Below are 57,671 nucleotides of genomic sequence, written 5' to 3'. Positions count from 1 at the left end.
TACGGAGGATCTCTATTACCTGGACAAAGAGGCAATCGGACTTTCCATGGATGATACCGTAGATGGCACTCATCCCTCTGATTTGGGGATGAGTCGGTATGCCGCAGGATATGCCCGCGCCGTGGAATCGATTTTTCGGGAACAATAACTCATTCTGCGGGTAATTTTAGAAGTTTTTGGGCATTGGAACGGTATACCTTTTCCAACACCTCCCCGGAAAGGTCATAGCCATGCATGGGCCAATGGTAGGAGGAAATGTTTCTGTCGTAAAAATGCTCGTCGGCAGTCTCCAGAATGCGAAGGGTTGTTTGATACATGCCCACATCCATTCCCATATCGGTACCGTACACCAAGCGGTCCGCATACTGCGTATAAAATCGATTGACGGTTCGCGGAATCGTGGCCGTTTCAGCATACCGGGCACTATTGTCTGCATATAGGTTGGGATAGACGTCGAATAGTTTCCCCAGTATGCTCAAATCATAACTCGTATTTGCATAATGACAAGCGATGAAGGTGGTTTCCGGATTCTGAGCCACAGCATCTTTCAGTATGTCGATCATGCCCTGGTGGTCCACAATTCCTTCCTGTTGGTCAAGCCGCCATTTAAAGGCATTCATTAGGCCATCGTTACTCGCATCCATCGGCTGGTACATCCAGATGGGTTCCGCAACATGAATGCTGATTGGCATGCCCAATTCCCCGCATTTCTGAATCAATGGCTTCATTTTTGGATCGTTGATGTGCATGCCAAATGCTTTTGTCGGCCGGGAGTAAAACAGCCCTTTCCCTTTATCTCCCAATTCGCCCACTCCTTTTGCACCCATCGAAAAACACCGCTCCAGTTCTTTTACCGCCGCAGGGCCAAAATCATCCTGCTCGTAACCGGTGTAATCGAATCCGCAAAACAGAATGAAACGGTCCGGGTATTTGCCGTATACCTGTACTAGCGAATCAAAGGCATCTCCTGTTTGGTAAGATTGAATCACCGTTTTTTCTATGCCTACTTTGTCCATGGTCTTTACCCATTCGTCGAGCGCTGCTTCGGATTTCGCGTAAGGATGAGAATGCATGTCAATCACTGGAAAAGCTGCTCTGGTTACGGGATTTTCGTTTCCTTTATACAGGGAAACCGGTTGGTGGTCTTTTAAAAGCAAGGCCTCTACCGAATCAGCCGAAAAACTCTCCTGCGTCGATGCTGCGGTTTCCGTATCTGGACGCCCACAGGAATGGCAAATGAGTAGTACTAAGAAAGAAGTAACCAGCGAGAGATAGGGACGCATAAAAAAGGGTAGGTTAAGCGATTATGAATGGAGTTCAAGCAGGCACACCGGCAGATTTGACCGTTTGCTGTTAGCCCTAAATGTAATAAATAATTTTAAAATTCAGTAAAACAAGCATAAAACCATTCATCCTTTTTTCGTTATCGATTGTTTGAAGCTGTTCCCCGAAAAGCTATATTTGGATATCGCCTTCGCAGTGGGGGTTTTCAAAATTGTCTTTATGCCGTCTCGTTTATGAACCCAAACCCAGCCCTTCCTGGTAGAAGATTGGTTTCGTTGGATGCCTACCGGGGAATTACCATGTTTTTGCTGGTTGCCGAATCTGCGTTGGTCTATCGGGCTCTTTTGGGTGCGGTTTCTGAAGACTCATTTGGTTTTGCTGTTTTTCAGCAATTTACCCACCACCCCTGGAATGGCCTTCGGTTTTGGGATCTCATTCAGCCTTTTTTCATGTTTATTGTCGGGGTGGCGATGCCTTTTTCGCTTAAAAACAGGTTGGAAAAGGGATCCAATTCAGCTGACCTAACCCGGCATGTCCTGCGACGCTGCCTGCTTTTATTTCTGTTTGGGACCGGCTTGCATTGCGTTTACGCAGACGCGCTCGTGTTTGAATTGTGGAATGTACTAACCCAGTTGTCCTTCACCATTTTGCTGACCTACCTGTTTATTAATTACCCGGCAAAATGGCAATTCCTTGTATCCATCGGTTTATTGCTACTGACGGAGCTATTGTACCGGATGTACAACCCCTCGGCTCCCTTTGTCAAAGGGGATAATTTCGGCTCATTTTTCGATGAAATCCTGATGGGCAAGATCAACGGGGGTGGTTGGGTAGCGATCAACTGCCTACCTACCGCAGCGCATACCCTTTGGGGAGCGATGTGCGGCAAGTTACTTTTGTCCCAACGTAGGGATGGCGAAAAAATCAAGCCACTACTTGTGGCAGGGGTGATCGGCTTGGCGGTAGGCTACGGGCTGGACTGGACGGGAATTACCCCAATCATTAAACGTATTAGCACCAGTGCTTTTGTGATGGCCTCGGGTGGCTGGGCGGTGCTGGTGCTTGCTTTTTGCTTTTGGTTGATCGACGTAAAAAAGGTGAAAAAATGGACATTTGCCTTTTTAATTGTCGGAATGAATCCAATTTTTATTTACTTGTTTGCCGAAGTACTGGGACATGACTGGTTAACCGGGTTTGTAGGCATCTTTACCTACGGGTTTTTGGGATTGCTGGGCCTTTCGGAGCATGCAATGGCTCTTTTTACGGCTTTCGTATCGCTGGGCTGTATGTGGTACCTATGTTGTTTTCTCTACTCAAAAAAGATTTTCTTTAAAATATAATGCAAGGAGCTATCCTGTGGGATGGCGTTTATGTTAGAACCAACAAATAAAAAAGCAAACTATGAGTAATAAAAGGAGGGAGTTTTTAAAACTCTCCGGCTTGGCCGGAATTGGAATGATGGGAACGGGTTTTACCGGTTTATCCCAGGAAGAACAGGAGAATGTACTTGTTCAAAGCAGAAGGCAGCATGCGCAACGCTTCAATATGTCCGGTTATGCGGCTCCGAAGCTGGATCGGGTGCGCGTCGGGGTGATCGGACTGGGTATGCGTGGTCCTGGTGCAGTCAATCGATTAAGCAAAATAGAAGGGGTGGAAATTACCGCCTTGTGTGATTTGCGACCAGAGATGGTAGACAAGGTGATGAAAACCCTGGACGGTACCACTCACAAGCCGGCTACCTACAGCGGCAGTACCTATGCCTGGAAGGAAATGGTGGACCGGGATGATTTGGATCTGGTATACATCGCTACGCCCTGGCAATGGCATACCCCCATGGCCGTTTATGCCATGGAAGCTGGCAAACACGCCGCTTCAGAAGTTCCCATCGCCATCAGTCTGGAGGAATGCTGGCAACTGGTAGAAACCTCCGAACGCACGAAAAAACACTGCATGCAATTGGAAAATTGCTGCTACGATTTTTTCGAACTGATGACCTTAAACATGGCTCGGGATGGCTTCTTTGGCGACATTATCCACGGAGAAGGGGCCTATATCCACGACTTGCTTGAGCTGAATTTCAAAAAGGACACCGGATATCAGGACATGTGGCGATTGAAAGAAAATTACCGAAATGGAAACATCTATCCAACCCACGGATTGGGTCCGGTCTGCCAGATCATGAATATCAACAGGGGGGATCAAATGGACTACCTCACCTCTTTGTCTAGCCAGGATTTTCACATGAAAGCCCGGGCAGAAGAACTGGCTGCCGAGGACGATTTCTATGCCTCATTTGCGACGAAGCAGTTCCGGGGAAACATGAACACCACCCTGGTAAAAACCAAAAAAGGTAAATCCATCATGATCCAGCACGATGTGAGTTCACCCCGGCCGTATTCCCGGATTCATCTGATAAGCGGTACCAAAGGTATGGCCAGAAAGTGGCCCGTGCCGGGCGTAGCTACCGGGCATGGATGGATGAAAGACGAAGAAGTCAAGGAACTGGAGGAAAAATACACTCCCGAAATTGTAAAAAAGGTCGGGGAAATGGCAAAGAAAATCGGCGGGCACGGTGGCATGGATTTTATGATGGATTGGCGATTGATCGATTGCCTGAGAAATGGACTACCACTGGACCAGGATGTGTACGATGCCGCACTTTGGAGCTCCATTACCCCATTGAGCGAATGGTCAGTAGCCAACCGGTCCAATTCGATCGATATTCCTGATTTTACGGCCGGTTCCTGGCAAACCAACCAGCCGGTGGAGCTAACCCTGAAAGGGGGAGGTACTACCGGTGTGAACGCATAAGGAATCGAGGGAGTGGCAGGACCGCAATTCCTGTCACTTTTTTTTAGCTAACGTAGACAACCAATCCCTTCAGGTACGAGGTTTCCTGGTGAAAGATATTCACCGGATGGTCTGCTCCCTGGGACACCTGATGGATAATTTGGGTAGGACGCCCAGCCTCCAATGCAGCTGCCGTCACCGTATGGGTAAAGAGTTCCCGGTCAATGACCTGCGAACAAGAAAAAGTAAACAATATCCCTCCGGGTTTTATTTTTTTCAGCGCCATGGCGTTTAGCCGCTTGTATGCCTGTACGGCATTGTGCCTGGAGCGCGTGTTTTTTGCAAAGGCCGGTGGGTCGAGAATTACCAGGTCGTACGATTCGTCGATGTCCTGCAAATACTTCAGCACATCTGCCGTGAGGCATGGATTTTTTTCCGTGTCAAACCCGTTTAGTTCCAGGTTTTTTTGGCAGAGAGCGATTGCTTCTGCGGAGATATCCACGGAGGTAACCTGGCTGGCACCGGCCCCAAGTGCGTATACCGAAAATCCACCGGAGTAGCAAAAGGTGTTGAGCACTTTTCTGCCCGTACAGTAGTTTTGCAACAAGCGCCGGTTGTCCCGTTGGTCCAGAAAAAAACCGGTTTTCTGCCCTTTCTCCAAGTTGATTTCGAAGCGGAGCCCGCTTTCCAGGATTCGCGGTTCCTGTTTTTCTCCCACGAGCCAGGAGTCGGCCTCCCCGGTTTTGTCGTGCAATGCAGCGGCACTTTTGTTGTAAATGGATTGAAGGTCCGTTCTGAAAAGCGTTTGCAGCGCAGTGACAATCGTAGGCAATTCGCCAAGGATGCCCCGGTGATGTGCCTGAATAATCAGGTTCCCGTTGTAATTATCGATGATCAGCCCGGGCAGGTGATCCCCTTCACCATGTACCAATCGGTAGGCATTGGTCGATTCGCGTTGGGCGGCGAAGATTTGTTGGCGAAGTTGGTAGGCGGCGCTAAGCTTCTCCAGCCAAAATGCCTCGTCTATTTCCTGGTCGCCAAAGACAATCATTCGGATCATAATGGAGCCGGGCGCATAGAAACCCATACCCAAGACCCGATGGTTCGCGTCAAAAACCTTTACCAATTCACCATCTAGTAAATCAACCGGTTTGGTGTAAACGGCACCGGAAAAAATCCAGTGATGCCTTCGTTTAATGGAAATTTCTTTTCCTTTCTTTAAGATTATTTCAGGATATGTTTTCATGGATAGCTTTGGGATAGGCAACGGAGCCTGCGATCATCGCAGCGGCGCTGAAGAGCAAGGCCGCCAAGTGGTGTGGTACAGGCATGTAAACAAGGTCAAAATAAAACAACAAATAAGCGACCATTCCGCCAAACAAGGAGCCTTTGGCACCGGCGGGAGAGGCCTTCTTCCAATAAAGGCCGGCCGTCAGCGGAACCAGCAAGGATACCAAAAGCAACATGGAGGCTTCACCGATCAAGGAGTAAATATTGGTTTTCCAAAAAGCAAGTAGAACGGAAATGACCGCAATTGCCGCCAGGCAAACCCGTAAAACGACCAACATTTGCTTTTCAGTCCAGGTTCTTTTTCTCCATGGTTTAATGATATTTTCGGTGAGCAAGGCAGCGGGAGCAAGCATGGAGGAACTGGTAGTGCTCATGATGGCAGAAAGCAATGCGCCAAAGAAAACGATTTGCAGCGGCAAACTGCTGTGATGCATTACAAGTTCGGGGAGTAGCATTTGTGCGTTTTCTGGCGTACTATTGGGATACAGGGTTTTGGCACTCAAGGCAATAAATAAGGGGAGCAGTCCAATGGTCAGGTAGAATCCAGCCGCCAAAAACAGTGATTTTTGCGCAATTTTGCTACTCTTGGCTGCCATGGATCGTTGGTAAATGTCCTGACTAGGGATACTGCCCAAACCCAGTATCGCCCAGGCACCTAGATACTCCATCCAGGCACCGAAGTTTTGTTCCGGAAAGAAGGTGAAGCTGGATGCAGGAGCCTGGTTAAGGACCCGAGTAACACCTCCTGCCTCCTGACTGAGGGTTAGGGCTAGCCAAAGCAGTCCCACGACTATCACAATCGTCTGTACAAAATCGGTTACGGATATGGCCCACATGCCACCTAGAAAAGTGTAAAACAACACGACCGCAGCGCTAATCACCACCCCGGTTTCGATCGACACATCGGAGACCGCTCCCAGGATGAGGCCAAAGGCGACCAACTGGGCGGCAATGAATCCAAAATAGGCAGGAATCATAAAAATACTGGCGTACAAAGCGACCCGTTTGCCAAATAACTGCAAGAAGACGTCTCCTAGTGTCCGGGCCTGCATGGCATAAATGGGTTTGACAAAGAACAAACCAAATAAAAGCAGGCAAAGCGCCCCACCAAACGGGTCCTCCATGACACCTAACAAGCCGTGCTCCAGGTATTCGGAAGAGGCACCAAAAATCGTTTCGGAACCAAACCAGGTAGCGAATAGTGCCGAAGCGCTTAAGAAAAGGGGAAGCCGCCTGCCTGCCAACATAAAGTCTCCGGAGGTTTTTACCAAACGGGAAGACCAGGCTCCCAAAGCCATGGTTCCCAGTAGGTAACAAACGATTGCAGCGGCCAGCAAGTAGGATGAATTAATGGGTGTACATCTTTTCCCGCAGGGCCCGAATGGCTGGATCCTCCAAATACGATTCGTAATCCATCCGTCGATCAATGGTGCCCGACGGCGTAAACTCAATGATGCGGTTGGCGACCGATTGAACAAACGCATGGTCGTATGAAGAAAACAAAAGGGTACCCGTAAAATCGATCATGGCATTGTTCAGGGCATGAATGGATTCCAGGTCCAGGTGGTTTGTGGGCTCGTCCAACACCAAAAAGTTGGGGTTTTGCAACATCATGCGAGAGACCATGCACCTCACTTTTTCCCCACCGGAGAGAACCGATGCTTTTTTTAATGATTCCTCCCCCGTAAACAACATCCTTCCCAGGAAGGTCCGTACGTAGGCCTCTTCCTGATTGTCGCTGTATTGACTCAGCCAGTCGATCAACTTCAAGTCTGAATTGAAAAAGGAGGAATTGTCGTTGGGCATGTAGGCCTTATTTATCGTTACACCCCATTTGAAACTACCGGATTGAACCGGGATCTCCTCCATGATCGTTTGGAAAAACTTGGTAACGGCCTGTTTCGTTCTGGATAGAAAAGCAATTTTATCTCCTTTGTCTACCATCAGGTTGACATCCGTAAAAAAGATCTTTTCCTCATTTTTTAGTTCCAATTGATCGGTTAGCAGCAATTGGTCCCCAGCTTCTCGTTCCGGTTTAAAGATAATGCCAGGATACTTGCGGGTAGAAGGCTTGATTTCATCCACATTTAGTTTTTCCAGCATCTTTTTTCGAGCCGTGGCTTGTTTGGACTTGGCGACGTTTGCCGAAAATCGCTCGATAAAGGATTGAAGTTCTTTTCGCTTTTCTTCGGTTTTCTTATTCTGATCGGTCTTTTGCTTGGCGGCCAGCTGCGAAGATTCGTACCAAAACGAATAGTTTCCGGAATAGATATTGATTTTTCCAAAATCGATGTCCACGATATGGGTGGCAACCTGATCGAGAAAATGCCGGTCATGTGAAACCACTATAACCAGATTTTTGAAATTGATTAGAAAATCCTCCAGCCAGCCGATGGTTTCGGCATCCAAATCGTTCGTAGGTTCGTCAAGAATCAGGATGTCTGGATTCCCAAACAAGGCCTGCGCCAACAGTACCCGTACTTTCTGATCGCCTGACAGGTCTTTCATCAACTTGCCGTGATGCGCCTCGCTGACACCCAGGCCGGATAGCAAAGCAGCAGCGTCACTCTCGGCATTCCACCCGTCCATTTCGGCAAATTCGGCCTCCAGGCTGGCAGCTTTGTTGCCATCTTCTTCGGTAAAATCCTCTTTCAGGTAGATGGCATCTTTTTCCGTCATGATGTCGAATAACTTTTTATGCCCCATGATGACGGTCCGGAGCACTTCTTCCTCCTGAAATGCAAAGTGGTCCTGTGAAAGTACGGCCATCCGCAATCCCGGTGTAATGTTTACCAGACCGGTAGTACTATCTACTTCTCCGGTTAGAATTTTAAGAAAAGTGGATTTCCCTGCTCCGTTTGCACCAATTACTCCATAACAATTCCCGGGAGTGAATTTTAGGTTGACGTCTTCGAAAAGTGTTCTTTTTCCGAATTTAAGGGATAAATTATCTACTGAAATCATTGTTCGAACTATCTGAGGATTTTAAGAAAGCGCAAAGTTAGAAAAATATTCCAGCATGACCTATTTTCCGGTTCAGCGGGGAGATAGCCCGGGGCCCTTTTTTCGCCAGGTATGCAATTCGCCGGTAGTATGGTAATGATACATCAAAACCAAACCCGCCAGAAGGATACAGCCCGCCATTAACAGGACCATAGGGAGTGCGGTACCGTTGTGAAAAACACTGACCAGCCCCGAAACGATGCCGCCGATGGCCATGCGCATAAAGCCCATCATGGCAGAAGCACTACCGGCATTTTTTGCAAAAGGAGCCAGGGAGATGGCGGCCGCATTCGGCACGCTCAACCCATGTCCGGTTAGGAATATAAACATCATTCCTATCAGCATCCAAACGTTAAAGAAGCCGGTACTAACTCCGGCAATTATCAGTATTCCGACAACGAGTTGGTAACAAAGGGCTGTGATGACGATGGTTCGGTTGCTGTATCGGTTTAACAACACGTGGTTTAGCTGGGTAGCCCCAATCATGGCCACGGCCAAAAAAGCGAAAAGCCACCCGTATTCCGTGGGCGTGAGTCCGTAATTGTTGATAAAAACGTCCGAAGACCCTGCAATGTAGGCGAAGGGCGCTGCCCCCGCGATGCCTCCAACCAGAATATAGGTTAGGAATTGCTTATTTCGCAGAACTTCGCGGTACTTTTTGGCAACCTTCCATGGTCGCAGCGACAAATCCCGTTCCGGGTCCGCTCCATCTGGCAGCTGCCATTTGCAAGCAAACAAAATGGCAGCACAAATAGCTGCTAGCAAAATAAACATCCAGTGCCAGTGGAAATGTGCCGTTAGGTATCCTCCCAGCGTCGGCGCTACCATGGGAGACACCGCAATAACCAAGGTGAGCATGGCTAGGGCCTGCGCAATTTTATTGACCGGAAACAAATCCCTAACCAGCGCCTGTGCAGCCACCATCCCCACACATCCGCCAATAGCCTGTACAAACCGCATGGCGATCAAGGCATCCACAGATTGCGTAAATGCGCAGCCAACAGAGGCCGCGATGTAAATCCAAAGCCCGGCATACAGGGGCTTTTTCCTGCCAAATTTGTCCAGCAAGGGGCCATAAAAAAGCTGGCCGATGGCGATACCGATCAGGTAACTGGTAAGCGAAAGTTGCACCTGAGAAATGCTGGTACTCAGATTTTCTGCGATGGCCGGAAAGGCAGGCAAATACATGTCTACGGAAAAAGGACTGATGGTACTCAGTGCACCTAAAATCAAGACCAAAAGGAAATAGTTTTTCTGCTGTTTCATGCGGTGATGCAAAAATAGGCATTAAAATATACTATTGACCCTTTTCTTCTGCTAAAGGATTTACAAACATATTGAAATGATAAAAAATGTATTTTAAATAAATTAAAACGTTCTTTAGCATTGACAATTTGAGATTTAATACGTACTATTGTACTGATCTAACAGCAGTAAATTTTTATAGTTCGTACGAAAAACAGTTTATCCATTTAATGTTCCGTTTGTTATGGAGAAGGTAAAATTAAATCCCATCCCTTTTTTGCTATTCATAATTTTTATTGGTTTTACTAGTCAGAATTATGTTTACAGCCAGAATATCAGTTTCAACCAGGCTTCGTTAAATTTTAATGGTTTCCAAAACGTCGACCTGGGAACTTCCTTGCAATTTGGGCCGGACGAGCGGCTCTATGTGGCGCAGCTAAAAGGAGAAATCAAGATTTATACGATTTTAAAAGAAGGTCCCAACCAGTATGACGTGGTGGACGAAGAAGTTTTGCTGGGTGTGAAGAGCATTCCCAATTACGACGACAACGGACTTTTGGCCTTTGACAATCGAGGCAATCGGCAAATAACCGGGTTGACCGTAGTGGGGACAGCAGAAAACCCCATTCTGTATGTCAGCTCCAGTGATCCGAAATGGGGAGGCCCAAGTGGCGACAAATTACTGGACACAAATTCCGGCGTTATAACGCGGCTAACCTGGACCGGGGAGGCCTGGGAAGCGATCGACTTGGTACGTGGCCTGCCTCGTTCGGAAGAAAATCACTCCACCAATGGGCTGGAATTCACGACAATCAATGGAAAGCCCTACCTGCTGGTAGCAAGTGGCGGATTAACCAATGCCGGTGCGCCTTCCAAAAACTTTACCTACATCACCGAGTTTGCTCTTTCGGCCGCCATACTAAGCATCGATTTGGATGCGATAGAGGCACTTCCCAGCCAAATAGATGCACATTCAGGTAGACTATTCAAATACGACATTCCCACACTCGACGATCCCAGTAGAGAGAACGTGAATGGTATTTACGATCCGAATGACCCCAATTACGATGGGGTGGATGTAAACGATCCTTTTGGAGGCAACGATGGCCTAAACATGGGCATGGTCACCGAAGGGGGTCCTGTGCAGATCTACTCTCCCGGCTATAGAAATTCCTACGACTTGGTGGTTACTGAGGACAGAAAACTTTTTGTAACCGACAACGGTGCGAACATCAACTGGGGTGGTTTGCCCCTACACGAAGGGGATGCGACCCTGGTAAGCAATGCATACGATCCTGGGGAACCCGGGGCCAGCCCGCTTAATCCTTCCGCAAGCGGGGAGTTTGTCGACAATCAGGATCATCTGCTATTGGTAACCAGCGATTTGGATGCATACCAACCGGGAAGCTATTATGGCGGCCATCCCACGCCCATTCGCGCCAATCCCGGGCAACCGTACCAGCCAGGAGCGTCCTTTCCTTTTGAACCAGGGGGAGCAGGGTTATATACAAAGTTTGTAGGAGATGATAACGGTTTTCAAAACGTAACGCCCACATTTACGCCTACGGATAAATTCCGAACGCAGATTTTGGAACCCGTCGCTCCGGGACAACCGGGCTTTGACGCGTATGCGGCAAATAGCTTGCCGGCTAACTGGCCACCGGTACCTCTTAGTATGGCAAACCCGGCAGAGGCCGATTTTATAGCGCCTACCCTGGCAAACCCCAATGGGCCCGAAGCGTCCATCGTTACCATTTTTCCAAACAACTCCAATGGGATTGCCGAATACAAAGGGACCAATTTTGATGGTGCGATCAAAGGATCCTTAATTGTGGGTAAAAATGGTGGCACCCTGCATTTGATTCACCTTAACGAGGACGGTTCACTCAAGGAAGCGGAGTTTAGCAAGTGGAACCTAAATGGGGGAAACGCGTTGGGCATAGCAACCAATGGCGATGGGGAAATTTTTCCGGGTACGATATGGGTAGCCACCTTTGATAACCGTATCATGGTGTTGACTCCGGCCGATGACGTCTTCTGTATCCCTGTAGATGATCCCGACTTTGATCCGAATGCCGATTACGATCACGATGGATACACAAATCAGGATGAGCTGGACAATGGTACGGATTACTGTTCGGGTGCTTCGGCACCGGATGACTACGACAAAGATTTTGTATCCAATTTGAATGACCTGGATGACGATGGAGATGGTATTTTGGACAGCGATGATCCGTTTCAAGTTGGATACCCCAGGGATTTACCTCTGGAGAATCAACTTTTCACCAATCAATCCGACGCATCTGGAAATGAGTTTGGCTACCTGGGCCTGGGGCTAACTGGTCTGATGAATAACGGTGACGAAAACCCCAATTGGCTCGAATGGCTGGACAAGGGTAACGAAAGCCCTGGCCCTCCCGATATCTACGGGGGGACCGCCGGCGCCATACAGGTCTCGATGACTGGAGGCACCGCCAATGGCACCGCCAATAATCAGGATAAGGGTTTTCAATTCGGAGTCAATGTGGGGACCGAAACCGGAAAATACATGATTTCTTCCGGTCTCATTGGGCTTTCTTCGCCCGGTCAGCTATACGATTTTGAAGGCAATGGAGAAGTAGGTATACAACTAGGGGATGGTACCCAGAGTAACTTTGTAAAATTGGTATTTACCAAAGACGGGATTGCTGCCGTTCAAGAAATCGATGATGTGGTAGATGCCGATTCACTTTTTCTCCCGATTCCAGCAGACCAACGCGCCGATGGCAATACACTGATTGAATTGTCTTTCGATATCAATCCCATAGACGGGACGATCGAACCAAAGTACGTGTACAGTAACGAGCCTGCGGTTTCTCTGGGCGTCATGACAGCAAAAGGAGCGGTAAAGAATGCGATACAAGATATACTCAAGCCGCTTGCCATAGGGATTTACGGTTCCTCCCATGATCCGAATGAGAGTTTCATTGCTGTATGGAACTTTTTTAAAGTAAGCGGAGAAATTCCCTACGCCATCCGAAGCTTGCGGGACGTAAACCGCTTGATAGGTGATCCGGATGTAGTGATCAATCTTGATGAATATTTTGGCGACGACGATGGGGTGAATAACCTTACGTACTCGGTGAGTGGAAACAGCAATCCGTTGGTAGCCTCTCAGGTAGAAGGAAATCAGCTTCGGCTGATTATTCCAAACGACGAGGTGACCTCGATGGTTTCTGTTCGGGCCACCGATGCGAACGGCTATTTTATTGAGCAATCGTTTGCCGTGATCGTAGAGCAAGATTTTGAAATTCTGCTCCGAATCAATGCAGGTGGAAATGTACTGCCCGGTGAAAACGGAGCCCCAAACTGGTTGGCGAATAGCACCGCGGGTCCGGAGACGACGGGCTCATTCTCTGTATCGGGCGGAAGAAGCTCGACCAACTCGTTTTCCGCAGATCAACGACACGAGTCCATTCCTGCCTATATCTCCGACGAACAGTACGTGCAAATTTTCAATAAGGAGCGGTATGCAACGGAAGCAACCATGGACTACCAGATACCTTTGCCGAACGGAGATTATTTGGTCAATCTATACATGGGTAATGGTTTTTCAGGTACGTCTGGCCTCTTGAATCGCTATTTCACTATTGAAATTGAGGGAGAAACCGTCGCGTCTTCGCTCGATCTGGTAGAGACTTTTGGGCATCTTGTTGGGGGAATGATCCAATATCCGACAACCGTGGTAGACGGAGAGCTATCGATTTCCTTTCTCAAACAAAAGGAAAACCCGCTTGTAAACGGTATAGAGATTATCGGAAAGCCGATCCAAATTCCCATTGAATTTACTGCCATAGAGGACCAAATAAACTTTGCAGGCCATGAATTGGATGGGAGCATGTTTGTTTCTGCCTCCGGCGGGAATGGAAACCTCAGCTATGCGGCGGAAGGATTGCCCCCGGGAGTGTATTTGGAGCCGACCAACGGTACCATCTACGGGAAAATCGAGGAAGGTGCATTGGCGAACAGTCCTTACAGGGTCACCATTATCATCGACGACGAAGATGCGATTCATTCCGATGCCGAGTCTTTTAATTTTACATGGACCATTAGCCCCGACCTGATTGACCAAACGTGGAAGGTAAGCAATGAAGATACCACCTATACAGGCAGGCACGAAAACAGTTTTGTACAGGCAGGAGATAAGTTTTATTTATTGGGAGGAAGGGAAAGCGCCAAAACCATCGATATATACGATTATTCGAAGGACGAATGGCGCTCACTGCCCAATATTAATCCACATAGTTTCAACCATTTTCAGGCAGTTACCTACGAGGGGTTAATTTGGGTCATTGGTGCATTCCAAACCAACAATTACCCCAATGAATTGCCAGCGGAGCACATTTGGATGTTTGATCCGGCGGCTGAAGAATGGATTCAGGGGCCCGCCATTCCCGAGAACAGAAGACGCGGATCAGCGGGAGTGGTTGAATACCGGGGTAAATTCTACATCGTCGGTGGCAATACCGATGGCCATGATGGAGGTTTTGTTAGTTACTTTGATTCGTACGATCCAAAGACAGGAGAATGGAGCGTTCTACCGGATGCACCGCGGGCGCGCGATCACTTCTTTGCGGTCACTATCGGCAGTAGACTATATGTCGTGTCGGGACGGCAGTCAGGGGGCATAGGAGGTACGTTTGCTCCGGTAATACCTGAGGTAGATGTATACGATTTCAATTCCCAGACCTGGAGTACCTTGCCAGACGGCCAGAATCTGCCCACGCCAAGAGCAGGAGCGATCGTAAATAATTACCTGGATAAGTTAATTGTGGCAGGGGGAGAAGTGGACACAAGTGCCGTTGCATTGAATACAACGGAGATGTATGATCCATTGATACAGTCCTGGCAAACGCTGAATCCGCTTAATTTTGCCCGACATGGTACGCAAGGGATCGTATCCGGAAAAGGATTGTACGTCTTGGGCGGATCCCCAAAGAAAGGGGGCGGAAATCAAAAGAACATGGAAGTATTTGGCTTTGATCAACCTTCCGGCGAACCGCTAGTCAAGAGCGAATTGATGGTTCCCTCGTTGGTTCAGTTTAAAAAAGGACAACCCAAAGCCGTTGAGGTGGCGCTTGAATCAGGAAACACCGGGCTATGGATTCGATCAGTGGAATTAATTGGTCCGAACGCTGCCGATTTCAACATCGTAGAAGGTTCCCTTCCTGAAAATCAACTTTGGACCTCGGGACACCGCTTTGAGCCGGTGTTGGATTACGAGGGCGATTCCATAGAAGGAGAGGCCCAGCTGGTGATCAATTGGGGAAAAGACGGACAAACCACGATTCCGCTGCTAGCCGACGGTAACTTTGAGCAAGTGTCGATTTACTACAACACAGGTTCTTCAAAGGATACCCAGTTTGAGGGAAATACGTACGTTGGTGACATGTTACTTACCGACATACACAACGGTGGCTCTCATTATACCAATTCAAATCTCTCGGTAGATACGCTATATCGGTCCGAACGATTTTCTACGTACATTGCTTACGCGATACCGGTTCCGAATGGGATTTATACCGTAACAACCCATCATACAGAAACCTGGTTTGGCCAACCCGGAGGTGGCGTGGCTGGACCTGGGAAGCGGGTTTATGATGTCGTATTGGAAGGGACAGTGGTAAAACCCGATTTAGATCTTTTTGTAGAAAGTGGCAATCAACCGGTCGCACTTGTTTTTGAAAATATTGAAGTGGTCGATGGGTTGTTGCAGCTCGAGTTAGTCGCATCGGCAAATAATGCCTCCATATCTGGTTTATCCATCGTTAACCAAGGAGAATTGGGTTCGGTACCCCTGGCATCGATTACGGCGTCCACCTTGTCTGGAACTGGACCGTTGGAAGTGGTTTTCTCCAACGACATTGGCAGGCCTTCTGATTTCAGCCATTTCTGGGATTTTGGTGATGGAACGTTCTCTGCTGAACCTAACCCAACACATGTCTTCGAAACCCCCGGAACCTACCAGGTCTCGCTTACCGTCTACAATGAGCAAGGAGATCAGGCAAACGATGAGGTACAGGTAACGGTGGTTTCACCAAACTTTTTTGAATTGCATGTAAATGGAGGTACCAACGCATCAACCGTTTTCGAAGGCTTGGATTTTCTTGGGGAGAGCAGTGCAGCTATTTCCTTTACAAATTCTAAAACCTCGACCATTGGTGGTGCGGGAAGTAATGAGATCTTCTTCACGGAAAGGTATGGGACAAATTTTGGGTACGATATACCTCTCCCGAATGGCCTGTATACCGTAAAAACGTACCACAACGAATTGTGGTTTGGGAAAGGTGGCCCGGCGGGTGCTCCGGGGCAGCGCGTGTATGACATCGTCATTGAAGGACAGGTTGTTGCAGACGATTTTGACTTGTTTGTGGCGAATGCCAACCAGCCACTCACCCTGAACCATCAAAACGTTGCCGTGAGAGATGGAGTTTTAACGCTTCGAATGGTCGCCTCCGCAAACAATGCGTCCATTTCCGGATTTTCAATCGTAACGGAGGATGCTGTCTTGTTGCCCGAAGCCGTGGCAACTGCCAATAAGGACACAGGTGCGGCGCCGTTAACAGTAGAGTTTGTCGGAAGCAATTCTGGAGGGTTGGAACCCCTTGAATACTACTGGGAGTTCGGAGACGGTCAAAGTGCTACCGAACCGGATCCAGTTCACAGTTATACAGCAATAGGCGAGTACATTGCCCGATTGACTGTAACCGATTCCTTGGGCAATCAAGATACAGCAACTATACCCATTCAGGTTACCGCGGAGGAAATTCAGCCTGCTTTTTCTTTGCAGGTCAATTCGGGTTCCAATGCTACGATCGACTACCTTGGAAATACGTTTCTTGGGGAGAGTGTTTCCGGCGTTAGTTATTCGTCTTCTGGTACCTACAGCAATAGCAGCGCAGGAAGTCCAACTTTATTCCTGACTGAACGTTTTGGGACAAACTTTTCCTATTCTATCCCTGTTCCGAATGGAATTTACCGGGTGAAGACCTACCATAATGAATTGTGGTTTGGGAAAAACGGGCCTGCCGCTGCAGTCGGCCAGCGGGTTTATTCCATACTTATCGAGGGAGAAACCGTAAAAAGTAACCTTGACTTATTTGCTGAGTACAACAACCAGCCTACCGAACTGACATTTGAAACAATTATCGTTCGGGATGGGGAATTGAACATCGGCCTTGTTGCACTGTCGAATAATGCTTCCATTGCCGGGTTTAGCATTGAGTCTGCGGACGAAGCTGCGGTCGGGCCTCAGGCATTGATTGTGTCGAGCGCAATGGAAGGGGTGGCCCCGGCAGAGATCGCGTTTGACGGCTCCAATTCAAGTGGGGAAGGAGATCTGAATTATTCCTGGACCTTTGGTGATGGCGCAAGCAGCGAAGAAATGAGTCCAACACATGTATATGCGACTCCAGGTGTATATGAAGTACAGCTGGTAGTGACGGATGCAACCAATGCCAGTAGTACGGATCAGGTTTCTATTGAAATCACCGACGAGTTACCTGCCTGGGCGCTGTATTTGAATGCAGGAACAGTCGCTGCTACCAATTACCAGGGAGACGATTTCGTGGGCGATAAAAACTATCCGGATTATTACACCAGCAACAGTAGCTTTATTAGCACGTCGGGTAGTAGCATACCGCTTTTCCAATCAGAACGGTACGGTAGTAACTTCTCCTATACCATCCCGGTAGAAAACGGAACGTACCGTGTAAGAACCTTTCACAACGAGCTATGGTATGGAAAAGCCGGCCCTGCTGCAGGGCCAGGTAACCGGGTTTTTGACATCCACATAGAGGGACAACTTGTAAAAGACAACTTCGATATTTACGTGGAAAGCGGAAACTTACCGACAGAACTGGTTTTTGAAAATATTGAGGTTACGGACGGGGTTATGGAAATCAATTTTATAGCTTCAAAAAATAACGCAAACGTATCGGGTGTTGTTTTGGAACGATTTTCACCAAAAGTCGGAACTTCCGGAAGTGGGGCGCGATTGGTTGTGCATCCGGATGCAGCGGAGGGGATGGATAACGGCGAGCTCGTCAATAGTAACTTCCCGTCTGCGATCATTTATCCCAATCCTGCGAATACAGAAGCTTATGTACGCATGGAAGGGGACATGCCATTGGATTGGATTGGAATTTATACGCTTACCGGTCAGCAAGTGATGCTTTTGCATGCTGGTAGCAACAGATTGCCGGAATACTCGCTACCAGTAAACCGGCTGGAGCAAGGAGTGTATGTGGTTCGGCTGATTTCAAAACAAGGGCTTTCCAAGGAATTACGATTGATTATTGCGCGGTAAAAAGCAACGAAAGCCCGGTCTGACGATCGGGCTTTTTTTCAATCAAAATTTTGCACGGCACGAGCGATGCCCTCTAGACCGATAACCAGCAAAAAAAAACCTGATCAAGAGACCAGGTTTTTTTATTCACTTTAACCACTAACAACCACAAATAAAACTCACCTGTACGAAGACAGGCAAACCCTATTTGTTGTAGTCCGTACGGGAATCGAACCCGTGTTTCATCCGTGAAAGGGATGCGTCCTAACCCCTAGACGAACGGACCGTTACAAAAAAGAAAAGAAGTAGCAACATGTAGTCCGTACGGGAATCGAACCCGTGTTTCATCCGTGAAAGGGATGCGTCCTAACCCCTAGACGAACGGACCATTTCAGTAGTGAATGTGCTCTTTTCTGAAAGGTGATGCAAATATAGGTTCTTTCAAGAACAAACCAAAACCCACCAAAAAATTATTCGGTGGCGTACGTCCAATCCTTTGAAAATAAGCAATTAAAATTGGATTCACTTAAAAAGGACCAGTTTACCAAACTTTTTCCCCCGAGAAAACGTTTCCCTACTAAACCTATAGATTAATTTAAATTAAATAACCATGTCATTACGATTAGGAGATATTGCGCCAGATTTTACTGCCGACTCGACTGAGGGTAAAATTAATTTTCACAGCTATCTGGGCGACAGCTGGGGAATCCTTTTTTCCCATCCTGCCGATTACACACCGGTATGTACAACGGAACTAGGGGCTGCGGCAAAACTAAAAGAGGAATTTGGTAAACGAAATGTTAAAATGTTGGCACTAAGTGTGGATGGCATTGATAGCCACCATGCCTGGATCAAAGATATCAACGAAACCCAGCATACTACCGTGAATTTTCCGATTATTGCCGACGAAGACAGAAAGGTGTCTGAACTGTACGACATGATTCATCCGAATGCGAACGAGAAACTTACGGTTCGCTCGGTTTTTATTATTGGAACGGATAAAAAAATTAAATTGATTATCACCTATCCTGCGAGCACCGGACGAAACTTCGATGAACTCCTTCGGGTGATTGACTCCCTACAACTTACGGCCAATTACAGCGTGGCTACGCCCGCAGATTGGAAACACGGCGAAGATGTGGTCATTGCTCCCGCCATCAAGAACGAAGACATACCGGCGAAATTTCCTAAAGGACACAAGGAAATAAAACCCTATCTCCGGACAACACCTCAACCCAATCTTTGAAATGAAAAAGGATGATGCAAATCATCCTTTTTTTATACCTTGCTGTTTGTAAGGTACTGTTCCCTTCAAATTTGGGAACCCAAAGCCAATCATTTTTTATTTTTATTATCCCGTAAGCGAAAATTTCTTACTTTAGGATTTTTAGGTTTCCTACAAACGGATCACATACACAAAAGGACATGATACAAAGCATCATAATTGGGTCAGGGAGTTACTTGCCGACCATTCGAATTCCTAACGACCATTTTTTATCCAGAGATTTTTACGGAGCCAACGGAGAAAGACTGGCTAAACCGAACCCAGACATTGTGGCTACCCTGCAGAAGATTACCGAGATCAGCGAAAGGAGGTACCTCGAAGACGATTTGATGACGTCCGATATGGGGTATTTGGCCGCACGAGATGCCTTAAACGATGCGTCCATCGATGGGGAATCCCTTGATTACATCATCGTCGCCCATAATTTCGGAGATATTCGGAAAGACAACATACGGGTCGATACCTGTCCGACTCTTGCAGCCAGGGTTAAGCATAAATTAGGGATCGCTAATCCCTACACCGTAGCCTATGACCTACCTTTTGGCTGCCCCGGTTGGGTTCAGGGCATGATTCAGGCCAATTACTACATCCGATCCGGAGATGCCAAGCGTGTGATGGTGATCGGTGCGGAAAACCTATCCAGAATATCGGATCCACACGACATGGATAGCATGATTTTTTCCGACGGTGCCGGTGCGGTTATTTTGGAAGCCTGTGAAACAGAAGAAAAGGTGGGAATCATTACCCATATAACCCGGTCGGACACCCTGAATCACGCCCATTTGCTTACCATGGGCCCCTCATACAATCCGGATTTTCCCGACGATACGCTCTTTTTAAAGATGAATGGAAGGAAACTGTACGAATACGCCATAAAAACCGTCCCTCCGACCGTAAAAGCCTGTATCGATCGGGCCGGACTGCCACTTGACCATATTAAAAAAGTATTGATTCACCAGGCAAATGCGAAGATGGACCACAACATTCTGGAGCGGCTGTTTCACTTGTACGAACAAGACCGAGTACCGGAAGACCTCATGCCCATGAGTATTCAGAAATTGGGAAATAACTCGGTTGCGACCGTCCCAATCTTATACGATTTGGTTGCTAAAGGTAAGTTGGGTCACCACCGCTTTGTTCCTGGCGAATACGCATTGTTTGCGTCGGTGGGCGCCGGCATGAACATCAACGTTATGGTCTACCGACATCCCGAATGAAACCATTCTTCCCATGAAAAAGATAGATTCACACCAGCATTTTTGGCAATACGACGCCGAGCGGTACCCCTGGATTGGGAACGGCATGGAGACCATTGCCAGAGACTTTTTACCGGCTACGCTGCACCCACACCTTCAAGCCCATGAGGTAGCGGGTACGGTAGCCGTACAGGCCGTTTCCGAGGTATCGGAAACCCACTTTCTACTTCATTTGGCAGAGGAATACCCCTTTTTGCTTGGCGTGGTTGGCTGGGTGGACCTTCGGTCGAGTGGTCTGCAGGATACCTTGCATGCCTATCAGCCCTTTAGCAAGCTAAAAGGCTTTCGGCACCTACTGCAGGACGAAAAAGATCCCGATTTCATCTTGCAGCCTTCCTTTCAGCAGGGACTGCAACTGATTTTCGAGGCTGGCTACAGCTACGACTTGTTGGTACTTCCGCATCAATTGGACGGCGCCATACAAACAGTGGCCAATTTTCCCGAGGGTAGGTTTGTACTGGACCACCTGGCAAAGCCAAAAATTAAACAGAGGGCGATTGCTGATTGGAAGGTGCAGATTGAGGAACTCGCCGGGCATCCGCAGGTTTGTTGTAAGGTATCCGGAATGGTGACGGAAGCCGACTGGACAAATTGGAAAAAGGAAGATTTTTTTCCTTACCTGGACGTGGTGGTCGAAGCTTTTGGCGAGGACAGGTTGTTGTTTGGGTCGGATTGGCCGGTTTGCGGGCTCGCCGCTACCTATGGGCAGGTCGTTGGGGTGCTGGAGGAGTACTTGAAGGAGCAATCAATAGCTTTGCAGGAGAAAATCTGGTACGAAAATGCCCGACAGTTTTACAGACTTTGACTAAATGAAAAAAAATGAGACGGTATTGTTTCGCATTGGATCTACAGGATGACCCGGCGGCTATCGCGCGTTACAAGGCGCATCACCAGCAGGTTCCTGCTGCCATTGAAGATAGCATCCGAGAGGCAGGCATACAAGTGATGGATATTTATCTCACGGGCAATCGGCTTTTTATGATCATGGAAGTGGGAGAGGAGTTTTCCTTTGAACGAAAGGCGGAGATGGATGCTGCCAATCAACAAGTGCAAGCGTGGGAAAAGTTGATGGGTGGCTTTCAAAAATCCCTGGCTTGGGCCGCACCGGGTGAAAAATGGGTTCGGATGGAGCAGATTTTTTCGCTGGGGAAATGAAGTGAAGCGGACGCTTTCGCTAGTCCTTTCGAACTTCTTTCTGTTTCTGTACGCGACAGAGAACAAACTGCCTCTAGAAAGGTATGTTTTATCCTCAATCAAAAAAAAAGCTACCTGGAGGCTCAGGCAGCTTTTTTATACGGGTGTACGTTTGGTGGTTACATGTTTTTCACCTCACTCACCAATCCATTTAGTACTTTTTTCGCATCTCCGAAAAGCATGCGCGTTTTTGGATCGAAAAAGAGCGCGTTCTGAATGCCGGCATAGCCGGAGCTCATGCTTCGCTTGATCACTATGACGTTGGTAGCTCGATTTACTTCCAAAATGGGCATGCCATAGATCGGGCTTGAAGGATCATCGTTGGCAGCGGGGTTGACAACATCGTTCGCGCCGATGACCATGACCACGTCCGTGTTGGGTAGCTGTTCGTTCATGTCGTCCATTTCGATTAATTTGTCGTAGGAAACATCCGATTCCGCCAACAACACGTTCATGTGTCCGGGCATCCTACCCGCAACGGGATGGATACCATAGGTTACTTCCACGCCTTTTTCTTCCAGAATTTTTTCCAGGTCGTGTACCGCATGCTGTGCCTGTGCTACAGCCAGCCCGTATCCGGGAACGACCACTACCCGTTTGGCGTAAGCCAATAGGATTGCACTGTCGTAGGTATTGATTTCCTTGGCCACCTGATCTCCGTCTTGCCCGGCTGCAGCGGTGCCGGCCGCCGAACCGAAAGAGGTGAATAAAATATTACTTACAGAGCGGTTCATCGCTTTGGCCATCAGCAAGGTCAGCAAAAGGCCCGCAGAGCCTACCAGAATTCCACCCATGAGCATTACCTTGTTATCGTACAGCAAACCCGTGGTAGCTGCGGTCACACCCGTTAGGGAGTTGAGCAGAGAGATGACAACCGGCATATCGGCACCCCCGATGGGGTAAACGAATAGCAATCCGTAGATCAATGCCAGCGCAACCAGTCCGTAAACAAACAGGGGTTTTGGCTCAGCGGCCATAAGTACGTATACCGCCAGGGCAATGGCCAGGCCCAACACCAAAAATGCGAGAATCTTGTTAACGCGGATATCTTTTACGACACCCTGTAGCTTACCCATGGCAATCATGGATCCGGAGAAGGAAACGGAACCGATGATCAAGCTCGCCATCAGGACACTGCCTTTTCCAATATCGTCTATCGCGAGGTCTCCATATTCTACCAGTCCGATCAACGCTGCTGCCGCACCACCCATTCCGTTGAAAAACGAGACCAGCTGGGGCATGGCGGTCATTTGTACCGTTTTGGCCGAATAAAGGCCGCCTACTGTTCCGAGGGCAATGGCAATTAGAATAAGCACTATATTATCCAATCCGGGGGTAAAAAAGGAAACCGCAATAGCCAGAATCATTCCAGCCAGTGCAATGCTGTTTCCTTTTCTCGCCGATTCCGGATGACTCATCAATTTTATTCCCAGAATAAAAAGCACTACCGCGACCAGATAGCCTATATCGATTAATTGTAAAATCATGACGTTTATTTTTTACCGGGTTTCTTTTTAAACATTTCTAACATGCGGTTGGTAACGGCAAAACCTCCTACCACATTCAACGTGGCGAGAAGTACGGCCAGAAATCCCAACGTCAGCGCCAGGTAATTGGCCGGGTCGGTTTTTCCCAGGACGATGATGGATCCCACGATCACCACGCCGGAGAGGGCATTTGACCCGGACATCAGTGGCGTGTGCAACACCGTCGGGACTTTAGAGATAACTTCTATCCCCACAAACACCGCCAGGATAAAAATGTAGAACTCCTGTTGATTGACAGATATGTAGTTGATGATTGCTTCCATTTTACTTTAATAAAGGTTCATAAATAATCGCACCATCGTGAGTAATGCAGGTTCCTTTGATAATCTCGTCCTCGAAATTGAGGTTGATTTTATCTTCGTTGAGCAATAACTTCAATAAGTTTTGCACGTTTTTGCTGTACATTTTACTCGCGTCTTCCGGCATGCTTGCTGGCAGGGCTGAATTCCCAATAATGGTAACACCCGATAACGTGACCGTTTTGTTGTTTTCTGTTCCTTCGCAATTTCCTCCGTTGGCCGCGGCTAAATCTACCACTACGGCACCCGCTTTCATTTTCTCCAACATGCTTCTGGTAATCAAAATGGGTGCTTTTCTACCAGGGATAAGGGCCGTGGTGATGACTACATCCGATTTGATGATTGATTTTTCGAGCATTTCCGATTGCTTCTGCTTGTATTCCTCGGATTGTTCTACGGCATATCCTCCTGCTCCTTTATCCTCAACCGCACCTGGCACTTCCACGAATTTTCCTCCGAGGCTTTCTACTTGCTCTTTGACCGAAGGTCGGGTATCAAAGGCCTCCACTACGGCTCCCAACCGTTTGGCGGTAGCGATTGCCTGTAGTCCCGCCACTCCCGCCCCGATGATTAGCACTTTGGCTGGGGCAATGGTTCCGGCGGCAGTCATCAACATGGGGAAAAAGCGCGGTAAATTGGCGGCTGCAAGTAATACGGCTTTGTAACCCGATACGGTGCTCATCGAAGACAGTACGTCCATGCTCTGTGCCCGGGTGATACGCGGAATGGAATCCATGCTTAGCAAGGTGACACCCGTCTCGGCGAGGGATTTCATCAGTTCTCTAGCTACAAGGGGCTGGTATACGCCAACCAGGTACTTGCCACGAGACAATTTTTTTTGATCTTCCGCATCAAGGGGTGTAATCTGGAAAATCATCTCTGCTGTTTCCAGTACTTCTACCCGAGATTTGACGGTTGCTCCCGCTTCCTGATATACCGCATCCGATAGGAAGGAGGAATCTCCCGCCCCCGTTTCGATCAACACCTGATTGCCCGATCCGGTTAGTACCTTTACTGCTTCCGGGTGCAGGGAAACCCTGGTTTCCGGGGAAGGTTCTTTTAAAATTCCTAAAATCATATTGGTGGTTAATTGATTGATTCAAAACAATTCCGTTTCCAGAGGTTGCCAGTGCTTGTAGGTTAAGGTGGCCAAGGTAATTTGGCAGTGCAAAAAAAGCACTTTTTTAGGGATTTTACAGTAATCCCTTTCAAAAGTTTCGCAAAATAAAAGCTAAAACCATTTTTTTAATTAAATTTCAAAACATAATCAAAAAAATAGCGAATTCCCGGACAGCCCTCTGGTTCAATCCCGATGGATGTTCGTTAAGACAACCGAACAAATAAATTGTACCAACGTATGCAAACTGCTTATTTATCTCTTTTACTCCTTTTTAGTTTCCCAGTACTGATGCAGGCGCAGGACGGAAATTCCGGAGAAAGCCTTCCTTTTCTCGATTATTGGCCAATTGTGCTATTGCCCATATTTGTCATTGTGCTGTATCGGTTTTGGAAAAAACGCAAAAAATAATGCAGGTTACGCGGAAGTACCGTATTTTTAACCTGCCGATTGGGCGCCGACCGAAGCCTGTCAATTAACTGAATAAAACCCGAAATTCATGACCCGTTTTACATTCCTTTGGTTTTACCTACTCGTTCTGTTTGCACACAGGACCGTCGCACAGGAGGAGTTGCGCATCGAAATTGCCGATGAAATCGCCTACTCCATCGAACACGAAATGGTCAACCTATGGTATCCCAAAGCCTACGACAGCCAACACGGCGGCTACCTAAGTAGCTTTGAGTACGATTTTTCGCTTTCCGAAAATCAACAAAAAATGATTGTGTCTCAAGCCAGGCACCTTTGGACGCTATCCAAACTCATGGAGCGGTACCCGCAAGTGGACCATTACGAGCGGGGTGCAAAAATTGGTTTTGAGTTTTTGCGGGATTCGTTTTGGGATGCGACCTATGGTGGGTTTTTTACGCTGCTTAACCGAGCTGGAGATTTGCCGGTCGGCAGTAATGGCGAAAAGACGGCCTATGGCAATGCCTTTGGGATTTATGGCCTGGCCGCTTATTACCGGGAAACCGGCGATCAGGAAGCCTTGGATTTGGCCAAAAAGGCGTTCCACTGGCTGGAAGCGCACAGTTACGACCCGGTCTATGGAGGGTATTACCAGTCCCTTTCCCGGGACGGGAACCCGCTGCCGCGGACGCCAGACACACCCTCTACTTCCACGGTAGGCTACAAAGATCAAAACAGCTCCATTCATTTGCTGGAAGCATTTACCGAATTGTATCAGGCGTGGAAAGATCCCTTGCTGAAAACGCGTACCGAGGCACTTCTGGTGCTGATTCGGGACAAAATTGTACAGGAGCAGGGATATTTGCAGTTGTTTCTGCATCCAGATTGGACGCCGGTTAGTTTCCAGGATCAAGGTAGGGAAGCGATTGAAAAGCACCATTCCGTCGACCACGTTTCCTACGGCCATGATGTAGAAACAGCCTACCTGATGATGGAGGCCTCTCATGTGTTGGGATTAAAAAACGATTACAAGACCTGGGAAGTTGGGAAAAAAATGGTAGACCATGCGCTCAAATTTGGTTGGGATGATGGTGTGGGTGGCTTTTATGATGGAGGCTATTATTTTCCCGGTGAGGATGCGCCCGAAACGGTGAAAGATACGAAAAATTGGTGGGCACAGGCCGAGGGATTAAACACCCTGCTGATCATGGCAGACCTGTATCCGGACGATTCGAATCGCTATTTTGACAAGTTTAAAAAACAATGGGAATACATCCAATCCTACCTGATCGACCACGAGCATGGTGAGTGGTACTCCGGTGGCTTGGATAAGCAGCCGGAAATGAAGCGGGGAAGGAAAGGGCATGTTTGGAAAACGGCCTATCATAATTTTCGCTCCCTTACTAATTGTGACCGGAAGCTTCGCGATCCGACCCACTTAGCCCTCACCATTAATACGGGTGATCATTGAAAAAGGACATGGATTTCGGCGTTCATAAAATTTCGATTTTCCACTGCCTAACTTTTCCTTATATTAACCGCCCAAAAGTAATCCTATTTGTTTTTTCATGGCGTTGATGAAAGACAAATCATACAAACGAACAATGAATCCAACTATTCCAAAAGGCACCGGCATCAAAATGCGGTTGCCCCTGTTCAGTCTACTGGGACTGGTCGTTGCATTTTCTTGCAATCCTTCTCCCGAAGCATTGAAGATCAAGCGCATTGATAGCGAGACAGCAACCGAAATGGCGAAGATGCTGGAAAATCAGGTTCAGCCGGAACTCGAAGAGGGCCTGGAAATTCGCCTATGGGCATCCGATTCCCTGGTTTTTGATCCCATATCCATTGATTTTGATGATGATGGAGCCCTTTATTACAGCCGCACCAACCGACAAAAAAATTCCGAGTTTGATATTCGTGGCCACCAGGATTGGGAAATCAGGTCAATTGGCCTGCAATCCATCGACGATAAGCGGGCCTTTCTTCGGGAAGAATTATCGGCAGAAAACAGCGATAAAAACCAATTTCTCGCTGATGTGAACCAAGACGGCGTGCGCGATTGGAGAGATATGACCGTTGAAAAAGAGCATATCTACCGACTGGCGGATACCGATGGCGATGGTCTGGCAGATCAATACCAGCTTGTATTTGAGGGGTTAAACGAAGAGGTTACCGATGTGGCCGGTGCGGTCATGAAGTACGGGGATGATCTTTTCGTAGGCGCCGGTCCAGACATGTGGCGCATGCGAGAAGACAATCGTACCGGTTTGGTTGAAGAAAAAATGTCTATTTCCCATGGCTATGGCGTACACATCGGCTTTGGGGGGCACGGGATGTCCGGTGCAGAGATGGGGCCCGATGGCCGGGTTTACTGGGGAATTGGAGATATTGGCTTTCAGGGAACCGATCAGGAGGGAAACACCTACAATTACCCAAACCGGGGTGTCATCGCCCGATCCAATCCGGATGGGACGGGTTTTGAAATTTTCGCCATGGGCGTACGAAACACGCATGAATTCGTTTTCGATGCCTATGGTAATCTGATAAGCGTGGATAACGACGGCGATCACCGGGGCGAAAGCGAACGTCTGGTGTACCTGGTAGACGGCTCCGATACCGGTTGGAGAATCAACTGGCAATTTGGTAAGTACCGGGACCCCAAAAACAATTCTTATAAGGTATGGATGGACGAAGGTATGTACCTACCCCGGCACGAAGGGCAGGCGGCGTACTTTATTCCCCCCATCACCAATTACATCAATGGCCCAACCGGGATGTTGTACAACCCAGGCACCGCACTGGGGGAAGACTATAAAAACACATTTTTTGTCGCTGAATTTGTCGGAAACCCCGCGCGCTCAGGCATACATGCCTTTACGCTGGAACCCCGGGGAGCCGGGTTTTCCCTGAAAGAAACCAAAAAAATCATGGGGGGAATTTTGGCCACCGGTATGGATTTTGGACCGGATGGAGCCTTGTATTTTTCCGATTGGATCGATGGTTGGGGAACAAAAGATAATGGTAGGGTTTGGAAACTGGATGACGTTTCCGGTAAAAATAGTCCCATCCGCAAGGAAACCGAAAGCCTTATGAAAGCGGACTTTGGAGCGAAGGAACTTTCGGAGTTGGGAACCCTATTGGAACATGCAGATCAACGAATCCGGCAAAAAGCACAATTTGAGTTGGTAAAAAGAGGGAAGCAGGGGTTTGATGTATTTGAAAAACAGCTGCGTCAGACATCGGTGCAACTCGCCCGTATTCATTCCATTTGGGGGATTGCCCAGATGGAGCGAGCGGGTGATTCAGTAATGGGCGGTCCATTATTGATGACCTACCTCACCGACGAGGACCCGGAAATCCGGGCACAGGCTGCACGTTGGTTGGGCGATATTCGGCATGAAAAGGCTGGCGAGGCATTGATTCCGCTGCTAAAGGATCCATATGCCCGGGCACGGTTCTTTTCGGCTGAAGCGCTGGGTAGAATTGCGCACGAACCCGCCCTACAACCCATCGTCGCTATGTTGGAGGAAAATCAGGACACGGATCTTTACCTGCGACACGCCGGAAGCCTGGCTTTGGCGAGAATTGGAAAGGCCGCTGAGGTGGCTGCCTTGCACACCCATGCATCTGCTGCAGTTCGTTTAGCCGCCGTGATTGCCTTGCGGAGAATGCAGGACCCTTCGATTCAGGTATTTTTACAGGACTCCTCGGAATACATCGTTGCAGAAGCCGCCCGTGCCATCAACGATGACTTTTCCATACGGGAGGCATTGCCTGCTCTGGGAGACTTAACCCGAAAAAGTGGACTTCAATCGGAGCCACTACTCCGCCGGGCCATCAATGCCAACCTCAGGGTAGGTACAGACGCGGCATTAGCCAATTTGCTTGCCTATGTTTCCAACGAAACCGCACCGGTCTCCATGCGCCAGGAGGCAATGGAAGCGCTATCCACCTGGGCAGCACCTTCGGTATTGGATAGGGTAGACGGTAGGTACCGGGGAGTGGTAGTGCGAGACCCATTTGCTCTTCGGTCACGGGCGGACGCGATCCTGGGCCCCTTGCTTGACCATCCCAAGGCTGAGTTGCGTTTATCGGCGGTTCAAGCCTGCGGAAAGATTGGGTTAGCCGAGACTTCCGATCGACTCTTTCTACGACTTACAAGCGACTCAAATGCAGCCGTGCGGGAAGCCGCACTTCGTGCGCTGGCCGGTATTCAGTGGGAAGGAATGGATCGGGCGTTGGAACGCGCCACACGCGATCCGGAAAAAAATGTACGCATCGCTGGTCTTGATCTGATGAATACCATGGATTTTCCCGGAGACCTGTTGGCGGATTTGCTGAAAGAGGTGATAGAAAAGCAGGAAATCGAAGAAAAGCAAGCTGCCCTCCTGGCGTTGACGAAAGTGGAAGCATCCCACGCTGCGCCTGTTATCCAATCGCTTCTCGATCAATGGGAGGCGGGAAAACTCCATCCGGGATTGGTTTTGGAGTTGGGTGAGTCAATCGAATTACTTGATAATGAATTCCTTGAGACACGATTTGCTTCCCTGCAGACCGCTTTGGCCACCGATGATTTGTTGGCCACGTACGCAGGAAGTCTCCATGGAGGGGATGAAAATTCCGGAAGGAGAATTTTCTTTCAGCACCAAACCGGTCAATGCATCCGCTGCCATGCCTACGACGACTACGGTGGAACGGCGGGACCGAGGCTGAATGGAATCGGAGCCGTCCTGAATCGCGAGCAATTATTGGAAGCCCTTATTGATCCAGGCAAGCGCGTAGCCCCCGGCTATGGAATGGTAACGCTGAAATTGGCGGACGGTGAAACTGTAACGGGCATATTGGTAGAAGAGAACGAGGATTCGGTTTTTCTAAAAATTGGAAACGATCCGGAAAAGACCGTGGCAAAAAAGCAAATCAAGGAACGGACAAATGCCCAATCCTCGATGCCCGACATGAAAGGCTTACTGAGCAAGCGGGAGATGCGCGATTTGGTCAGTTTTTTGGTTACCTTGACCGAGGAATGGTAATTGGTGATGCCCGCGCGTATTTAATACACAAACGAAATAACAAGAAGGAAAATAATTGGTTTACATCTTATGATTAAAGGTATTCATTTAATGTGCGTAAGCGGATTTTTTAGAAAATATTTTTTGTTGGCGTTATCCCTATCGGCCTTCGTTACCTGTTCGCAAAAGCCGGAAGAAGTATTCGAAAGCCGCGAGCTAAGCCAGGAAGAAGTAAGTCAGCAGGCAGCGGCAATTCTGAACCTGGTAAAGCCGGAATTTCATCCGAACATGGCCTTGGATATTTGGGCGGTAGATTCCCTGGTAGCAGACCCGATTTCCATGCAAATGGACGACGATGGAACAGTTTTTTACTCGAAGACCAACCGGCGGAAGATCTCTGAATTTGATATACGAAGTCACCAAGATTGGGAAATAGCATCTCAGAAAATGCGGCATGTAGACGATAGAAGGGCCTTTATCCGGAAGGAACTGGCGCCCGAAAACAGTGCAACTAACGAATGGCTACCTGATATAAATGGAGACGGATCTCATGATTGGAAGGATTTGACGGTAGAGAAGGAAAATGTCTTTCGAGTAGAAGATACGGATGGAGATGGACGTGCGGATCGGTCTCAACTGATTGTTAGTGATTTTCATGAGGAAATTTCGGATGTGGCTGGTGCGGTTTTGTACCACGAGGGTGAATTGTTTGTTGGCGTGGCACCAGATCTTTGGAAATTGCGTGACAGCAACGGAGATGGGATCTTGGACGAGAAGGAGTCCCTGGTACATGGCTTTGGCGTGCATATCGGCTTTGGAGGACACAACATGTCCGGATTGAAGGTGGGGCCGGAAGGCAAGATTTATTGGGGTATTGGAGATATTGGTTTTAACGGCGTAGATAAGGAGGGCAATGAACATGTGTATCCCAATTGTGGAGTGATCGCTCGGGCCAATCCCGATGGCAGTGACTTCGAGATTTTTGCCTATGGGGTCCGAAATACCCATGAATTTGACTTTGACGAATACGGCAACCTGATTAGCGTGGATAATGACGGCGATCACCGTGGGGAAAGGGAGCGGATTGTCTACCTGGTAGAGGGGTCGGATACCGGCTGGCGGATCAATTGGCAATTTGGTAAATACCGTGATCCCAAGAACAATTCCTACAAAGTCTGGATGGACGAAAACATGCACTTGCCCAGAACCGAAGGGCAGGCGGCCTATTTTATACCCACAATTGCCAATTACATCAATGGGCCTACCGGAATGGTTTATAATCCCGGAACAGCCCTGGGCCCGGAATGGAAGAATAAATTTTTTGTTGCCGAATTTGCTGGAAATCCCGCACGCTCCGGCATTCATGCATTTGATCTGATACCCAAAGGGGCTGGATTTGAAATGGGAGAGACCGAACAGCTCGTGGGAGGTATCCTTGCTACGGGAATGGATTTCGGTCCCGACGGCTCCCTGTATTTTTCTGACTGGATTGATGGTTGGGTCAATAAAGGATACGGAAGAATTTGGAAATTGACCGATACTACAGCTCCTGCCGATTATTTTCGATCGACTGCTGCCCATTTAGCGGCGGATTTTGGAGAGCGCTCCCTGGAAGAATTGGGTAATCTTCTCTCCTACGAAGATCAGCGCGTACGCCAAAAGGCCCAGTTTGAACTGGCAAAACGCGGTGAGGAAGGATTTGAAATCTTTCAGGCCCTATTGAGCGAGAACGGAAATCAATTCGCGCGCATTCACTCGATCTGGGGGATTGCCCAGCTGGCACGGAAGGATACCGAAAAGGCAGCCGCATTGCTGCCGCTTCTGTCCGCAGGCGACGATGAGATTCGCGCCCAGGCCGCCAAATGGCTGGGTGATCTACGGTATACCGAAGCAGCAACGGCTTTGGTTCCCTTACTCAATGATCCCCATGCCCGGGTTCAGTTTTTCGCTGCCGAAGCAATCGGTAGGATCGGACACCGCGAGGGCGCGGAAGCACTGGTAGACCTTTTGGTACAAAATCAGGACGAAGACCTATATATCCGCCACGCTGCCAGTCTTGCTTTATCCCGTGTTGCCGAGCCCGAGTTTTTGATTGGCTTGGCGGAGCATTCATCAGCTTCCGTGCGATTGGGAGCCGTCCTGGCGCTTAGGAGACTCAGACACGAAGGTGTCCAGCAGTTTTTGGCGGATGAGAGCGAATACATTGTTGCCGAAGCAGCTCGGGCAATAAACGACGATTTTTCCATTCCGGCAGCTTTACCGGCACTTGGCAATCTTCTAGTGAGTGGTAAATTTAATTCAGAGCCCTTGATCCGAAGAGCCATCAACGCCAATCTCAGGTGGGGTTCGGAACAGGCCCTGTCCAATCTTTTGAACTACAGTATTCGCTCCGACGCACCCGAAGCCATGCGGATGGAAGCCATTGCCACCCTTAGCAGCTGGGCATCTCCCTCCGTACTTGATCGGGTAGACGGCTGGTACCGGGGAGAAATCGAGCGGGATAGGAACCAACTTCAGGCGACTAGCTCCGAAACCTTACAGCGGTTGACCGCGAGCAGTAGTCCGGAAATCCGTAAAGCAGCTGTTCAGGCGCTGGGTTTGGTGGGAATCGGCGAATCTTCCGGGAATTTGTTGCGTCTGTTAGCGAGCGACCCGGCTGCCGAAGTGCGAGAAGCCTGTCTTCGGGCCCTGGCAACAATCCCGAATGCTCCCGTTGGTGAGGCGATAGAAATTGCCCTGGCCGATAAAGAAAAATTGGTACGTGTGGCAGGATTGGCGCTACTGGAACAGCAGGACATCAACGATGGTACGAAAGCATCCCTATTGGAGGAAGTGATTCAAAAAAGAACCGTTGAAGAGCAACAGGCGGCGGTCACAGCCCTGGCAAAGCTGGACGAAAAAGCCTCTCTTCCCGTCATGGAACAGTTACTGGATCAGCTGGAAAGTGGGCAGTTGCCTCCGGCTATCGAATTGGAATTTTTTGAGGCCATGGAAGCGATGGAAACGGGAGATCTGCTAAGCCGCTATGAAGAAATTAAGGCGGAAATGTCGGAAGACGATCTGCTCGCCAGTTATGGGGGAAGTATGTATGGTGGCGATGTGGCAAAGGGGAGGAGAATCTTTTTCCAGCATGCGACCGGGCAGTGTATCAAATGCCATGCATACGACGATTTTGGCGGAAATGCGGGGCCAAAGCTTAATGGAATAGGGAAGACCCTTAACAGACAACAGTTACTGGAAGCCTTGATCGATCCCAGCAAACGATTGGCACCAGGCTTTGGGGTGGTTACCTTGACGTTGGATTCCGAAAAGACCCTTGCCGGGATAAAAGTGGACGAGGATGCCAACAGCATTACACTAAAAATGGGGAACCAACCCGATACGCTGATTCAGAAATCACATATTGTGACGCGTCGGGATGCCCCGTCCAGCATGCCCGATATGAAGGAATACCTCACCCGAAGGGAAATCAGGGACTTGGTAAGTTTCCTGGCCACCCTTGAAGAACCATTTAATTGATCGCTAACTTTTTTTGGAAGGTACATTTCCTGAAGGGTTGCAACCTATTGAAAAATAGCCACTACGTTTTAGTTTAATGGAGTCAGTTCGTAAGAATGAAACAGTACGAAAAAATATTTCCAGTGGTTAGGGTTTGTTTATCCATGGAAATTTTCGTCGGCGTGTATGGGGCCTGGTTTGCTTCTTAGGTGCATCGGTTCCTGGCTGGACAATACGGCGCTGACCTCAGAAATGACGGATAGGGCAATCTCCTCGGGGCTTTCCGCACCGATGTTCAGCCCCATGGGTCCGTAGATTCGTTGTAGATCCCCGGATGAAAGGTGGATCCCTTCCTTTTCCAGGTTCTCAATCAATTTTTCCAGTTTTTTCTTTGGTCCCAACACGCCTAAATACGGGAATTGATAGGGGTGCAGGCCACTCATGATGGCAAGGTCATACGTGAAATTATGCGTCATCAACAATACGGCTGTTCGTCTGTCCGGGCGCAATTCGGGAAGTATTTCTGCGGCTTTCCCAACCAGTAATTGAGCGGCCATGGGAAATCGGGATTTTGTGGCGTAATCGGACCGTCCATCCACGAGAATCAATTCCCATCCCATGACCGAGGCCAGTTGCGTCAAGGGTATCACGTCGTTTCCAGCGCCGATGACAAGCAACTGTACCGGAGCCGCAATGAATTCCACAAAGGCTTGCAGGGTATCGGTCGCTTCCACAGGAACGATCAGGGACTGCCGCTGATCCAGGACTTTTTCTGCCTTTTTTCGAACAAATTCGATGGAGGGTTGCTGTAAAGAATCCAGGTTGGCATTGGTTAGGAATCCGTTTCCGGGAAACAGCATGCAGGTACCAGTCTGTGGGGCTCGTTTTTTTTGGGTATCAAAGAACGTGACAATCACCTTATCCTCCCTGTTTTCAAGGGTTTGTTTCAATAAGGCAATGGGATTGTTTTCCGTATTCGGGAGGATGGGTTCGATAAGAATATGAATGATACCATTGCAGCCCAGGCCAACGCCAAACTTTGCGTCGTCTTCATCAGTAGTATCGTAGGTAACGAGCATGGATTTCTCACTAAAAATGACCATTTGGGCCTTTTTTAGCGCATCTCCTTCCAGACATCCGCCGGAAATAGCGCCTGTCAGCTGACCGTTTTCAGTGACCAGCATTCGAGCACCCGGCCTCCGATAAGAAGATCCATCCACTTTTACTACCGTAGCCAATGCAGAAGCCTCTCCGTTTTGAACAGCCATTTCGTAGGCTTTTACAATGGATTTTATTTCTTTCATTGGTTGCTAGAAGTTATCCTTGTGAAAATAGGTTATTGGAAAGACTTCGTTTTTCTTAAAAACGGTTGCATCCGCAGGTAGGCTAAGAAATGCATCGGCTTCCGATAGGTGCACCCAGTCCCCGGAACCCGAATTTTTGATCGGCACTGCCCAGATTTTACCTTCCCGTATGGTCGTTTTCACCAATAGGTGGTAGGTTACCGGTCGGTTAAAAACGACCTCGTCCGCCAGAATAGCGGAAGGGGTTTCGGTGTCCCGTTGCAGGGAATTGGACAACCAGGTTTTGAAATAGGTGTGAAAACAAACCAGGGTAGAGGCTGGGTTTCCCGGAAATCCGAAAACAAAACAATCACCTTTTCGGCCAAACAAAAACGGTTTTCCGGGTTTTTGGTTGACTCCATGAATAAGCGTATCCACCCCCAGTTCACGGAACACTTCCGGAAGAAAGTCGAATTTTCCCTTGGATACCGCTCCGGAAAACAGCAGCACCTGGTATTCCTTCAGCGCTTTTTCAATTCCTTCTTTAAGTTCCTGCCGTTCATCTGCCAAATGGGCCGTTTTGGCGTTGATCCCGAGGTCTTTTAGGGCCGACTCGAGCATGTACACATTGGAGCTTCGAATCTGATGGGGGAGAGGTGGTTGCTCCACCGGCACCAGTTCGTCTCCAGTGGCACACACGAGTACCCTGGGAAGTTGACGAACGCTTACCTGTGCATGGCCAAGGCTGGCGAGTACGCTTAATTTTCCCGCGTGGATCCAATTTCCTTTTTCCAAAATTCGGTCTCCCTTCTTCGCGTCGGTTCCTTGAAGATGTACGTTTTGATACGGCGAATACTGTGCGCTGTCTACTTCGGCCATTCCATCCAGCAGGCGAATTTTCTCGTAGGGAATCACACAGTCGGTATTTTTTGGTAGCATTGCCCCGGTCATTACTTCCAGACAATGGTTGGAATTGGATAGGCTACGTTGGGGCTGACCGGCTGCCTGAATGCCTTCTATAGGGTATCGTTTGTTGGCCTTCAGCGATGCAGCCTGAATGGCAATGCCGTCCATGGTTACCCGGTGAAACGGCGGCGCATCCCTGTCCGCAAATACATCGGTAGCGAGGGTGTGGTGCAGGCTTTTTTGAAACGGTAGCGACGTGTCCGGTAGGGATAAGGGGTTGGTTGAAAGTATTTCCTTGGCTTCGTGTACGGATATCATGCGGAAGGAGGTTGTCGGTGTAATTCGGGGGATTATCCCCCCAAAAAGGACATGGACTTTTTCGGAATTTTTTTGCTTTGGGCTTCTGCTTCAAACCCATCTTTCGCTTTTCTGGCTACTGCCTGTACGATTTCTTCGACAAGAAGGGCCTCAGTCATCCCGCTTCGAAGGACGTCGCGAAGATTGGCGACCGGTGGTCCATACAGGCAGGTTCGCAATTCGCCGGTGGCAGAAAGTCGAATTCTGTTGCAAGTGCCGCAAAAGGTTCGACTAAACGCGGGAATAATCCCGAAGCTACCTGCGTAACCCGGAACCCGGTAGTTGACCGAAGTGCTGTTTTTTTCATCGGGGACCTTCACCAGGTCAGGGAAATGTCCCTTTATGTAGTCAAACAAGGCAATATGGTTCCAGGTGGGTGGCACAAACGAACCGGTACCGTTAAAGGGCATTTCTTCCAAAAAGCGGACGGATATGGGTTGGGTTTCGGTCAATTTCACAAAGGGTAGGATGTCTTCCGTATTCTTATTCCCGTCGACCACACAATTCAATTTGACAAGAAACCCTTCTTCTACTAACTTCAGAATACAGGCAAATACCTCTTCGAAGCGATCCCTGCGTGTGATTTGGTAAAACCGCTGTCGATCCAGGGAATCCAGCGAAATGTTGATTTTCCGAATGCCCAACGTTGCCAACTGTTTAATTTGGGAATTGGAGATCGACCCATTGCTGGTGAGGGTGATTTCTTTTAGTTCCGGATGCCGGGAAAGTTGAGTCAAAAAGTCCATGATGCCCTTTCGGACAAATGGCTCGCCTCCCGTGATACGAATTTTTTTGACCCCCAACGATAGAAAAAGCGTGCACAAGTAATCCAATTCCTCGTAACTGAGCAGATCTTTTCGTTGAACAAAGTCGATGCCTTCCTCTGGCATGCAGTAGTAACACCTGAAGTTGCAACGATCCGTGACCGACAACCGAAGGTAATCCAGTGTTCTTCCGTAACTATCTGTCAGCGTTCCTCTCATACAATTGGCGTATTCTTAATATTCATTAAGGATGGGCATTTACCCAAACCGTATTATCCGTAAAATACTCTTTTTTCCAAATAGGAACCCTATTTTTCAATTCGTCAATCAGGTATCGGCTGGCTTCAAAGGAATCGTTTCTATGGGCGGTAGCGGTACCAATAGCGACCACGGGATCACCTACTTTCTTATTTCCAAGCACATGCACCATCAGCAATTTCTTTATTGGCCACCGTTCCATCGCCTCTGCGGCGATTTCCTCCATTTGGCGAATGGCCATGGGATCGTATCCTTCAAACTTGAGTTGAACGACCGTTTTTCCATGGGCATGGTTTCGGACACTTCCGATGAATAGGTCGATACCCCCCGCTTCCGGGTGCTGAAGCCAGGAATACACTTCAGTTAGATTGATCTGACTGACCAGTTTTATTTGCTTCATTTCAACCTCCACTTACGGGTGGTAACAGGGCGATCTCTTGGTTGTCCGCTAGAAGCCGTTCGTCAGTTGCGTACTCCTGATCTACCGCAATGGCAAAACTTGAGAGATTTCCCATCTCCGGATAAGATGCCAAAATCCATTGCTTCAGACTTTTTACCGATGTGATGCGTGCTTCTTGGGGTACCTGCAAGATTTGCTCTCCGATAATCTCCTTTGAAATTCCGAATAGAAGAATTTCCATAGCTGGTTTATTTGGTTTTATTAGGATGGTTAAATTTACACAATCGAATTTGATTAACCGCGAAAATAGGCCGGTTATTCTGTATGGAAATACCGGCACGCTAAATTTCTACTATGCGGTGACCTGTGCGGTACAATTCCTCACCCCTTCTACCGAATCTCCCAAATCGGATAAAGAAAAATAAATCGTAATTATTTTAATTAAGCTTAAATTAAGGTTTTTTATTAGGAGAAAATACGAAAAAATAATGTAACATTTTGGGTTAACGCCAAATTTAATAAACTCTAACGCTAACTAAAATAAATAATTCGAAAATCAAACGATAATTTTATAAAAAAATTTAAATGAAGTAAAAAATTGTGATTTTTGGGAAAAATACATTACTTGTACCTGGTAATGTCATTATATAACCGATGTCAACTGAAAATATCAATTCGGTTCCTGAACTGGTAAGCTGCTTAAAGGAGGGGGACCGTGATGCCTTTCATCAGCTTTACGAGCTATTTGCTACCAAGATCCTTTGTACCTGTAAAAAAATGTACCTGACCCATGAAGATGCAGAGGAGGTCGTTCAAGAAGTGTTTTTGAAGGTTTGGGAAAAAAGGCAAGGCTTGGACTGTACCCTGTCCTTTAATGCCTATCTTTTTACGATGATGCGCTCTTCCATTTTTAAACGTTCACGCAAACAAGCACTTGAAATCGCATACCAGAAATACCAGCTGAATTATGGAGAGCGCGAAACGGGGAGTGTAGAACTGGAATTGGAGTACGAAGAGTTAAAGCATTTTTCGGAAAAAGCCATCGCGGCCTTGCCTAAGGGACAACAGGAAGTGTTTAAATTGAAATTTACCGAGCACTTGACAGCCGATGAAATTGCCGGACGGTTGCAGCTTTCCAAACGAACCGTCGAGAATCAACTCTACAAAGCGACCAAAAGGCTAAAACAGGAGTTTTCGTCCAGTGATTTGATTCCTTCCGATCTCTTCGTCTTTTTGCTATTTTTCTAATTCAATCTCCTTTTTATTTTTTTATTTTAGTAAAAAAGCATATTTCCTTAAAAAATATGGAAATATTTCGCTTCGCATAAGTAAATATCCTGTCTGAGGGATATATACCGTATAACCTAGCAGGCGAAGATGAAAAGCTTTAATCAAAATTGGAAAGATTTTCACGAAGGCAAACTTTCAAAAAGCCAGGCGCGGGAATTTATTACGTACCTGGATAGTCCCGATGGGAATCGGGATTTTCAGCAATTGTTGAAAATAGTGTGGGGGACGGAGGCCAATGCAGGGCAGAAAGGCATGGGGTTGCCGGGCAAACCAGAACCTCCGGAGCCGGGTAAGCGGCTGGATCGATCGGCTGAATCGCAACGGAAGCAAAGCAGAACTCCCCGGCGCATTGCTACCTGGCTTAGGTATGCGGCCTCTCTGGTTTTCTTTTTGCTGATGCTGCGTGAAATTGGATTCATGAATGAAGCGGCAGACACACAAAACAGTTCCGACAAGAAAGAGCAGGCCGCTTGGGTAGTTAAATCCAATCCAAAGGGAAGGAAATCGAAAATTCTATTACCAGATAGCTCTCTGGTCTTTTTAAATGCCGGCAGTGAACTCAGCTACCCGCGTAATTTCACGGAGAACCGTCAGGTTCTGTTGCGAGGTGAAGCATTTTTTGACGTAAAAAAGTACAAGCAGCAGCCTTTTCTCGTAAAGACTGCTCACGTAACAACCACCGTTTTAGGTACTTCTTTTAATATCAACACCGATTACCTGGAATCCACTGAAATTGCTTTGGCTACCGGTAAGATCAGTATACGAAATGACTATACCGGTAAGGATATGCTTCTTCGTCCGGGTGAAGCCAGTCTCGTTTCCAGAGGAGAGCAACCCATGAAAAAATTTACAGTAGATCCGGCGAAAATTCCCTTATGGACCGAGGGCGTTTTACATTTTGAAAAAGAACCCTTTGTGTTGGTCAAGAATAAGCTGGAGAATTGGTACGGCGTTGAAATCGCCGTGAATGGACCCGTGCCAGACGTGAAGTGCTCCGGAACGTTCGAAAAGCAGGCGTATTTGTCGGATGTGCTTGCCGTTTTGGCGCACTCCGTGCGTTTTTCCTTCGATATTGATGGTAAAAATGTGGTCATTTATCCCATATCAAGTTAAGTTTTCAAAAAATCACAAGCGTTTAAACCAATACCCAAAATCCCATGAAACATGTTTTATTAAAACCGATTAAAAATCTGAAAGTCAGATTGCTGGCCTTTGGAATTTTATGCTTTCTGGTAGCACATACCGGCTATGCTTTTGACAGTGTCAAGAGTATCGAAGAAGTAATGATCAAGCTGGATATCAGGCAGGGAAGCCTGCAGGAGATTCTGGACCACATTGAGACCAAAACCGATTACCGGTTTTTCTATACCGATAATGGTATCGACGATGAGCAGATTTTAAAACTAAACCAGGTAAAGGGCAGTGTTGCGGATATACTTAAAGAGTTGGCTCGGGAAAAACGCCTTCATTTCAAACAGGTAAATAACACCATCAGTGTGCGTTTTCTTACCGAAAAAACCGGGCGAAAAGCGCTGGAAATCGTTGTGGAAGTGGCGGATATCGAGGTTTCAGGAAAGGTGGTGGATCCTTCCGGAGAGCCGTTGCCTGGGGTAGCCGTATCGGTATCCGGTACCAACATCGGTACCATTACCAATATCGACGGCGAGTTTACCCTGACTGCGCCGGAAGATGGTGTTTTGCAGGTATCCTATATTGGCTTTAGCACCCAACGAATTGAGATCAATTCCAGATCAATCATCAACATCACCCTTCAGGAAGACATCGCCGGACTGGAAGAAGTGGTCGTAACGGCATTGGGTATCAAACGAGAAGCGAAAAGTTTGGGGTACGCAACCTCTACGGTGGAATCCGAAGAAATGACCATCAACCGTACACCAAATTTCATGAACTCACTTCAGGGAAAGGTCGCCGGGGTAAACATTACGTCCATGGGTTCGGGACCACAAGGAAGTAGCAAGGTCAGAATCCGAGGCGTATCCTCTTTTGGCGGAAATAATTCCCCCTTGATCGTTGTAAACGGCGTACCCATCGACAATACCAACTTTGGTGTCAGCGGGGATGTTTCGGAAGTTGGTAGTAATCGAAACTCAGATAGTGGAGATGGATTGAGTAGTATTAACCCGGATGACATTACCTCCATGTCCGTTTTGAAAGGAGCAGCGGCATCTGCTTTGTACGGAGCCCGTGCAAAGGATGGGGTAATCATGATTACTACCAGAAACCGGGCCAGTGGATCAGGTATTCAGGTGGAATTGAATACCAATTACACGAACGATACGCCGCTTGACTTTACCGATTACCAGTACGAATACGGTCAGGGAGAGGGTGGCATACGGCCCAATTCGCCCCGACCGGTATCCGGTGTATGGAGTTTTGGAGAGCGATTTCAGCCGGGTATGACACAGATTTTGTTTGATGGCATAGAAGTTCCCTACGAGCCCCAACCCAATAAAATCCGTGACTATTACCGAAATGGATCCACGTTTACAAACACCATTACGATTTCATCTGGCGGAGAGAACGGGGGGTTCAGCCTTTCGGCATCCAATATGGACAGCAAAGCCATCCTTCCGGGATCAAACTATAACCGGAAGACAATCAACATGGGTTTCACCCAAAACTTCAAGAAACTAACCGTTTCAGGAAACATCAATTACTCCAAAGAAGACCGAATCAATCCTCCAAACATCGCCGAGCAGGATTTTAGTCCGGTGGTAATTTACACCTTGGCCACTTCTATGCCTATGGATTTGCTCGAGCAATATGCCTTCGATGAAAATGGGGATGAATTTCCGTATTCCCGATTTACGAACCGTACCAATCCCTATTTTGCACTTTCCCGATTTGAGAACAACGTGCGTGACCGGGTGTACGGCAACATTACCGCCAGGTACGACATCACGGATTGGCTGTACGCACAGGGAAGGATCGGACAGGATTTTTTCTCCAGGGATTCGGAATACAATTTGCCCACTGGTTCGCGACGGCAGTCGGCACCTCCTCCGGGCTTTGTAAACGGACAATTTGTGCAGGACATGCGGACCTTCCGGGAGGTAAACGCAGACTTTTTAATTGGGATGGATAAAACGTTTGGCGATTTTGGATTGTTGGTAAACCTTGGTGGAAACCAAATGTACCGACGGCTAGATGTGAATACGCTTCTCGGGGAAAACTTCTATACCCGTGATTTGTATACCATTGGTAACTCCAGCAAAATCACAACCAATTACACCATTTCGGAAAGGCAGGTTAATTCACTCTATGCGAGTACCGAATTGTCCTACAAAGGATTCCTTTACGTAAACGGAACTGCCAGAAACGATTGGTTTTCTACCCTTTCTCCGGCGAACCGAAGCATTCTTTACCCTTCCATCACCGGTAGCTTTGTGTTTTCACAGGCCTTCGCCAACCTGCCCAATTGGATTTCATTTGGAAAGGTTCGGATAGCCTATGCAGAGGTAGGTAGCGACACGGACGTACAACCTTATGCGAATAACCTTTTCTACAATATCAATCAGCAGCAATTCCCCAACTCCAATGGTATTGCGCAACCGGTAGGTTCCATTAGTGGATCGGTGGTTCCCAACGATAACCTTCGCCCCATGAGGGTCTCCGAACGGGAAATTGGGTTGGAAATGACGCTTTTTGACAACCTCCGGTTTGAAGTTTCCTACTACGATAAGTTGTCTTCCGACCAAATCCTGCAGGCGCAGGTTTCGGATGGGTCGGGGTACCTCAACCAGCTGATCAATGTCGGTGAGAGTAAAAATACGGGGCTAGAAATGTTTGCAGCCATCTCCCCAATCACCGGGCCTAATTTTAACTGGAATTTCAGTGCCAATGCTGCGTACAACCAGTCCGAAGTATTGAGTCTGGGTGACGACGTGGAAGGCACGTTTATTACCGTTGGCCGAGCAGATTTTCACGGTGAAGTTCGCCAGGAAGTTGGCAAGCCCATGGCCCAATTGTACGGCTGGGGTTACCGTCGGGACGAACAGGGAAGACAGATCTTTGACCCAAATAACGGCCGCCCACTTCGTTCAACGGAGCAACTGAACTTCGGAACGGCCATTCCCATCTGGGTCGGTGGCTTCACCAACAGTTTTAATTACAAGAACCTGAATTTTACTTTCCTAATCGATTATAAACTGGGCCACAAAATGATTTCCGGAACGCATACCAACGCCTACAGGCACGGTCTGGATAAGGCCACCCTCGAAGGTAGGGAGCAGGGATTCGTCGTGGGCGATGGAGTAAATCCGAATGGCGAAATCAATACCGCACAATCACCCATCCAAACGTATTACGAGACCATCCGATCCGGAAGAATGTCGGAGCAATCCGTTTTCAACGCCGGGTCCTGGCAACTACGCCAGGTGACCGTAGGGTATGATTTTACACCGCACCTTCCGGATAACAACTTTATACGCGGTTTGCGACTGAATCTGGTTTCCAATAATGTCGCTGTTCTGAAGCAGTGGGTGCCCCATATCCACCCCGATCAAAACGGGATTATCTCCGACAATAGAGCAGGCCTGGAGGCCACAGGATTGCCGGTAACCCGAAGCATTGGATTCAACTTAAATGTTAAATTTTAAGAAGGAATTGCTTCAACGAAACATTGTTATATCCGATTAAACGAAACTGAAATGAAAAAGTCAACAATACTACACGTGTTTTTGGGGTTGGCGGTAGCCTTTTTCTCCGGCTCCTGCGACGAGGGCTTTGACGAAATGAATACCAATCCGGTTCGTCTTACCTCCATTGATCCCACCTTTCAATTGAATCAAGCCATAATTTCCAGTTCTCCGGGGTACAACAACCTTACCTATGAGACTACGATTGTCAGGCAGATGATAACCCCCTTCCAGGGAGTGGGTACCGGCGGAAACCTGAATCAGGACAACCGTTCAGCCACCCAGGGCAACTGGCAAAATGGCTACCGAAACATCATAAAAAACCTGGTAGACGGCATAGAAAACCTTCGGGATAGTCCCGAGCGCTCAAATCTACTCAGCATTATGCGTATTTGGAGAGCACATGCATTCATGATGCTGACGGATACCTACGGGGATATTCCCTATACCGAGGCTGGTTTGGGATACATAGAAGGAAACGTATTCCCCAATTACGATTCCCAGGAATCCATCTACACCGACCTGTTAAACGATTTGGAAGCAGCGGTGCAAACATTGAACGAAGCCAATGACCCCATCAACCAGGAGATCATGTACAGCGGCAATATCGGACAATGGCGAAGACTGGGCAACTCGCTGTTGCTACGTGCCGCCATGCGCTTGGTGAAGGTAAACCCTTCTCGGGCACAGGAATTTGCCACCAAAGCAATCAACGGAGGCCTGATGCAATCCAATGAAGACAACGCCCTGGTGCGGCACAATGCCGATTACCGAAACAACGTGGGTACCAACCTAAACGGAGGCCAGGCACCTTTCTATTACCTCGATCAGGAATTTGTGAATTTTCTAAAAAGCAACAACGACCCGCGGTTGGAGTCCATTGCCGTTCGGTATGTCGGTGCCATGAGTGGGGGCGAACAAACGGAGGCAAATGCAGACCGCTCGCCAGAAGCGCAAGTAGGGATGCCCCAGGGATACGACAACACCACGATCATTCCGGTGGTGGAGGAAGCCGGGCTGGCAAGTTTGTTTGATTACAGTCAGTTGGACCGTAGGCGTTTGGGAAATCCCGAAGCGCCAAACTTTCTCGTGACCTATTCCCAAACCCTGCTACTTTGGGCCGAAGCGGTGGCCAGAGGCTGGGTGCAAGGAGATGCCGAACAGTTGTACCACGACGGGATTCGTGCCCATATGGAACAGATGGCGTATTGGCCAAACGACACCGAAATCGCTCCGGACGCCATCGAAGAATACATTCAAAACCACCCGCTGGAAGCCGGTAAGGAACTGGAACTAATTAACACCCAATACTGGGTATCCTCCTTCCTAATAGGCCCCGAAACCTGGGCGAATTTTAGAAGGAGCGGGTACCCGGTGGTAAACCCAAATCCGTATCCGGGAAGCGATTTGCAATCAGAAGATTTTATCCGAAGACTGACCTATCCCGATTCGGAGCTAACAGTTAATTTTGAAAACGTGCAAGAAGCGACCAGCCGAATGGGTCCGGATATTTTGGATACCCGGGTTTGGTGGGATGTCAATGTAGGATTTTAGTCATAAAATTCTAACTTTAGTACTTCTTACCAAATAACCAATCCATTTGATTGCATGAAACACCTAAAAAATCGCTTACAATCCGGAGAAACCTTAATCGGTTGCTGGTTGAATTTAGGAAGTTCGGTTACAGCCGAGATCGTAGGGCTCTCCGGATTTGACTGGGTGCTAATTGATTTGGAGCATGGTGCAGGGGAGCCGAAAGACTTGCTGCACCAGCTTCAGGCACTCGAACATACCCGATCCACAGCCATTGTGCGGGTGGAGAGTTACCAAAAAGAACGCATTCACCGGGTATTGGACCTGGGTGCCGAGGGGGTCATGTGCCCTCGGATTTATTCCGCAGCAGAAGCCCGCCTGGCCGTCAGCGGCATGCATTACCCGCCCCTTGGAATTCGGGGGGTGGCTAAAATGGTTCGGGCAACTGGCTTTGGAAAGGATTTTGCCAGCTACAAATCCGGCACTGCCGAAAACCTGCTGGGCATCATCCAAATAGAAACCAAAGAGGCGCTGGATGAACTCGATGAAATTGCGACAACTCCCGGTGTTGATGTGCTGTTTATCGGACCGGCAGATCTTACCGTTGCCTTGGGAATTGACGGGGATTTAAATCATCCCCTGTTTCTGGAAGCGGTTGACCGGATTGTGAAAGCAGCCAAAAATGCTTCGAAAGCCGTTGGAATTTTAATCTTCGATCCTGCGGATTTCGAAAAATACCGGCGACAGGGGATCCAATTGATCGCCTGCGGTTCGGATGCCACCTTTGTGGCAGCAGGTGCCCGGGAATTGCATCAAACGCTAAGCCAGTTTAAAAATAGCCCTTCATGATTCAGGATCCCTTTTTCATTTTACTGGTAGGAATGCTGATCGTGGTTGGGGGGATAATCGGCGGAAAATTAAATCCGTTTATCGCCCTGCTTTTGGCGGCATTGGTGGTGGCCTGGATGACACCTGCTTCGGCCATTGTGGATTTTGCGCTAAGCAAAGGGCAGTCTCAGGCCGCTGCAGAGGCCCTTGCACAGCGTTCTATAGGCGAGCGAATTGCTGATGCTTTCGGAAGTACCGTCGGCAAAATCGGAATATTGATTGCCATGGCCGCCATCATCGGTAAATCCATGCTGATGAGTGGAGCGGCAGAACGGATCGTACGCTCCATCCTTGGATTGACGGGCGAGAAAAACGCACCGCTGGCTTTTTTGAGTGGTAGTTTTTTTCTGGGAATTCCGGTGTTTTTCGACACGGTGTTTTACCTGATGATCCCACTCGCCAAAGCGATGGCCATGCGGCTCAAGGAGAGTTACCTGTTGCTGGTCCTTTGCATTACAGCAGGAGCAGCGATGGCCAATTCCCTGGTACCCCCCACTCCTGGACCTCTTTTTCTGATCGCAGAAATGGACATTCCCATCGGCATGATGATGGTAGGCGGCTTTTTGATCGGCCTGGTTACCATCGCGGCGGGCTACGTTTTTGCGGTTTGGGCAAACAAACGAAATCCGATTCCCTTGCGCGATTCGCTGGATGCTCCGTTGAGCGAAATCCAATCGCTCGCAGACAAACCGCAATCCCAATTGCCTGGGCTAGGCCTGGCGGTTTCCCCTATTGCTATTCCGCTGCTGCTCATCACAGGAAGTGCGTTTATCAGCACGTTTTGGGGAATGGATTCCAGTCAAACTTCTCCGGTTTTTTTTGACTTGATTCATTTTCTTGGCGAAAAGAACATGGCGCTGATCCTGGGGGCGATGGCAGCCTTGCTCACGCTATTTTTGCAACGAAACAAGCAGGAAAAAGGAATGAAGGGGGCTGTACAGGCCGCTCTGACTAGCGGGGGGGTGATCATTTTGATTACAGCGGCCGGAGGCGCTTTTGGAGCCATGTTGCAGCAAACCGGAATCAGCTTGAAAATCGCCAGTCTAACTGAAGGATACCAGATGGCCCTGATACCCCTGGCTTTTTTTATCACCGCATTGGTACGAACGGCCCAGGGTTCCGCTACGGTCGCCATGATTACCGCTTCGGGCATCTTGTCTGGCATGTCGACGGCGGGGTTGGATTACCACCACCTGTACCTGGGGCTATCCATTGCCTGTGGCTCCAAACTCATTCCCTGGATGAATGATAGTGGTTTTTGGATCGTATGCAAGATGAGTAACCTGACCGAAAAGGAGGCACTCAAAACCTTTTCCCCCTTATTGACGATCATGGGCTTGGTAGGCTTACTCACGATCATGCTTGCCGCAAAAATACTCCCTTTGGTATAAAATATATGACTTAAACCCATTCGAAAGATGAAAAATTTCCTGAAAAATCAGCAGCGTAGAAAATTTGTCAAGCTAGTTGCATCCGGAACAGCCGGAGCATTTGCTACCGGATCCATGGTTTTTGGGGCCCAGGCAAAACCTGATCGAAAGCCCACCAATCCGGCGGTTCCGAAGAAAAAAGTATTGATGAAAGTAGGCTGCCAATCCGGCGGGACAAGCGAGGAGAATTTGGCCTTTAAGGCCCGGCACGGGGTTTACAACCTGGACGGAGGCATGCCCAAATTTATCGAGGGCAAGGGTTGGGATCTGGAAGACTCCCTGAAAAAGCGGGAGGCCTGCGAAAAATACGGTATCAACCTGGATGCCTATCACTTACCCCTGACTTCTGCGGGCATTGATCGGGTGATCATTCCCCACATCATGATGGGCAAGAGTCCCGAAAGAGACCGGGAAATCGAAATGGTGCAACAGATGATCGAAGTGGCTGCGAAAACGGGGGTCAAGTTATTGAATTACAATACGACCATACTGCCCGTATTGCGAACGGGTAGAACCATTGACCCCACCCGGGGATTCGCCTCCTACAGCACCTGGAATTACCAGGAAGCTCTGCAACGGGAACAACAGTTGACCAAGGCAGGCAGGGCAGACGCGGATGAAGTTTTCGAAAGAATTACCTATCTTTTGGACAGAATTCTACCGGTAGCCGAGGAGTATAAAGTCAAATTGGGCAATCATATCGCCGATCCGCCGGTACCAGATGCCTATAACGGCATCATGCGCTGGAACAGCCCGGAGGTGTTCGAAGGCATCAAGCGATTTGCCCAATTGTACGACAGCCCGTACCACGGCTTTAATTTCTGTATCGGTTCCATAGCCGAAGGCCTTAGGGACCCTGCAAACGAAATTTTCCCCATAATCGATTGGGTAGGAAAGCGAAAACAGATCTTTAACGTGCACCTGAGAAACATAAAAGGGAATTATAATAATTTCCAGGAAGTCTATCCGGATAACGGGGAGATGAATTTCTTTCAGGTGATGCGGGCGCTGCGGGATGTAGAATTTGATGGCATGGTCATGCCCGATCACGTGCCCCAGCACGAAGCAGAAGGAGCAGGTTTGCAGGCCTTCGCTTTTGCTTATGGACACATTATTGGGATTCTTCAGGCGCTGAAAGACGAGGCCTGAAAGGATTCCAGATCGATTCGTTTGCCCTTGAATAGTTAATTTTAAGATCAATAAACGAGTAATTGTTATGAAGAAAGTAGGATTTATAGGGTTGGGAATCATGGGAAAACCCATGGCAATCAATTTATTGAACGCCGGGTACGAACTGCTGGTACTCGAAAGTAGTAAGGCAGCCGGAGCCCTAACAGCGAAAGGAGCAAAGGCTTATTCCACCTCTAAAGAGCTATCAGCGAATGCCGATATTGTCATCACCATGCTGCCCGATTCTCCGGAAGTATCGGAAGTGGTATTTGGCACGGATGGAGTACTTGCAGGAATTCGGTCGGGGACTGTGTTTGTAGACATGTCTACGATCGCACCTTCTACTGCCCGTGAGGTAGCCACAGCCATGAAAGAAAAGGGCGTGGAAGCGCTGGACGCTCCCGTTTCCGGAGGACAGGTAGGGGCCGAGTCGGGCAATCTTTCCATCATGGTTGGGGGAACCGAACAGGCATTCGAGGTCGCAAAGCCGCTTTTTGAAGTCATGGGTAAAAGTGCCGTTTTGATAGGGGATGCAGGTGCGGGACAGCTGACAAAGGCCTGCAATCAGATGATTGTCGGAATTACCATTCAGGCGGTCGCTGAATCCTTTTCGCTGGCGAAAAAAGCCGGAGTGAATCTGGAAAAGATGCGGGAAGCCTTATTGGGTGGCTTTGCCCAAAGCCGTATCCTGGACTTGCACGGACAGCGCATCATTGATCGGAATTTTGAACCTGGTTTTAAAATCAAACTTCACCGCAAGGATATGAATATTGCCTTGATGGCGGGTAAGGAATTTAACGTACCCTTGTATGGATCCGGGCTGGTTGCCAGCCAAATGGATGCTGCCCTGGCCTTGGGATTCGATGAAAAGGATCACAGTGCCCTTGCGCTGCTTATGGAGAAACTGAGTGGTATTGAATGAGTTTTCGCATCGAAGAAATACAGGAATGATTCAAGAACAATCAGGCAGAGGTCCGCGGATTCGTGCCGTTCGGATTACGCCCATTGCCATTCAGGACCCCCCCTTGCTCAATGCGGCCGGACTGCATGCACCCTTTGCATTACGGACGGTAGTGGAACTGGAGACCGAAGATGGGGTAATCGGCATCAGCGAGATTCCCGGAAACGAAGCCACGAATCAGGCATTGGAAGAAGCTTCCAGACTAGTAATCGGGAAGGACCTATACCAATTGAATAAACTCCAAAAGGAGTTAGAAGCCTATTTTGGTAAAGATTCGGTAACAGATAGGGGAGATGCGCCTTGGGATCAGCGAAAATTGGTCCACGTGTTTTCTGCCCTCGAGGTGGCTTGTCTGGATTGTATCGGAAAATTGGTCAATCGCCCGGTAGTAGACCTTTTGGGAGGCAGAATGAGGGATTCGGTCCCCTTCGCAGCCTACCTTTTTTTCAAATACGAAGGAGCCGGCGGGGACTGGGGATTCTCAAAAGATCCCGGCGCCCGGGGATGGGACGCTGCCCGGCAGGAGGCAGCGGTTGATCCGCAGGGCATAGTAAACCAAGCCATTGCCATGTGCAAGGAATATGGATTCCAGTCCATCAAGCTGAAAGGGGGGGCCTTTGAACCGGAATTAGAAGTAGCCTGTATGCAAGCGCTCTATCGGGAATTTGGTCCCGCGATGCCCTTGCGTTTTGACCCAAACGCCATTTGGAAGCCAGAAACCGGCTTGAAATATGGGAAAGTAATGGAGCCCATCCTGGAGTACCTGGAGGATCCGGTAAGGGGGCAGGAAAATATGGCCTGGCTCCGGGGACAAATCAAAACTCCCCTGGCAACGAATATGTGCACGACTTCGTTTGACGAAATACCCTCGTCCATCCGTCTTGGTTCGGAAGACATTATCCTTAGTGACCACCATTTTTGGGGTGGGTTACGCGCGTCCATGGAGCTTTCTCGGGTTTGTAATGTATTTGGCAGGGATCTATCCATGCACTCAAATAGTCATCTGGGCATTTCCCTGGCGGCCATGGTGCATTTGGGTGCGGCGCTTCCACAGCTACGCTATGCCCTGGATACGCATTACCCCTGGCAGTCCGAAGAAATCATCACCGGTGGTCGACTTGCGTTCGATAATGGGGCGGTGCACGTCCCTTCGGGTCCCGGACTGGGTGTGGAATTGGATAGAGATTCCCTGCAAACGCTCCATCAGAATTATCTGAAATGTGGCCTTAAGAAGCGGGATGATCAAGTCGAAATGCAAAAAGTTCATCCCGATTGGACCTTTCAGAAAATCCGCTGGTAATGTAAAAAAAAATGCAGTAGTAGGGGTAAATAGAATCGAAGGAAATGATTTTTATAAAAAACAATCCGTTAGCCATGCAGAAGTATCTCCTATTTCAGGTGATTACGCTTGCCCTCCTCGGCGGTGTAGGCCTGGAGCAGATTCAGGCCCAGCAAGTCAGCAAAGAGGAACTGCTTTTTTTGACACCCGAATGGACCGGGGAGCGATTTGACGATGGCCGGCCCAGAGTACCGGATCACGTATTGGAACGGATGAAAGAAGTTACCCACGAGGAAGCCTGGGCAGTGATGAAAAACGAGGGCTACCGGTATCAGTACGCAGAAGGCTGGGTTACCATCAATCCGGATTCGGTCCTGGTGGGCAGGGCCTTGACCGCTACGTTTATGCCGGGTAGGCCGGATATTCACGGAGCTATCGACAAGCGTGGGAAGGAAGCGGGCAAAAAAGGACAAAATGCCTGGCCCGTGGACTTGTTGGTGCCGGGAGACGTATACGTGGCCAATCAATTCGGGCTCCATATCGGTGGTCCCACGATAGGCGATAATGTAGGGAATGCGATATACACCAATTCGGGAAACGGGATCGTGTACGATGGAGCGGTTCGGGATATCAACGGGCTCAAGGAGATCGGTGGTTTTACTTCCTATTTTACCAGCTACCACCCCTCACACCACAACCAATCCGGTGACTTGAATACGATGCTTACGGGGATCAATACGCCTACCAAAATCAGACAGGTTACGGTCATGGCGGGCGACGTGGTTTTGGGCAGAGACGGCGCTGTATCCTTTATCCCTCCTCATTTGGCGGAAAAAGTGGTCGTCACTTCTGAGATTGTCCGGCTTCGGGACATGTTTGGGCACCAGCGAATCCGGGAGGGTGTCTACACAGCCGGACAGATCGATACCCGGTGGGCAGACGAGATCGAAAAGGATTTTTCTCAATGGCTGACCGATCGCATGGATGATTTACCTGTGCCACGGGAGCAGATTCAGGAAATCCTGAAAAACAGAACCTGGTAGAACCAGAACGCATCGACGCTACCCGCCAAAAGGTTCTGGGCAGCATGCGTTCGTTCAGGTAACAAAAACCTTAACTAACCCTTTTTATGAAAAAAAAAGTCAACAGAAGGTCCTTTTTATCTAAAACCGCATTGGCGGGGCTGACGGGAAGCGCCTTTTTTTCCAATTTTGGTTCAGGCCTTACAGCTGCCGTGGAAAATATGCCCCAGGCATCCAATCCCTCCGACCTGAAAATCACGGACGTTAAGTGTGGGTACGTAAGAGGGGCACTTTATGTAAAAGTATACACCAACCAGGACGTTTGGGGCTGTGGAGAAGCGGTGGATGCCATCCATGGCACCTATCACCTGGTCAAACGTTTAGGAAACCAACTCAAGGGGGAAAATCCTTTGAACCCCAATCGGCTGGCCGAACAACTGCGAAAGGGGGCTTTTTTCGGAGGCGCTCAATCCGGCGTATTTGTAGCCGTCTTGACGGCGATCGAAACGGCACTTTGGGACATCACCGGTAAAGCATTTGGCGTGCCGGTGTACCAGCTGTTGGGCGGAAAATTCCGAGACAAAATACGCGTTTACTGCGATACGGCCTTGTATACTGCGACCAATCCCAGCCCGGATGACTACGCCAGGGCGGCCAGAGGAGCGGTGGATCGGGGCTACACCGCCGTCAAATTCGACGTGGACGACGGAAGGGACCCCAACAAATACGATCGCTTTAACTGGACAGCCAGTCCAAAGGAGATTGACCGCATGTACGATGCCATCGCTGCAGTCCGACAAGAGGTAGGCCCCGGAATTGATGTTTGTGTGGACATGCACGGGCGCTACGATTTCATCACCGGCGTGAAAATGGCCCGCATGTACGAAGATCTGGATTTGATGTGGCTGGAAGAACCCATTCCGGCAGATAATCCCGATTTGTACAAAAACCTCACGCAGCAAACCTCAACACCCATCTGTACTGGGGAAAATGTGTACCTGGCCTACGGGTTTGTCAATCTGCTTAGTCAGGGAGGCGTAGACATCATCATGCCGGATATCCAAAAAGCCGGTGGACTAGGAGAGGCCCAACGTATTGCCAACCTGTCAAATCTTTATTACGTGCCGTTCAGCCCCCACATGGTGGCGTCATTTCTGGGGGCCATGGCTGCCTGCCACGTTTGTGCCTCGGTTCCCAACTTTCAAATCATGGAATGGCAAATCTACATGGATACGGATCAGATTTGGAAGGATATCGTTACCTATGATGGTCCGCGAACGGAAAATGGATTCATTACCCTTTCTGAAAAACCCGGAATCGGGGTGGAAATCAACGAAGAGGGGATGAAAAAATACGCGGTGAAAGGGATTCCCTTTTTTGAATAAACCAATCACAACCAATATACCCAAAAATCATGAAACCAATGGATAACCCCAAATTTAAGGACCTCTTTAAGGTTCCGGCTGCTCAGGAAAACGTATCTAAAAAGGAAACATCCGCGGAGGTACCCGACAAAATCCCCCAACGACGGGATTTTTTGCAGAAGGCTGGTCTCGGAGGACTGGCTCTGGGTGCCTTTATGTTTCGGCCTATCGAAGAAACGCTGGCCCATACGACAGAAAAAGTAAACCGGTATTCCAATCCATCGGAGTTGCGCATCACGGATCTGCGAATAGCGGAGGTAGCCGGGGCGCCCATGCGTTGCCCCATTATCCGCATTGATACCAACCAGGGCATTTACGGTTTGGGAGAAGTAAGGGATGGGGCCAGTGCCCGGTACGCCCTGGTCCTGAAAAGCCGTATTTTGGGAGAGAATCCCTGCCAGATTGAGCGCTTATTTAAAAAAATCAAGTTATTTGGTAACCACGCCCGGCAGGCGGGTGGGGTATGCGCTGTAGAAATGGCGTTATGGGACCTTGCCGGGAAAGCGTATAATGTACCCGTCTACCAGATGTTGGGCGGAAAATACCGGGATGCCATCCGGCTGTATTCGGATACTACCCAATCCAACGACCCGGAAGTTTTTGCCGACCGCCTTAAAGGAAGGGTAGACAAAGGGTACACTTTTCTGAAAATGGACTTTGGCGTACAAATGGTGCGAAACAACGACGGATCGGTGGTCAACACAAAGGCCTTTGATAAGGGAAATGCCTGGGCTTCGGAATACGGAAGTTATGGTAGGACGGCCCATCCTTTTACAGGCATTCAGCTTACGGATAAAGGAATCGAGGAAATGGTCGCTTACGTGGCGGCAGTCCGAAACAAAGTGGGCTACGACATTCCGCTGGCAGCGGATCACTTTGGCCATTTTGATTACAAGGAATGTATCCGGTTGGGTGAAGCCCTGGAGCCCTACCGTTTGGCATGGCTGGAGGACATGGTCCCCTGGTTCTACACGGAAAAATGGAAACAAATCACCGATGCGATCAAGACGCCTACGCTTACAGGAGAGGATATTTTCCTGAAGGAAGAATTTATCAAACTAATCGATGCCCGGGCAATCGACATGATTCAACCGGACCTCGCCTCCTCTGGAGGTATCTTGGAAACAAAGAAAATCGGAGATTATGCCGAGGAGCAGGGAATTCCCATGGCCATGCATTTTGCGGGCACGCCGGTTTCCTTTATGGCAAACATCCACTGCGCGGCCGCAACGGAAAATTTCCTGGCCCTGGAACATCATTCGGTCGACATTCCTTGGTGGGAAGACATGGTCAAGGACATTCCCAAGCCCTTGGTAATCGACGGTTTTGCAAAGGTGCCGGAAGGACCGGGTTTGGGTATCGAACTCAACGAAGAAGTGATCCGGCAGCACCTGGTGGAAGGTACCGAGTATTTTGCGCCCACCGACGAATGGGACACCGACCGATCAAACGACCGTTGGTGGAGTTGATTTCCGCGGGGAGCATGGACCTTTCCTGTAAATAAGGTAGGAGACAGGTTGTATTATTACGTTCTTTTGCACAATTTGACATGAATTAACCATTTAATCCTAAAATGATGAAGAAAATTGCATTTATTTGTTTCGTTTGGCTCCTGGTGGGAAGCATACAGGGTAATGCGCAGCAGATTTCACCCACACCCGAACAAATCAGAGCACTTACCTCTGAATGGGATGGGGAACGTTTTGCTGACGGAAGGCCAAAAGTTTCTGACCAATTGCTTGAAAGGCTAAAATCCATTTCGATGGAGGAGGCCTGGGGGATCCTGCGAAACAAAGGCTATCATAATCAATTTGAAAACGATTGGATTATACTCCACGAGGACCAGGTAATGACCGGCAGGGCCATTACCGCGCAATACATGCCCTTCCGGGAAGATGTAAACAATCTGGTAAAGGAAATTGGTAAGGAAGAAGGACGTGCACAATCCGGAGGTACCAACTCCTGGCCCATTGATGCACTGGTAGATGGCGACATTTATGTAGCCGATGGATACGGCAAAATTGTCGACGGTACCCTGATTGGAGACAACCTGGGGAACGCCATTTACGCCAACTCAAAGCGCGGAGTGATCTTTAATGGATCCGTTCGGGACATGGCTGGGTTGGACAAAATCGACGGATTCAACGCCTGGGTAAAGGGACACGATCCCTCCTATATCCAGGAAATGATGTTAAGTACCATCAATTATCCCATTCGTCTCGGCAGGGCAACGGTGTTACCGGGGGATGCCGTCCTTGCGAATAAATGGGGAGTGATTTTTATTCCAGCACATTTGGTAGCCGACCTGGTTATCAATGCAGAATTCACGGCCTTAAGGGATCAATTTGGACACCTCAGATTGCGGGAACAAAAATACACTGCTGGAGAAATCGATAGCCGATGGAGCGAGACCATTAAGGAAGATTTTCTGAATTGGCTGAAAAACAAGCAGGACCTTCCCATGAGTCGGGAGGAACTGGACGCCTACCTGAAGGACAGAAACTGGTAACTGCTGACAGCTGGATCTCCGGAAATGGAGCCTTAACCTGCACCGTTCGTTTTCCGTCCCATTATGGGAGGGAGTTTCAGGAGATACGATGTCGGGATAATTGGGCTCATTGTTTTGAAACAGGGATTTTCTTTCGGGAGAATCCCTTTTTTTGTGGATACTTCTACCAATTTAATTATCTTGGATTTCTTGAGCAAAAATAACCCAAAATCACCATGAGCAACAAATTCATTCTTCTTCGTCTGGCCCTGGCGTTTACTATCTTTTTTTTCGTATTCCCGCCCCCTTCTTCCGGCAACACTGGTTTCGCGGAGAAACCATCCGAACTGGATAGACCCAAGAAATACCTATATGTTGCCGTCCCCGGAATTCGGAATTACCTGGGTTATGGCGGCCATGGGGTGCTCGTCTTTGACATTGAGTCAGGACATCGCTTTGTTAAGAGGATTCCTATGCGGGGGTACGCTGCGAATGGCAAACCCTCCAATGTGAAAGGAATTGCTGTTAGTATTCCCCTAAATAGTCTTTTTATAAGTACCTTGGAAGGAGTGCAACGCTTGGACCTGAAAACGGAGACACTTGTTTGGGAACGGGCGTACGAAGGAGGGGCTGACCGCATGTCCATTTCTCCGGACGGAATGACCATGTATTTGCCTTCCCTGGAAAAGGATTTCTGGAATGTAATTAATTGCGAAACGGGCGATCGAATTGCCACCATTCCCGTGCACGAACGGGCCCACAATACCATTTACGGCCCCTCGGGTTTCTACGCCTACCTGGCCGATATCAATTCGCCTTACCTCCATGTAGCCGATACCCGCTTGCATGAAGTGACCCGTAAAATCGGTCCTTTTTCTCATGGGATTCGTCCTTTTACCATCAACAGCGAGGAATCGCTGGTATTTGTAAATGTAAACGAACGGCTTGGATTCGAAGTGGGAGATTTGCAGACCGGTGAAGTGCTTGCAAAAATCCAGGTGGAGGGCTGGGATAAGGGTCCCGTACGCCGCCACGGAAACCCCTCCCATGGAATTGGCCTAACGCCAGATGAATCAGAGATTTGGATCTGCGACGGGCACAACATGCGGCTGCATTTGTTTCAGGCTTTTCCTCCCTACCAGCAATTGACGACCATTCCGCTTCAGGATATGCCTGGTTGGATTACCTTCAGCTTGGATGGCCGCTTCGCCTATCCTTCCAGCGGGGAAGTCATTGATGTGGAGACACGAAAAGTCCTTCATTTGCTTCAGGACGAGCACCATAATTACGTGGCAAGTGAAAAGATGATCGAGTTGCATCTGCTAAATGGCGAGGTACAGGCGGCAGGGGACCAATTTGGACTCGGAAGAAAACTAACCGTCAGTCAAGAATAACACCAATCAATTCATACATACGAACGCTTTTTAACACATTATGAGCAAAGAAGAAATTATCATTCGGGATCAACTGAAGGAAACGTATGCAGATGTCTACACGAAAGAGGTACTGGAAGCGCTGGGAGGCCTGGCTCCGTTTAACCAGGAGGTAAAAAAACTGATGGAAATTCGGTTGCGAAGGCGCAAAGAGCGTGCACAAAATGGAAAACGCATCGATTTCTTAAACCCCGAGACCAATATTCCCGGAAGCAACATCAAGGTGCAAGATGCCAGAGCGGGTAATTTTGAGGGTGCAGTCATACCGAGTGATTTGCAGCGGCAGTGGATACAAGGAACAGGTCCGGGTGCCAAACCCAACGCTCCCTTGGAAAGTAGCATCCGAAACGTGGCCTATGCGTTGCTTTCGGGTGCCGATGGGTGGATGTTTGATGGAGAAGATGCCCTGGGCCAGGTAACGACCATGTCTCTGGACAATCAGCGGAACCTCAAACTGGCCATCCATGGTTCTCCGGTATTTCTTTCGGTGGCGGAACGGGTCGCCGGGCAAATGAATGCATGGAGCAAAGCGTTTTTTGGCGAGGAAAAAATTACGGATTGGCGATCCCAATT

The 57,671-nt window shown here is 48.6% G+C and carries 39 protein-coding genes and 2 tRNA genes (2 of these 41 running past the window's edge); 26 read left to right on the top strand and 15 right to left on the bottom strand.

Annotation, left to right across the window (positions count from 1 at the left end):
• A protein-coding gene (locus BMW71_RS04320) for an SGNH/GDSL hydrolase family protein (RefSeq protein ID WP_092169868.1) crosses the window boundary here: on the top strand, window positions 1-148 show its 3' portion. Its footprint begins 959 nt before the window's first position; 148 of the gene's 1,107 nt are visible here — the last part of the coding sequence; its start codon lies beyond the left edge, outside the window; it ends in the stop codon at window positions 146-148.
• A gap of 1 nt (window position 149) precedes the next feature.
• Here BMW71_RS04320 and BMW71_RS04315 read toward each other — a convergent pair whose 3' ends face one another.
• Entirely contained in the window at window positions 150-1,283 is a 1,134-nt protein-coding gene (locus BMW71_RS04315; protein ID WP_092169866.1) for an amidohydrolase family protein, read from the bottom strand.
• Window positions 1,284-1,517: 234 nt separating this feature from the next.
• Here BMW71_RS04315 and BMW71_RS04310 point away from each other — a divergent pair, with 234 nt between their 5' ends.
• Together BMW71_RS04310 and BMW71_RS04305 are read left to right on the top strand one after the other, a co-directional pair.
• Window positions 1,518-2,624 (top strand): acyltransferase family protein, encoded by a 1,107-nt coding sequence (locus BMW71_RS04310; RefSeq protein ID WP_092169863.1) that lies wholly within the window; start codon window positions 1,518-1,520, stop codon window positions 2,622-2,624.
• A gap of 61 nt (window positions 2,625-2,685) precedes the next feature.
• Window positions 2,686-4,095: a Gfo/Idh/MocA family protein gene (locus BMW71_RS04305; RefSeq protein ID WP_092169861.1), complete on the top strand. Its 1,410-nt coding sequence runs from the start codon at window positions 2,686-2,688 to the stop codon at window positions 4,093-4,095.
• A gap of 43 nt (window positions 4,096-4,138) precedes the next feature.
• Here BMW71_RS04305 and BMW71_RS04300 read toward each other — a convergent pair whose 3' ends face one another.
• The 4 genes from BMW71_RS04300 to BMW71_RS04285 form a co-directional block, all read right to left on the bottom strand.
• Window positions 4,139-5,320 carry a class I SAM-dependent rRNA methyltransferase gene (locus tag BMW71_RS04300; protein WP_092169858.1) on the bottom strand — a complete coding sequence of 394 codons (1,182 nt, stop codon included), beginning with the start codon at window positions 5,318-5,320 and terminating at the stop codon, window positions 4,139-4,141.
• On the bottom strand, window positions 5,304-6,701 hold the full coding sequence (locus BMW71_RS04295; RefSeq protein ID WP_092169855.1) for a high affinity choline transporter 1: 1,398 nt from the start codon (window positions 6,699-6,701) through the stop codon (window positions 5,304-5,306). Before BMW71_RS04295 ends, BMW71_RS04300 begins: the two co-directional genes overlap by 17 nt.
• Window positions 6,702-6,711: 10 nt before the next feature.
• Window positions 6,712-8,328, bottom strand: coding sequence for an ABC-F family ATP-binding cassette domain-containing protein (locus BMW71_RS04290; protein ID WP_092169852.1), 1,617 nt, complete (start codon window positions 8,326-8,328; stop codon window positions 6,712-6,714).
• 72 nt (window positions 8,329-8,400) lie between these two features.
• On the bottom strand, window positions 8,401-9,633 hold the full coding sequence (locus BMW71_RS04285; protein ID WP_092169849.1) for a multidrug effflux MFS transporter: 1,233 nt from the start codon (window positions 9,631-9,633) through the stop codon (window positions 8,401-8,403).
• Window positions 9,634-9,889: 256 nt separating this feature from the next.
• On the opposite strand from BMW71_RS04285, the gene BMW71_RS04280 reads away from it, so the two are divergent.
• Complete coding sequence (locus BMW71_RS04280) at window positions 9,890-17,959, top strand: malectin domain-containing carbohydrate-binding protein (RefSeq protein ID WP_177179567.1); 8,070 nt, start codon at window positions 9,890-9,892, stop codon at window positions 17,957-17,959.
• A 193-nt stretch (window positions 17,960-18,152) separates the two neighbouring features.
• Here BMW71_RS04280 and BMW71_RS04275 read toward each other — a convergent pair.
• Together BMW71_RS04275 and BMW71_RS04270 are read right to left on the bottom strand one after the other, a co-directional pair.
• Window positions 18,153-18,224: transfer RNA gene (locus BMW71_RS04275), tRNA-Glu, on the bottom strand.
• A 30-nt stretch (window positions 18,225-18,254) separates the two neighbouring features.
• Window positions 18,255-18,326 (bottom strand) — tRNA-Glu (locus BMW71_RS04270).
• 222 nt (window positions 18,327-18,548) lie between these two features.
• On the opposite strand from BMW71_RS04270, the gene BMW71_RS04265 reads away from it, so the two are divergent.
• The 4 genes from BMW71_RS04265 (at window position 18,549) to BMW71_RS04250 (ending at window position 21,634) form a co-directional block, all read left to right on the top strand.
• Window positions 18,549-19,184, top strand: coding sequence for a peroxiredoxin (locus BMW71_RS04265; protein WP_092169844.1), 636 nt, complete (start codon window positions 18,549-18,551; stop codon window positions 19,182-19,184).
• 179 nt (window positions 19,185-19,363) lie between these two features.
• On the top strand, window positions 19,364-20,440 hold the full coding sequence (locus BMW71_RS04260) for a 3-oxoacyl-ACP synthase III family protein (RefSeq protein WP_092169842.1): 1,077 nt from the start codon (window positions 19,364-19,366) through the stop codon (window positions 20,438-20,440).
• A gap of 13 nt (window positions 20,441-20,453) precedes the next feature.
• Window positions 20,454-21,284 (top strand): amidohydrolase family protein, encoded by an 831-nt coding sequence (locus tag BMW71_RS04255; RefSeq protein WP_092169839.1) that lies wholly within the window; start codon window positions 20,454-20,456, stop codon window positions 21,282-21,284.
• A 14-nt stretch (window positions 21,285-21,298) separates the two neighbouring features.
• The gene (locus BMW71_RS04250) at window positions 21,299-21,634 is read left to right on the top strand and encodes an L-rhamnose mutarotase (RefSeq protein WP_092169836.1); all 336 of its coding nucleotides are present in this window, start codon (window positions 21,299-21,301) and stop codon (window positions 21,632-21,634) included.
• A gap of 158 nt (window positions 21,635-21,792) precedes the next feature.
• On the opposite strand, the gene BMW71_RS04245 is transcribed toward BMW71_RS04250, so the two are convergent.
• From BMW71_RS04245 to BMW71_RS04235, 3 genes are read right to left on the bottom strand one after another with little or no spacing between them, the layout of a single operon-like run.
• Entirely contained in the window at window positions 21,793-23,160 is a 1,368-nt protein-coding gene (locus BMW71_RS04245) for an NAD(P)(+) transhydrogenase (Re/Si-specific) subunit beta (RefSeq protein ID WP_092169834.1), read from the bottom strand.
• 5 nt (window positions 23,161-23,165) lie between these two features.
• Window positions 23,166-23,483 (bottom strand): NAD(P) transhydrogenase subunit alpha part 2, encoded by a 318-nt coding sequence (locus BMW71_RS04240; RefSeq protein WP_092169831.1) that lies wholly within the window; start codon window positions 23,481-23,483, stop codon window positions 23,166-23,168.
• Window position 23,484: 1 nt separating this feature from the next.
• Window positions 23,485-24,597 carry a Re/Si-specific NAD(P)(+) transhydrogenase subunit alpha gene (locus tag BMW71_RS04235; protein WP_092169828.1) on the bottom strand — a complete coding sequence of 371 codons (1,113 nt, stop codon included), beginning with the start codon at window positions 24,595-24,597 and terminating at the stop codon, window positions 23,485-23,487.
• Window positions 24,598-25,135: 538 nt separating this feature from the next.
• On the opposite strand from BMW71_RS04235, the gene BMW71_RS04230 reads away from it, so the two are divergent.
• The 3 genes from BMW71_RS04230 to BMW71_RS04220 all read left to right on the top strand — a co-directional run bounded on the left by BMW71_RS04230 (window position 25,136) and on the right by BMW71_RS04220 (window position 33,575).
• A complete protein-coding gene (locus BMW71_RS04230) occupies window positions 25,136-26,515 on the top strand; it encodes an AGE family epimerase/isomerase (RefSeq protein WP_092169825.1) in 1,380 nt (459 codons plus the stop codon).
• Between the two features lie 133 nt (window positions 26,516-26,648).
• Window positions 26,649-30,077, top strand: coding sequence for a HEAT repeat domain-containing protein (locus BMW71_RS04225; RefSeq protein WP_177179566.1), 3,429 nt, complete (start codon window positions 26,649-26,651; stop codon window positions 30,075-30,077).
• Window positions 30,078-30,203: 126 nt separating this feature from the next.
• Window positions 30,204-33,575 carry a HEAT repeat domain-containing protein gene (locus BMW71_RS04220; protein ID WP_244891072.1) on the top strand — a complete coding sequence of 1,124 codons (3,372 nt, stop codon included), beginning with the start codon at window positions 30,204-30,206 and terminating at the stop codon, window positions 33,573-33,575.
• A 137-nt stretch (window positions 33,576-33,712) separates the two neighbouring features.
• Here the strand turns inward: BMW71_RS04220 and BMW71_RS04215 are convergent, their stop codons facing one another.
• The 5 genes from BMW71_RS04215 to BMW71_RS04195 are packed head-to-tail and all read right to left on the bottom strand — an operon-like array spanning window position 33,713 to window position 37,763.
• Complete coding sequence (locus BMW71_RS04215; RefSeq protein WP_092169820.1) at window positions 33,713-34,858, bottom strand: XdhC family protein; 1,146 nt, start codon at window positions 34,856-34,858, stop codon at window positions 33,713-33,715.
• Between the two features lie 6 nt (window positions 34,859-34,864).
• Window positions 34,865-36,061 (bottom strand): molybdopterin molybdotransferase MoeA, encoded by a 1,197-nt coding sequence (locus BMW71_RS04210; protein ID WP_092169817.1) that lies wholly within the window; start codon window positions 36,059-36,061, stop codon window positions 34,865-34,867.
• 32 nt (window positions 36,062-36,093) lie between these two features.
• Window positions 36,094-37,083 (bottom strand): GTP 3',8-cyclase MoaA, encoded by a 990-nt coding sequence (moaA, locus tag BMW71_RS04205; protein ID WP_092169814.1) that lies wholly within the window; start codon window positions 37,081-37,083, stop codon window positions 36,094-36,096.
• A 25-nt stretch (window positions 37,084-37,108) separates the two neighbouring features.
• Complete coding sequence (locus tag BMW71_RS04200) at window positions 37,109-37,522, bottom strand: molybdenum cofactor biosynthesis protein MoaE (protein ID WP_092169812.1); 414 nt, start codon at window positions 37,520-37,522, stop codon at window positions 37,109-37,111.
• Window position 37,523: 1 nt separating this feature from the next.
• Complete coding sequence (locus BMW71_RS04195) at window positions 37,524-37,763, bottom strand: MoaD/ThiS family protein (RefSeq protein WP_092169809.1); 240 nt, start codon at window positions 37,761-37,763, stop codon at window positions 37,524-37,526.
• Between the two features lie 413 nt (window positions 37,764-38,176).
• Between BMW71_RS04195 and BMW71_RS04190 the strand changes: the two genes are divergently transcribed.
• The 15 genes from BMW71_RS04190 to BMW71_RS04120 all read left to right on the top strand — a co-directional run.
• On the top strand, window positions 38,177-38,770 hold the full coding sequence (locus BMW71_RS04190) for an RNA polymerase sigma factor (RefSeq protein WP_092169806.1): 594 nt from the start codon (window positions 38,177-38,179) through the stop codon (window positions 38,768-38,770).
• A 129-nt stretch (window positions 38,771-38,899) separates the two neighbouring features.
• The gene (locus BMW71_RS04185; RefSeq protein ID WP_092169804.1) at window positions 38,900-39,925 is read left to right on the top strand and encodes a FecR family protein; all 1,026 of its coding nucleotides are present in this window, start codon (window positions 38,900-38,902) and stop codon (window positions 39,923-39,925) included.
• A gap of 44 nt (window positions 39,926-39,969) precedes the next feature.
• Window positions 39,970-43,431, top strand: coding sequence for a SusC/RagA family TonB-linked outer membrane protein (locus tag BMW71_RS04180; protein WP_092169801.1), 3,462 nt, complete (start codon window positions 39,970-39,972; stop codon window positions 43,429-43,431).
• A 51-nt stretch (window positions 43,432-43,482) separates the two neighbouring features.
• Window positions 43,483-45,024 (top strand): SusD/RagB family nutrient-binding outer membrane lipoprotein, encoded by a 1,542-nt coding sequence (locus BMW71_RS04175; protein ID WP_092169798.1) that lies wholly within the window; start codon window positions 43,483-43,485, stop codon window positions 45,022-45,024.
• A gap of 54 nt (window positions 45,025-45,078) precedes the next feature.
• Window positions 45,079-45,852: an HpcH/HpaI aldolase family protein gene (locus tag BMW71_RS04170; protein WP_092169796.1), complete on the top strand. Its 774-nt coding sequence runs from the start codon at window positions 45,079-45,081 to the stop codon at window positions 45,850-45,852.
• A complete protein-coding gene (locus tag BMW71_RS04165; RefSeq protein ID WP_177179565.1) occupies window positions 45,849-47,282 on the top strand; it encodes a GntP family permease in 1,434 nt (477 codons plus the stop codon). Before BMW71_RS04170 ends, BMW71_RS04165 begins: the two co-directional genes overlap by 4 nt.
• Window positions 47,283-47,309: 27 nt before the next feature.
• Window positions 47,310-48,470 (top strand): mannonate dehydratase, encoded by a 1,161-nt coding sequence (locus BMW71_RS04160; protein ID WP_092169793.1) that lies wholly within the window; start codon window positions 47,310-47,312, stop codon window positions 48,468-48,470.
• A gap of 67 nt (window positions 48,471-48,537) precedes the next feature.
• On the top strand, window positions 48,538-49,413 hold the full coding sequence (locus BMW71_RS04155; protein ID WP_092169791.1) for a 2-hydroxy-3-oxopropionate reductase: 876 nt from the start codon (window positions 48,538-48,540) through the stop codon (window positions 49,411-49,413).
• Window positions 49,414-49,438: 25 nt separating this feature from the next.
• Entirely contained in the window at window positions 49,439-50,752 is a 1,314-nt protein-coding gene (locus BMW71_RS04150) for an enolase C-terminal domain-like protein (protein WP_092169788.1), read from the top strand.
• A gap of 74 nt (window positions 50,753-50,826) precedes the next feature.
• Window positions 50,827-51,774 carry an RraA family protein gene (locus BMW71_RS04145; protein WP_218145555.1) on the top strand — a complete coding sequence of 316 codons (948 nt, stop codon included), beginning with the start codon at window positions 50,827-50,829 and terminating at the stop codon, window positions 51,772-51,774.
• Between the two features lie 86 nt (window positions 51,775-51,860).
• The gene (locus BMW71_RS04140) at window positions 51,861-53,138 is read left to right on the top strand and encodes a mandelate racemase/muconate lactonizing enzyme family protein (RefSeq protein WP_092169782.1); all 1,278 of its coding nucleotides are present in this window, start codon (window positions 51,861-51,863) and stop codon (window positions 53,136-53,138) included.
• A gap of 38 nt (window positions 53,139-53,176) precedes the next feature.
• Window positions 53,177-54,646, top strand: coding sequence for a mandelate racemase/muconate lactonizing enzyme family protein (locus BMW71_RS04135; RefSeq protein WP_092170291.1), 1,470 nt, complete (start codon window positions 53,177-53,179; stop codon window positions 54,644-54,646).
• Between the two features lie 107 nt (window positions 54,647-54,753).
• Window positions 54,754-55,686, top strand: a complete 933-nt coding sequence (locus BMW71_RS04130) for an RraA family protein (protein WP_394333677.1) — start codon at window positions 54,754-54,756, stop codon at window positions 55,684-55,686.
• Between the two features lie 215 nt (window positions 55,687-55,901).
• The gene (locus BMW71_RS04125) at window positions 55,902-57,059 is read left to right on the top strand and encodes a YncE family protein (RefSeq protein WP_244891071.1); all 1,158 of its coding nucleotides are present in this window, start codon (window positions 55,902-55,904) and stop codon (window positions 57,057-57,059) included.
• Window positions 57,060-57,099: 40 nt separating this feature from the next.
• Window positions 57,100-57,671 carry the beginning of an aldolase/citrate lyase/malate synthase family protein gene (locus BMW71_RS04120; protein ID WP_092169777.1) on the top strand. Its footprint extends 1,315 nt past the window's final position, so the window shows 572 of its 1,887 coding nt (coding positions 1-572); the start codon lies at window positions 57,100-57,102; the stop codon falls past the right edge of the window.

This window comes from Cyclobacterium xiamenense (assembly GCF_900109255.1).
GTDB classification, from domain to species: domain Bacteria; phylum Bacteroidota; class Bacteroidia; order Cytophagales; family Cyclobacteriaceae; genus Cyclobacterium; species Cyclobacterium xiamenense.
This window is presented reverse-complemented; position numbering and strand designations above follow the sequence as displayed.

What these genes read in the sequence shown, in the direction of transcription:
- BMW71_RS04315 (WP_092169866.1), bottom strand. Translation starts at nt 1,283, where the DNA reads ATGCGTCCCTATCTCTCGCTGGTTACTTCTTTCTTAGTACTACTCATT.
- BMW71_RS04310 (WP_092169863.1), top strand. Translation starts at nt 1,518, where the DNA reads ATGAACCCAAACCCAGCCCTTCCTGGTAGAAGATTGGTTTCGTTGGAT.
- BMW71_RS04305 (WP_092169861.1), top strand. Translation starts at nt 2,686, where the DNA reads ATGAGTAATAAAAGGAGGGAGTTTTTAAAACTCTCCGGCTTGGCCGGA.
- BMW71_RS04300 (WP_092169858.1), bottom strand. Translation starts at nt 5,320, where the DNA reads ATGAAAACATATCCTGAAATAATCTTAAAGAAAGGAAAAGAAATTTCC.
- BMW71_RS04290 (WP_092169852.1), bottom strand. Translation starts at nt 8,328, where the DNA reads ATGATTTCAGTAGATAATTTATCCCTTAAATTCGGAAAAAGAACACTT.
- BMW71_RS04285 (WP_092169849.1), bottom strand. Translation starts at nt 9,633, where the DNA reads ATGAAACAGCAGAAAAACTATTTCCTTTTGGTCTTGATTTTAGGTGCA.
- BMW71_RS04265 (WP_092169844.1), top strand. Translation starts at nt 18,549, where the DNA reads ATGTCATTACGATTAGGAGATATTGCGCCAGATTTTACTGCCGACTCG.
- BMW71_RS04260 (WP_092169842.1), top strand. Translation starts at nt 19,364, where the DNA reads ATGATACAAAGCATCATAATTGGGTCAGGGAGTTACTTGCCGACCATT.
- BMW71_RS04255 (WP_092169839.1), top strand. Translation starts at nt 20,454, where the DNA reads ATGAAAAAGATAGATTCACACCAGCATTTTTGGCAATACGACGCCGAG.
- BMW71_RS04250 (WP_092169836.1), top strand. Translation starts at nt 21,299, where the DNA reads ATGAGACGGTATTGTTTCGCATTGGATCTACAGGATGACCCGGCGGCT.
- BMW71_RS04245 (WP_092169834.1), bottom strand. Translation starts at nt 23,160, where the DNA reads ATGATTTTACAATTAATCGATATAGGCTATCTGGTCGCGGTAGTGCTT.
- BMW71_RS04240 (WP_092169831.1), bottom strand. Translation starts at nt 23,483, where the DNA reads ATGGAAGCAATCATCAACTACATATCTGTCAATCAACAGGAGTTCTAC.
- BMW71_RS04235 (WP_092169828.1), bottom strand. Translation starts at nt 24,597, where the DNA reads ATGATTTTAGGAATTTTAAAAGAACCTTCCCCGGAAACCAGGGTTTCC.
- BMW71_RS04230 (WP_092169825.1), top strand. Translation starts at nt 25,136, where the DNA reads ATGACCCGTTTTACATTCCTTTGGTTTTACCTACTCGTTCTGTTTGCA.
- BMW71_RS04225 (WP_177179566.1), top strand. Translation starts at nt 26,649, where the DNA reads ATGAATCCAACTATTCCAAAAGGCACCGGCATCAAAATGCGGTTGCCC.
- BMW71_RS04215 (WP_092169820.1), bottom strand. Translation starts at nt 34,858, where the DNA reads ATGAAAGAAATAAAATCCATTGTAAAAGCCTACGAAATGGCTGTTCAA.
- BMW71_RS04210 (WP_092169817.1), bottom strand. Translation starts at nt 36,061, where the DNA reads ATGATATCCGTACACGAAGCCAAGGAAATACTTTCAACCAACCCCTTA.
- moaA (WP_092169814.1), bottom strand. Translation starts at nt 37,083, where the DNA reads ATGAGAGGAACGCTGACAGATAGTTACGGAAGAACACTGGATTACCTT.
- BMW71_RS04200 (WP_092169812.1), bottom strand. Translation starts at nt 37,522, where the DNA reads ATGAAGCAAATAAAACTGGTCAGTCAGATCAATCTAACTGAAGTGTAT.
- BMW71_RS04195 (WP_092169809.1), bottom strand. Translation starts at nt 37,763, where the DNA reads ATGGAAATTCTTCTATTCGGAATTTCAAAGGAGATTATCGGAGAGCAA.
- BMW71_RS04190 (WP_092169806.1), top strand. Translation starts at nt 38,177, where the DNA reads ATGTCAACTGAAAATATCAATTCGGTTCCTGAACTGGTAAGCTGCTTA.
- BMW71_RS04185 (WP_092169804.1), top strand. Translation starts at nt 38,900, where the DNA reads ATGAAAAGCTTTAATCAAAATTGGAAAGATTTTCACGAAGGCAAACTT.
- BMW71_RS04180 (WP_092169801.1), top strand. Translation starts at nt 39,970, where the DNA reads ATGAAACATGTTTTATTAAAACCGATTAAAAATCTGAAAGTCAGATTG.
- BMW71_RS04175 (WP_092169798.1), top strand. Translation starts at nt 43,483, where the DNA reads ATGAAAAAGTCAACAATACTACACGTGTTTTTGGGGTTGGCGGTAGCC.
- BMW71_RS04170 (WP_092169796.1), top strand. Translation starts at nt 45,079, where the DNA reads ATGAAACACCTAAAAAATCGCTTACAATCCGGAGAAACCTTAATCGGT.
- BMW71_RS04165 (WP_177179565.1), top strand. Translation starts at nt 45,849, where the DNA reads ATGATTCAGGATCCCTTTTTCATTTTACTGGTAGGAATGCTGATCGTG.
- BMW71_RS04160 (WP_092169793.1), top strand. Translation starts at nt 47,310, where the DNA reads ATGAAAAATTTCCTGAAAAATCAGCAGCGTAGAAAATTTGTCAAGCTA.
- BMW71_RS04155 (WP_092169791.1), top strand. Translation starts at nt 48,538, where the DNA reads ATGAAGAAAGTAGGATTTATAGGGTTGGGAATCATGGGAAAACCCATG.
- BMW71_RS04150 (WP_092169788.1), top strand. Translation starts at nt 49,439, where the DNA reads ATGATTCAAGAACAATCAGGCAGAGGTCCGCGGATTCGTGCCGTTCGG.
- BMW71_RS04145 (WP_218145555.1), top strand. Translation starts at nt 50,827, where the DNA reads ATGCAGAAGTATCTCCTATTTCAGGTGATTACGCTTGCCCTCCTCGGC.
- BMW71_RS04140 (WP_092169782.1), top strand. Translation starts at nt 51,861, where the DNA reads ATGAAAAAAAAAGTCAACAGAAGGTCCTTTTTATCTAAAACCGCATTG.
- BMW71_RS04135 (WP_092170291.1), top strand. Translation starts at nt 53,177, where the DNA reads ATGGATAACCCCAAATTTAAGGACCTCTTTAAGGTTCCGGCTGCTCAG.
- BMW71_RS04130 (WP_394333677.1), top strand. Translation starts at nt 54,754, where the DNA reads ATGAAGAAAATTGCATTTATTTGTTTCGTTTGGCTCCTGGTGGGAAGC.
- BMW71_RS04125 (WP_244891071.1), top strand. Translation starts at nt 55,902, where the DNA reads ATGAGCAACAAATTCATTCTTCTTCGTCTGGCCCTGGCGTTTACTATC.